At 47.6% G+C, this 54055-nt stretch carries 44 protein-coding genes and 2 tRNA genes (1 of these 46 only partly in view); 20 read left to right on the forward strand and 26 right to left on the reverse strand.

The features are described 5' to 3' along the window. From BOCO_RS07045 to BOCO_RS07055, 3 genes are all read left to right on the forward strand, one after another. On the forward strand, positions 1-146 hold the end of the coding sequence (locus BOCO_RS07045) for a LacI family DNA-binding transcriptional regulator (RefSeq protein ID WP_094723606.1). 901 nt of this gene lie to the left of the window's left edge; only the last 146 of its 1047 coding nucleotides appear in the window; its start codon lies off the left edge, out of view; its stop codon occupies positions 144-146. A 174-nt stretch (positions 147-320) separates the two neighbouring features. Then, positions 321-1616 carry an MFS transporter gene (locus BOCO_RS07050; protein WP_094723608.1) on the forward strand — a complete coding sequence of 432 codons (1296 nt, stop codon included), beginning with the start codon at positions 321-323 and terminating at the stop codon, positions 1614-1616. Between the two features lie 96 nt (positions 1617-1712). Beyond that, complete coding sequence (locus BOCO_RS07055; protein ID WP_094723610.1) at positions 1713-3233, forward strand: glycoside hydrolase family 32 protein; 1521 nt, start codon at positions 1713-1715, stop codon at positions 3231-3233. Positions 3234-3316: 83 nt separating this feature from the next. Here BOCO_RS07055 and BOCO_RS07060 read toward each other — a convergent pair whose 3' ends face one another. From BOCO_RS07060 to BOCO_RS07075, 4 genes are all read right to left on the reverse strand, one after another. After that, positions 3317-4111: an isoprenyl transferase gene (locus tag BOCO_RS07060; RefSeq protein WP_094723612.1), complete on the reverse strand. Its 795-nt coding sequence runs from the start codon at positions 4109-4111 to the stop codon at positions 3317-3319. Continuing rightward, positions 4108-4845 carry a DNA repair protein RecO gene (recO, locus tag BOCO_RS07065; RefSeq protein ID WP_094723614.1) on the reverse strand — a complete coding sequence of 246 codons (738 nt, stop codon included), beginning with the start codon at positions 4843-4845 and terminating at the stop codon, positions 4108-4110. Before recO ends, BOCO_RS07060 begins: the two co-directional genes overlap by 4 nt. 108 nt (positions 4846-4953) lie before the next feature. Beyond that, positions 4954-6606, reverse strand: coding sequence for an alpha/beta hydrolase family protein (locus BOCO_RS07070; RefSeq protein WP_094723704.1), 1653 nt, complete (start codon positions 6604-6606; stop codon positions 4954-4956). A gap of 149 nt (positions 6607-6755) precedes the next feature. Beyond that, positions 6756-8162 carry a DivIVA domain-containing protein gene (locus BOCO_RS07075; protein ID WP_094723616.1) on the reverse strand — a complete coding sequence of 469 codons (1407 nt, stop codon included), beginning with the start codon at positions 8160-8162 and terminating at the stop codon, positions 6756-6758. A gap of 244 nt (positions 8163-8406) precedes the next feature. Between BOCO_RS07075 and BOCO_RS07080 the strand changes: the two genes are divergently transcribed. After that, positions 8407-8480: transfer RNA gene (locus BOCO_RS07080), tRNA-Val, on the forward strand. A 265-nt stretch (positions 8481-8745) separates the two neighbouring features. Here the strand turns inward: BOCO_RS07080 and BOCO_RS07085 are convergent. Both BOCO_RS07085 and BOCO_RS07090 read right to left on the reverse strand, forming a co-directional pair. Further along, entirely contained in the window at positions 8746-9168 is a 423-nt protein-coding gene (locus tag BOCO_RS07085) for a DUF3052 domain-containing protein (protein ID WP_094723706.1), read from the reverse strand. A gap of 228 nt (positions 9169-9396) precedes the next feature. Then, positions 9397-10320: a YlbL family protein gene (locus BOCO_RS07090; protein ID WP_094723618.1), complete on the reverse strand. Its 924-nt coding sequence runs from the start codon at positions 10318-10320 to the stop codon at positions 9397-9399. 121 nt (positions 10321-10441) lie between these two features. On the opposite strand from BOCO_RS07090, the gene BOCO_RS07095 reads away from it, so the two are divergent. After that, entirely contained in the window at positions 10442-12007 is a 1566-nt protein-coding gene (locus BOCO_RS07095) for a zinc-dependent metalloprotease (protein WP_094723620.1), read from the forward strand. A 58-nt stretch (positions 12008-12065) separates the two neighbouring features. Here the strand turns inward: BOCO_RS07095 and BOCO_RS07100 are convergent, their stop codons facing one another. After that, positions 12066-13571 (reverse strand): ATP-dependent helicase, encoded by a 1506-nt coding sequence (locus BOCO_RS07100; RefSeq protein WP_244568785.1) that lies wholly within the window; start codon positions 13569-13571, stop codon positions 12066-12068. Positions 13572-13728: 157 nt separating this feature from the next. On the opposite strand from BOCO_RS07100, the gene BOCO_RS07105 reads away from it, so the two are divergent. Continuing rightward, positions 13729-15396 (forward strand): phosphotransferase, encoded by a 1668-nt coding sequence (locus tag BOCO_RS07105; RefSeq protein WP_420835410.1) that lies wholly within the window; start codon positions 13729-13731, stop codon positions 15394-15396. A 52-nt stretch (positions 15397-15448) separates the two neighbouring features. Then, complete coding sequence (locus BOCO_RS07110) at positions 15449-15673, forward strand: DUF3107 domain-containing protein (protein WP_094723622.1); 225 nt, start codon at positions 15449-15451, stop codon at positions 15671-15673. A gap of 27 nt (positions 15674-15700) precedes the next feature. Here BOCO_RS07110 and BOCO_RS07115 read toward each other — a convergent pair whose 3' ends face one another. Next, the gene (locus BOCO_RS07115; RefSeq protein WP_094723624.1) at positions 15701-16624 is read right to left on the reverse strand and encodes a PHP domain-containing protein; all 924 of its coding nucleotides are present in this window, start codon (positions 16622-16624) and stop codon (positions 15701-15703) included. 65 nt (positions 16625-16689) lie between these two features. On the opposite strand from BOCO_RS07115, the gene BOCO_RS07120 reads away from it, so the two are divergent. The 3 genes from BOCO_RS07120 to BOCO_RS07130 all read left to right on the forward strand — a co-directional run bounded on the left by BOCO_RS07120 (position 16690) and on the right by BOCO_RS07130 (position 19135). Beyond that, on the forward strand, positions 16690-17340 hold the full coding sequence (locus BOCO_RS07120) for a vitamin K epoxide reductase family protein (RefSeq protein ID WP_094723626.1): 651 nt from the start codon (positions 16690-16692) through the stop codon (positions 17338-17340). 82 nt (positions 17341-17422) lie between these two features. Continuing rightward, complete coding sequence (gene murI, locus BOCO_RS07125) at positions 17423-18253, forward strand: glutamate racemase (RefSeq protein ID WP_094723628.1); 831 nt, start codon at positions 17423-17425, stop codon at positions 18251-18253. A 30-nt stretch (positions 18254-18283) separates the two neighbouring features. Then, positions 18284-19135, forward strand: a complete 852-nt coding sequence (locus BOCO_RS07130; RefSeq protein WP_094723630.1) for a patatin-like phospholipase family protein — start codon at positions 18284-18286, stop codon at positions 19133-19135. Between the two features lie 75 nt (positions 19136-19210). Here BOCO_RS07130 and BOCO_RS07135 read toward each other — a convergent pair whose 3' ends face one another. Next, positions 19211-22030: an ABC transporter ATP-binding protein/permease gene (locus BOCO_RS07135; protein WP_094723632.1), complete on the reverse strand. Its 2820-nt coding sequence runs from the start codon at positions 22028-22030 to the stop codon at positions 19211-19213. A gap of 237 nt (positions 22031-22267) precedes the next feature. Between BOCO_RS07135 and BOCO_RS07140 the strand changes: the two genes are divergently transcribed. Both BOCO_RS07140 and BOCO_RS07145 read left to right on the forward strand, forming a co-directional pair. Next, entirely contained in the window at positions 22268-23209 is a 942-nt protein-coding gene (locus BOCO_RS07140) for an aldo/keto reductase (RefSeq protein WP_094723634.1), read from the forward strand. Between the two features lie 9 nt (positions 23210-23218). Next, a complete protein-coding gene (locus BOCO_RS07145) occupies positions 23219-24424 on the forward strand; it encodes a MalY/PatB family protein (protein ID WP_094723636.1) in 1206 nt (401 codons plus the stop codon). Positions 24425-24534: 110 nt separating this feature from the next. On the opposite strand, the gene ileS is transcribed toward BOCO_RS07145, so the two are convergent. Then, positions 24535-27888, reverse strand: a complete 3354-nt coding sequence (gene ileS, locus BOCO_RS07150) for an isoleucine--tRNA ligase (RefSeq protein ID WP_244568786.1) — start codon at positions 27886-27888, stop codon at positions 24535-24537. Between the two features lie 686 nt (positions 27889-28574). Here ileS and BOCO_RS07155 point away from each other — a divergent pair. After that, the gene (locus tag BOCO_RS07155) at positions 28575-29993 is read left to right on the forward strand and encodes an MFS transporter (RefSeq protein WP_094723638.1); all 1419 of its coding nucleotides are present in this window, start codon (positions 28575-28577) and stop codon (positions 29991-29993) included. A gap of 188 nt (positions 29994-30181) precedes the next feature. Here the strand turns inward: BOCO_RS07155 and dcuC are convergent, their stop codons facing one another. From dcuC to BOCO_RS07175, 4 genes are all read right to left on the reverse strand, one after another. Then, positions 30182-31567 carry a C4-dicarboxylate transporter DcuC gene (gene dcuC / locus BOCO_RS07160; RefSeq protein ID WP_211278701.1) on the reverse strand — a complete coding sequence of 462 codons (1386 nt, stop codon included), beginning with the start codon at positions 31565-31567 and terminating at the stop codon, positions 30182-30184. A 76-nt stretch (positions 31568-31643) separates the two neighbouring features. Continuing rightward, entirely contained in the window at positions 31644-32564 is a 921-nt protein-coding gene (gene rihC, locus BOCO_RS07165) for a ribonucleoside hydrolase RihC (protein ID WP_094723640.1), read from the reverse strand. 565 nt (positions 32565-33129) lie between these two features. Further along, on the reverse strand, positions 33130-34140 hold the full coding sequence (locus tag BOCO_RS07170) for a LacI family DNA-binding transcriptional regulator (RefSeq protein ID WP_094723642.1): 1011 nt from the start codon (positions 34138-34140) through the stop codon (positions 33130-33132). A gap of 285 nt (positions 34141-34425) precedes the next feature. Then, positions 34426-34860 carry a hypothetical protein gene (locus tag BOCO_RS07175; protein ID WP_094723644.1) on the reverse strand — a complete coding sequence of 145 codons (435 nt, stop codon included), beginning with the start codon at positions 34858-34860 and terminating at the stop codon, positions 34426-34428. Between BOCO_RS07175 and BOCO_RS07180 the strand changes: the two genes are divergently transcribed. The 3 genes from BOCO_RS07180 to BOCO_RS07190 all read left to right on the forward strand — a co-directional run bounded on the left by BOCO_RS07180 (position 34859) and on the right by BOCO_RS07190 (position 37078). Next, positions 34859-35293: a hypothetical protein gene (locus BOCO_RS07180; protein WP_094723646.1), complete on the forward strand. Its 435-nt coding sequence runs from the start codon at positions 34859-34861 to the stop codon at positions 35291-35293. The two genes, BOCO_RS07175 and BOCO_RS07180, sit on opposite strands and share 2 nt — an antisense overlap. 100 nt (positions 35294-35393) lie before the next feature. Then, positions 35394-36731 (forward strand): exodeoxyribonuclease VII large subunit, encoded by a 1338-nt coding sequence (xseA, locus tag BOCO_RS07185; protein WP_094723715.1) that lies wholly within the window; start codon positions 35394-35396, stop codon positions 36729-36731. A 38-nt stretch (positions 36732-36769) separates the two neighbouring features. Then, the gene (locus BOCO_RS07190; RefSeq protein WP_094723648.1) at positions 36770-37078 is read left to right on the forward strand and encodes an exodeoxyribonuclease VII small subunit; all 309 of its coding nucleotides are present in this window, start codon (positions 36770-36772) and stop codon (positions 37076-37078) included. Here BOCO_RS07190 and BOCO_RS07195 read toward each other — a convergent pair whose 3' ends face one another. Next, positions 37079-38104 carry an endonuclease/exonuclease/phosphatase family protein gene (locus BOCO_RS07195; RefSeq protein WP_244568788.1) on the reverse strand — a complete coding sequence of 342 codons (1026 nt, stop codon included), beginning with the start codon at positions 38102-38104 and terminating at the stop codon, positions 37079-37081. It lies immediately after the preceding gene. Positions 38105-38409: 305 nt separating this feature from the next. Between BOCO_RS07195 and BOCO_RS07200 the strand changes: the two genes are divergently transcribed. Continuing rightward, positions 38410-38482 (forward strand) — tRNA-Arg (locus tag BOCO_RS07200). Positions 38483-38666: 184 nt separating this feature from the next. Here the strand turns inward: BOCO_RS07200 and BOCO_RS07205 are convergent. Next, positions 38667-39716 carry a LacI family DNA-binding transcriptional regulator gene (locus BOCO_RS07205; protein ID WP_094723650.1) on the reverse strand — a complete coding sequence of 350 codons (1050 nt, stop codon included), beginning with the start codon at positions 39714-39716 and terminating at the stop codon, positions 38667-38669. A gap of 255 nt (positions 39717-39971) precedes the next feature. On the opposite strand from BOCO_RS07205, the gene BOCO_RS07210 reads away from it, so the two are divergent. Together BOCO_RS07210 and BOCO_RS07215 are read left to right on the forward strand one after the other, a co-directional pair. After that, positions 39972-41750: a glycoside hydrolase family 13 protein gene (locus BOCO_RS07210; protein WP_094723652.1), complete on the forward strand. Its 1779-nt coding sequence runs from the start codon at positions 39972-39974 to the stop codon at positions 41748-41750. Positions 41751-41806: 56 nt separating this feature from the next. After that, the gene (locus BOCO_RS07215; protein WP_094723654.1) at positions 41807-43087 is read left to right on the forward strand and encodes an MFS transporter; all 1281 of its coding nucleotides are present in this window, start codon (positions 41807-41809) and stop codon (positions 43085-43087) included. An 86-nt stretch (positions 43088-43173) separates the two neighbouring features. Here the strand turns inward: BOCO_RS07215 and BOCO_RS07220 are convergent, their stop codons facing one another. Continuing rightward, entirely contained in the window at positions 43174-44187 is a 1014-nt protein-coding gene (locus tag BOCO_RS07220; RefSeq protein WP_244568789.1) for an alpha/beta hydrolase, read from the reverse strand. An 11-nt stretch (positions 44188-44198) separates the two neighbouring features. Beyond that, positions 44199-45650: a sugar porter family MFS transporter gene (locus BOCO_RS07225; RefSeq protein ID WP_094723658.1), complete on the reverse strand. Its 1452-nt coding sequence runs from the start codon at positions 45648-45650 to the stop codon at positions 44199-44201. Between the two features lie 133 nt (positions 45651-45783). Here BOCO_RS07225 and BOCO_RS07230 point away from each other — a divergent pair, with 133 nt between their 5' ends. Further along, on the forward strand, positions 45784-46617 hold the full coding sequence (locus BOCO_RS07230) for an AraC family transcriptional regulator (protein WP_094723660.1): 834 nt from the start codon (positions 45784-45786) through the stop codon (positions 46615-46617). Positions 46618-46734: 117 nt separating this feature from the next. On the opposite strand, the gene BOCO_RS07235 is transcribed toward BOCO_RS07230, so the two are convergent. The 8 genes from BOCO_RS07235 to BOCO_RS07505 all read right to left on the reverse strand — a co-directional run. Continuing rightward, entirely contained in the window at positions 46735-47853 is a 1119-nt protein-coding gene (locus BOCO_RS07235; protein ID WP_094723662.1) for a zinc-binding dehydrogenase, read from the reverse strand. A 337-nt stretch (positions 47854-48190) separates the two neighbouring features. Next, entirely contained in the window at positions 48191-49462 is a 1272-nt protein-coding gene (locus tag BOCO_RS07240) for an MFS transporter (RefSeq protein WP_094723664.1), read from the reverse strand. A gap of 21 nt (positions 49463-49483) precedes the next feature. Continuing rightward, complete coding sequence (locus BOCO_RS07245; RefSeq protein WP_094723666.1) at positions 49484-50095, reverse strand: winged helix-turn-helix domain-containing protein; 612 nt, start codon at positions 50093-50095, stop codon at positions 49484-49486. A gap of 334 nt (positions 50096-50429) precedes the next feature. Further along, positions 50430-51638 carry an FHA domain-containing protein gene (locus BOCO_RS07250; protein WP_094723668.1) on the reverse strand — a complete coding sequence of 403 codons (1209 nt, stop codon included), beginning with the start codon at positions 51636-51638 and terminating at the stop codon, positions 50430-50432. 6 nt (positions 51639-51644) lie between these two features. Beyond that, on the reverse strand, positions 51645-52082 hold the full coding sequence (locus tag BOCO_RS07255; RefSeq protein ID WP_094723670.1) for a type III secretion system chaperone family protein: 438 nt from the start codon (positions 52080-52082) through the stop codon (positions 51645-51647). 2 nt (positions 52083-52084) lie between these two features. Beyond that, positions 52085-52606, reverse strand: coding sequence for a type III secretion system chaperone family protein (locus BOCO_RS07260; protein ID WP_094723672.1), 522 nt, complete (start codon positions 52604-52606; stop codon positions 52085-52087). Continuing rightward, positions 52599-53216, reverse strand: a complete 618-nt coding sequence (locus BOCO_RS07265) for a DUF805 domain-containing protein (protein ID WP_094723674.1) — start codon at positions 53214-53216, stop codon at positions 52599-52601. The genes BOCO_RS07260 and BOCO_RS07265 overlap by 8 nt, the downstream gene beginning before the upstream one ends. A gap of 131 nt (positions 53217-53347) precedes the next feature. Then, positions 53348-54055: hypothetical protein (locus BOCO_RS07505; RefSeq protein ID WP_158520437.1), on the reverse strand; the 708-nt coding region annotated here is incomplete at its 5' end.

Below are 54055 nucleotides of genomic sequence, written 5' to 3' on the forward strand. Positions count from 1 at the left end.
GCAAACTCATTTCACACATAGAACACATCGATCCATCAACAATGACGCTGCCAGCAACTACGGCGCCACTACCTCCTCTTCAGGCTGATGGCACAACACTTATTCATTGCCAACTATTAGAAAAAGAATCAGTCGTCAACCACTAATCGCAAGAACCTTCGTTAATTTGACACAACTGCGAAGTAAAACGTCAATCGTTTGACGTAAATCGTTTGACACTCTATACTGCTTGTCATAGGCATTGCTCAGCAACGACAGCTGCGCATGTACAAAGGGAAGCCTGGCAGTGATGCCAGTCTCACGATAAGAAAGAGGCAACAATGACAAAAAAGATGTCTGCTTGGAGGAATCCCTCTTACTTGGAAAGTTCCACTGGCATATTCCTATTCTTCTGCTCTTGGGGCATCTGGTGGTCTTTCTACCAACGCTGGTTAGCAACCGACCTACACCTGACCAATACTCAAGTCGGTACTGTGTATTCAATTAACTCCCTGGGTACCTTAATCATTATGTTTGCCTATGGAGTCATTCAGGACGAGCTAGGGATTAAGCGACGGCTAACCATCTTCATCTCTGCGATTGCAGCATTGGTCGGCCCCTTTGTGCAGTTCATCTATGCCCCACTTATGCGCAGCAATTTGATGCTCGGAACCATTATCGGCTCTATCGTCCTATCAGCGGGCTTTATGTCAGGGTGTTCATTGCTTGAAGCTGTCACTGAGCGCTACTCACGTAAGTTTGGTTTCGAATATGGCCAGTCTCGAGCTTGGGGCTCATTCGGCTACGCTATTGTAGCCTTGGTTGCAGGGTTTGTTTTCAATATCAACCCCCTCATTAACTTCTGGCTCGGCTCAGCCTTTGGTCTGGGCATGCTGATGGTATATGCCTTCTGGGTACCTGCTGAACAAAAAGAGGAGATCAAGAAGGAGGCTGACCCCAATGAAAGAACCAACCCTTCTCTCAAGGAAATGATAAGCGTTTTAGGCATGCCAACCCTATGGCTGCTGATTGTTTTCATGATGTTTACCAATACCTTCTACACCGTCTTCGACCAGCAGATGTTTCCCACGTATTATGCCAATCTATTCTCTACTCCAGAAATCGGCAACAGCGTCTATGGCACCCTAAATGGCATTCAAGTCTTCCTCGAGTCAGCCATGATGGGCGTCGTCCCTATTATTATGCGTAAGATAGGTGTTCGCAATGCCCTGCTCCTGGGGGCTACCGTCATGTTCCTGCGTATAGGCTTGTGTGGCTTCTTCCATGATCCAATTATGGTTTCAGTCGTCAAACTCTTCCACTCAATAGAAGTGCCACTTTTCTCCCTACCTGCCTTCCGCTACTTCACCCTCCACTTCAACCCGAAGCTGTCAGCTACGTTATACATGGTGGGCTTCCAGATTGCCTCTCAGGTAGGTCAGGTCCTTTTGTCCACACCCTTGGGCGCCTTGCACGATACGGCCGGCGATCGAACGACCTTCTACACGATTTCCGCAGTAGTTTTCGTTGCACTCATATATGGCATGTTCGTGTTAAAGAAGGACAACCAGCAGGTAGATGGTGACCCCTTCTTTACTGACAAACAACTGGCCGCAAAACAGCAGGCAGCTGCCTAAACCCCTAGCCGTAAAAGAATGACTTGGCCTTATGCTGAGTAAGGAAAAGCATAAGGCCAAGTCGCAGACAGCACCAATAAGAAAGGATGCTTGACGATGAACATAGAGAGCCTGCCTACATACCACCAAGACGAGCAACTCGCACAAGCAGAAGCGGGCGTTGAGAAACTTTTCAAACAACGCAATGACCGGTGGTATCCCTTGGAACACATCGCTTCACCAGGTGGTTGGATTAACGACCCCAATGGATTGTGCTACTACAAGGGTCGCTACCACGTTTATTACCAGCTCCATCCATATGGAACCAAGTGGGGACCTATGCACTGGGGTCATGTCTCTAGTGAAAACTTAGTAACTTGGAGGCACGAACCCATTGCTATGGCCCCGTCTTTTGAAGCAGAACGAGACGGAGTATTTTCAGGTTCAGCAGTCATCTCCGACGACAACAAGCTAGTCATCTACTACACAGGCCACCGCTGGCGCAATGGAATAGATGAGCGAGAAGGCAACCTCCAAGAACAGTGCATGGCTATTTCAGAAGATGGGATCCATTTTGAGAAAAAGGGTGTCGTAATCCCCTGCCCGGACGACCGCATCTTACACTTCCGCGACCCTAAAGTCTGGAAGCAAGGCAGCGAATGGCGTATGGTTTTTGGTGTCAGCACACCAGAGCACCGCGGTGAAATTTGGATGTACCATTCAAACGACATGATTCATTGGGAGTTCGACCGTCCAATTTATCAGCATCCAGATCCTGACGTATTCATGTTGGAATGCCCCGACATGTTCCCACTGGGAGACAAATGGGTTATTTGCTATTCCGCCATGGGATTGAAGCACACAGGATTCGAGGCACGAAACCACAATAACGCCGGCTATGTCATTGGTAGCTGGCAAGCCGGTGGAGACTTCCACCAGGAAAGTGACTTCCACCTATGGGACAGGGGGCACAATTTTTACGCACCTCAAACCTTCCAAGCACCCGATGGTAGGCGCTTAGTTTTCGGCTGGATGAGTCCTTTCACTGAACCAATCCCTATGCAAGACGATAGTTGGTGCGGACAGCTCACAATACCACGTGTAGTGAGCTTAGCTGGCGACCATCTACGTACCCAGCCAGTACATGAATTCGAGCAACTCAAGAGCAATATTCAAGATTTTGGATCGGTCAATCTTGCCGTCAATGCAAGCCAGAAGCTTCTAAGCGACGTTCAAACAGCCGACATCGAAATGGAGATTGATCTCAAACGTAGTCAGGCTGAGCGCATTGGACTCGAAATACACCGCACCAGCAATGGCGATCACACTCTGGTATGCTATGACGACCAGTTACAAGGTGTTGTCATCGACCGCCATTGCAATACTTATGGTGACCGGGGCTACCGAACCGCTCCTCTTGATACGACTGACGATACCCTCAAGCTGCATATCATTGTAGACCGTAACTCAGTTGAAGTGTATATCAACGATGGATTAGAAGTCATGAGTTCTTATTCCTTCCCAGCTGAAGGGCCACGTGAGATACGTCTCATTGCGGAGTCTGGCGAGGGATCGGCTTACATTAACAGGATCTCTATTGCTCAACTCACTACCATTTGGGAAGGCAATGACAGGTGACAGCATGCAGCTAAGGCGTTCGTAAAATCAAGACCCAATTCAGCCAATACATATGCTGGATTGGGTCTTGACTGTGCTTGCGTCTACGACTTCTTTACTCCACCGAACCGCCGGTCACGATGGACATATTCATCAATGGCCCGCCAGAGTACCTCTCGTCCGCAGTCAGGAAACAGCTCAGGAACAAAGGCTAACTCTGCGTATGCCGCCTCCCAGGGTAAAAAGTTGGAGGTTCGTTGCTCACCGGATGTGCGGATCACCAGATCACAATCAGGGATATCCGGATTGTACAAGTGCTCAGCGATCATTTTTTCGCTTACCTTCGACCCTTTGATGTTTCCTGCCGCTACTTCCTGAGCAATTGCCGTAGCAGCATCAGCAATCTCGGCTCGTCCGCCATAATTGATGCAAAACACCACATCAATGGTAGTGTTCTGTTTCGTACGCTCCATAGCTGTTTCGAGCTCATTGATTACTGACTTCCACAACCGAGGACGCCTGCCAGACCAACGAACCCGTACACCCCATTCGTCCATCTGGGACACTCGCCGATGAATAATATCGCGAGAAAAACCCATGAGAAAATGTACTTCACTGGGGCTGCGCTTCCAATTTTCCGTCGAAAATGTGTACAGGCTTAAATATCGAACACCAGCTTCAATTGCTCCTGCAATCGTATCGAACACTACTGGTTCAGCTGCCCTGTGTCCTTCAGTACGCACTAGACCTCGCTGCTGAGCCCAGCGTCCATTGCCATCCATAATGACACCAACGTGCCTAGGTACCGCACCAGCTGGAAAAGCCGGCACTCTACCGCCTTCCGCGAAGGGCGCCGCTGGTACATCCAAGGACTGATAATCCACTGCTTTGAAACTCATAATGACGAATCTAGTAGCCTTAACGATCGAATGGGACGTTCCAAGTAGTATTCGCCCCATTTCTCAACAAGCCGATCAGTAAGTGGATCTAATTGGGAAGAACCGAGCTGCTTCCAGTTTCCAGTTGTGAGAGCGCAAAACTGAGTCACTACCACCGGTGATATACGAATAGACTCAGGAGTATGATCTGCCTGACAGAGCAAACCGCCGCCGGGAATAGAAAAGTATGTGAGCTCAGTTTGATGCGGAGTTCGCCCGCATACGGTACAAGCATCAAAGCGAGGCTGCCAGCCTGCTATAGCTAATGCTCGCATGAGGTAGGAAGCTGATAGCATTCGCGGATCATGAGCAGCTGTAGAAAGCGCCTTTAAGGCGGAAATCAATAATAGGTACTGGGATTGAGCAGACTCGTGTTCAGTAGTGACTAATTTATCTGCTGTCTCTAGAATAACTCCTCCATTAGTGTACAAATCATAATCAGCACAAATTGAGTCAGCATATGTTGATAATAAAGCGGCTTGAGATACCACATCCAAACTGCGTCCTTCAGCCAATAACAGCTTAGCCCTCATAAAAGGTTCCAGTCGTGCACCAAAGCGAGATTTAGTACGTCTTACTCCTTTAGCAACTGCACGCACTTTACCGTGATAGCGGGTCAGCAGCGTGATAATGCGATCAGCTTCTCCAAGTTTGGTGGTGCGCAGAACCACTCCTTCGTCCTGGTATGTAGCCACTGCTCACCCCCTACTGTTACTCGTCATTCCCTATTTCCACCAGTATCCTGCCTATCGAGGCGGACAAGTGGTCAGATAGTACCCAGCATGCACTCATCATTAGTGAGATTAATAGATAAATAGCCCCCAAAAGGCAAATACGAGTAGGAGGCAAAACATAGCTATAGCAGCTATCCAGAAGAAGACTATCCCAAACTTCGTAGATGCGAGCACTGGATTTGGATCATTCGTCTTGAGCTGGCGAACTATCGCAGTCCCACTGAAACCCTGCCCTTTTATCTGCGCAGGAATTTCATAGACACCCTTCATTCTACCAACCTCATACATCCTGACAAGAACTCGAGACCAAGCCCAAACGACTACTGCCGTAACAAGTTGAATGACAGGCCATGACCAATCGCTCACACCAGCTGGGTCTGGCACTCCCCCCCAGCCTAACTTAACCAGAGCAATAATCACCTGCCCCAAGCCAGCAGCAAAAAGCAGCAGAGCGGCGATAGTCGAACCAGCTATAGCCACTAGCGTTCCTCCAAAACCGTGTGCAAAACCAAAAACTGGTTTCCTGTTTCGCCGAACAAGTCGAATCAATTTCATAGCACACGCCACGAGAGCTAACATGACAGCAACAATCAGGAAAATGACAGCACTAGCGTGAACGACAAGCATATACAGAGTAAGTTTGCGACGACCTTGTAAGTCTACTGGAACAGCAATAGATTGGTGGATTGTCGATCCAGCTACAGGCTGTGAGGTTTGTTTCAGTCCATGAATCTGACCTTGAGCCCAATCAGCAACATCCTCTTGATAGTGGTCTGCCAGTGGAGTGCCAGTCAGAGCCTCATCACCTAGGCGCAGCACGTGATTAGAGATAGCATAGGATCGTACCGTTACATTCCAGTTCCCAGCCGAATGCGCTAAAGCCAGTATTTTCTGCACTCCCTCTACTTGTGCAGTCATCACATCTTTAGTTCCATACGCCACAAATGTCGGAACCGCAAACGCTGGCTTGATTTGAGTCTTAATATCTGGATTGTCTAAACCGAAGAGGGCCGTATCGGTTGAAAACAAGCGACGTACCACTGATTGATAACCCTGATTAGCACCGGCTATAGCAAAGTCCTGGGCCACAAAAAAGCCCATGGCGTGCCTAGGCGAATAGACCATAGGGCTCAGCAAGATCTGAAAAGCTACTTTAGGATCATCACGCAGCAGGTAGGCAGAAATCCATGTCGATTCACTGGTTGCGTAAAGACCTACCGAATCTGGATTCACGTTGGGCAGTGAACGCAAATAGTTAATGACTTGATCGTACACTTTAGCTGATGCGGGATAATCTCGATCAATGTCGGAGGTTGACCACACGGGTTTATCTATAACAGCAGTGACAAAACCTACCGAAGCCATAGTAGTAGCCACATCACCGAATGAGTTATCACAAGTTCCATATCCAGCACCATGCATAAACATGACAGCAGCTCGCCTACCTGCTGCACCTATAGGCTCACGAATAAGCGCATGAATATTTTGTACTTCCCCAGTCGATGGACGTACAGCTTTAATCCACATGTAGCGCTTAGCAACCTTATAGGTCCCAACTTTTTCAAGAGGGACATTGTTGGGATTCTCATAGGTTACTGCTGTGTCTGGAGACAAGGTAGGAAAGTTCTGGTCAACTGGATCATATTTCCAAGGAACCGCAGTTAGGTGCGATATAGAAACGAGAATACCCATCAGAACGACAAAAACAGGAACACTCGCCATCATTCGTCTAGCCCAAGTCCAACGACCGCGTAAGTCCGTATCAGAAAGTGTACTGGGCTTGATTGATTGACTAACTTGCTGTGACACGCTGGTTATTCTATCTGCTGGGAACGAACACGGTCGTTATCTGTTTCCTCTGTTATCGACGGCTATTTGTTACGGGTTTCGTCGTCGTCATAGGCAGGGAAAGCAAGATTAGGGATATCTACATCGACTTGTGGTAGCTCAAAGTCAAAGAGTGACTCCTTAGGAGCTGGCATAGGTGCAGTTGTATTCCTTGGAGGATCTTGAGGCAATTGCCCGCCCTTGCTGGAAATAGGACGAGTTGCCGGTGCTGCCGGTGCTGGTACTGAAGGCTGCTGTCCATCGGTATCATCATCCCAATCGGTAAGGGGATTAAACTGCGTAGTCTCTTCACCAACTCGAGTGACAGGTTCTTGGCTCAACCTGCTCTGAGACATAGGCACAGTGCGTGAAGCAGACTCAACCGGAGTGTTGACTGTTTCATCAGTAGGTGTCTTCGCTAAGGCAGCAAGCGAGGGGCTGACTGCTTTTGCTGAACCTGATGGTTTTGACGATGCTGGCGATGGGACGGGAACAGGCGCTGGTGCCGGTGGTGCCAGAACTGGAGTTTGAGCAGAGGCAGAACCGTCAAATATTGCTTGTTCTACTTGGTGTAGCTGATCAAACTGAGCCTCTTCAGCAGCATCAACTGGTCTTACAGAATGTGTATCGGTATTGTCCGTTTTGTCGGCCGACAACGGAGACATTCCTACTATTGTGTCAGCATTGTTGATATCTCGCTGTGGTGTGTCTTTTCTGACAGCATGGGAAGCGGGAGACACAGCTTTCTTCTGTCTCTTTGCATGAGTGACATGGGTTTGAATTTCCTCATCTGAATCTGTACCCGATTGTTCACCATCACCGAGGCGGATATACGACTCCAACTGCTGAAGCAGCTCAACCACTCTTACGAAGAAGTAATCCACCTGGCGTTCATCATAGCCATGCTTCCCCTTACGCTGAGTAAAGATGACATTCGAAACACGATCCGCGGTAATATCAACCAGATTCGAATCACTTATATTATCAGTCCGCTCGATACCAAGCTGACTTGCGGTCTTGGCGATAACCTGGTCCACCAGTCTATCTACCTGCTTACGGTCATATGAAGGATCACCTGAACGTCCAGGAGCAAAACGCTCACGGTAAGCTCTCAAGGCATGAACTGAAAGCTGCTGCTGCAACGTAATTGCCTTGTCTAACCATTGCTGACGCCCATACTGGTTAATCTGCCAAGAAGTATACCTGTCCGAAACAGCTCGTTCGAGCCGTGCCAACGCAGCATCAACCTGGGAAATAATGTAACCGTTCTTACGCAAATCAAATGAGATATTACCAATATCACGTTGCGTCAACTTTGGTACATCACTCTCATACAGCTTGTGCGCACGAGACAGGAAGGTGTCAACCTGCTGAATGTCATAACCCCATTTACGTTTGCCCGCACGTGCGATAGTCGCATCGCTACGATTGGATTCAGGCTCATGTGCCATAGGGACACCGACCTCCTGCCTTGTTCTTCCGGTAAGAATGTTCTATACCTAGCTTACGTGTTCACGCAGACGGCAAACCGAACCAAGCAAATAACTTGCCTCTGTGCGCCCTATCCCTGCGTACGTTACCTCACGGCACGCCACATATCCTGTTGATGGACTATTATAGTATGCTGTACATGTGGTCATCATGACAAGGCAGTGTTAACACATACACTGTCTGAGGGATTGGTGGCACATCAGCGGGCGATTAGCTCAGTTGGCTAGAGCGCCACCTTTACACGGTGGATGTCGGGGGTTCGAGTCCCTCATCGCCCACAAGATACTGGACAAGCAAGCGTAATTAATAACGCTTGTGTTTGTAATCCTGATGTTGACTTTACAAGACTGCGCAGCGAATGGTGAATACTGTTTATTGGCACGCCAGTACGTAGCGACTATCACATCTTTAACGCGCTAGCCGCCATACATATCCCTAGCGAAAGCACTAGAAGCAGGACGACACCCTAACCTGCTACAAGCACACAGCACTCCACTGACAACCACGTCAGTGTATTGGCTTTACGAATATCGCAAAGAGACGTTAGGACTGACGCCCTTTTCCGAAAGCCCGTAAGCGCGTGGCATTCCAGTCAGAGCTGACCGTCAGAGGCATCGCTACATTCATGCCGGCAGTCTTGGCTGCATTGGATACGGTACTTGGACCAGGCGCACCGAGACGACCTGGCTTGGGCGTCAGCACCCACACCGGCGTATCGTTCTCTAAAGATGTGGAAGCGTCGACAATGGTATCAGCCAAATCGTCTTCTTCGTCCCCATCGCGCCACCAGATGATTACCCCATCCACCTGTGCGTCGTAATCTTCATCTACCAGCTCCTCACCAGTCAGGTTTTCAATCCTCTGGCGGATGCTGTCATCGACATCATCATCCCAGAGCCATTCTTGCACAATAGACCCTGTGTGAAAGTCGAATTCTTCTGCTCTCTTGGTTGTAGTCTCAGCCACATATCCAGCATAGCAACTTACCAAGGACAGCGCTACATAGTAAGCCTCTTTTCTGAGAAAAATATCACAGTTATAGCTTGGACAACTGGATGATGGTGAGCAGTTTGAATATCGGCCAGTTATGAAACACGATCAGCGTAACCCTATAACAGGTACCCGAGCACAAGAATCTATCCATGCCAATGAACGCTTACAAAGGCTTACCTTGCACCTAACAGCAGGCAAGCCTTACTGTGGCGCAACAGTGGTGCAGTGAGGCAAAGCATCACCCCTCCCCTGCCCGATCTCCGTCAGCGCTGTATACGCTTCCTCCAATGTAGATACGCGTACATCTCGTAAACCTTGCGGAACATTGCCTACTACTTCTTTGCAATTGTCTGCTGGAGCTAAAAACCAACTCGCACCATCACGACGGGCCCCTATCATTTTCAAGCGGATACCACCAATTTCCCCTACTGTTCCGTCCTTATTCATGGTTCCGGTACCAGCTATGACCTGACCAGCAGTCTCATCTTGAGGAGTCAGTTTGTCGATAGCACCTAAGGTATACATAAGACCAGCAGAAGGTCCACCAATATCATCTACATGCATGAATATTTTAATACCAGCAGTATTTTTTCCACGAGAACGCAAAAATTGCAAGGCTTGCGCACTAGCAACGTCCTGTGAGCTTGTCATAGCTTTATGGTTGGCCTGTTCATACTCTGCAACAGACTGGTCAGGAGGCATCACCACTTCTTTCGGCAGTACGGTAGCATGAGGATCTGCCCATCCGATAAGTGTTTGTATACCAGAACCACCTGAAAGACCAGCTGCATTTACTGTAGTTAGCAACAATTTGCCATCAGCTTTGCTGTGATAAGTAGGGGCTCCCTTAACGGTAATCACCGATTGGGAACCTGATGAACCAAGCACATCTTGAGTAGGACCTGGTGCCTCAACCACGTACGGACTGGGCGCAATGAACACGAAAACTGCCAAGAAGAGTGTGATAGCAAGAGCTGTCCGCCTGCGGCGGTGAGCACGAGACTCTTTTTTAGGCCTAATCAAAGTCCCTAGTGGAACATGCGGATCGGAATCCACCCCGGTTGACTGGTGAGTAGCTTGTGCGCTTGCCGCGTACGAAGAGCCTTCAGCGTGCAAATATGTCATAAGACCCATATTATGGAAGAAAGCGACGAATTCGCTAACATGTAGATATGCAGGATCAGATTCTGTAATTACAGCCCAGCGTAAAAGCAGCTCGCAAGCGCAACCTAGAGGACGGAACAGTATGGATGAGAACGCAATCCACCAATGGATGCTTGAGTGCTTCGGCCCTATACAGGGTGAGATGGCTTGGAAACAGTTCTCTCAACTGCCAGAAGAGATGAGACAACACATTATTGCCCAAAACGGGAACCAACTTCCTGATCCAGCTCAAGTTAAAGCAATGCTCAGCGCCTTTACCATGGGCGGGCTTAACACACCTGGAGATATGCAAAAAGCTGCTGAAGACGGACCTATCAATGTCAAACTCGCCAAAGCGCTTGCGCTCAATCAAGTACAAAGCAAAGATTCCGAGTCGGTCGTCAGCGCTGCTCAAGCTGAACAAGTAAGCAAAGCGATGAGTGAAGCAAACCTCTGGCTAGACGCCGTGAGCTCATTTGACCCTGCTTCCGGAAAACCTGACGCCCTCACACGCGCATCTTGGGTTGAAGAAAGTTTGGCTTCCTGGGCGAAATTTGCTGCACCAGTCGCCCGGTCTATGAACCAAGCCCTCCTTCAGGTTTTAGGTTCTCGCTTTGGCAACCTACCAGAAGGCGAAATATCAGGCATGTTTGCTGGCCCAATACCCATCCCCATACCCGAAGGCCTCAAAGATCCCAAGACATTAATTAGCCTTTTAGGCAATACAGCATTTGCCATACAACTAGGGCAGGCCGCCGGTGAAATGTCGAGTGAAGTACACGGCTCTTTCGACCAAGGCATAGCACTGTCAAAAAACTCAGCAGGTGGGCTGATTGCTCAGAACGCTGCCGAATATGCCGCATCTCTTGAACTCGATCCAGAAGAAGTACTGAACTTCTTAGCTTTACATGAAGCTGCACATGCACGACTCTACGGATCTGTACCGTGGCTTATGCCTCGATTCGAAGCTCTCATTAGCAAGTATGCGCGCGGTATTGATATTGACCTCGATGCCATGCAAGATCAAATTGATCAAGCAGTTGGGTTAGACCCCGAATCCATGGCCGGGGCCATTAATCTAGGAAAAGTTGGCATGCAAGATACAGAAGAACAAAAAGAGGCTATGAACAGCCTCGAGACACTGCTGGCCTTGGTTGACGGCTGGGTGGACTGCGTGGTCTGGCGGGCTGGAATGGCTCACCTACCACACCTGGAACAATTAAGAGAGATGATGCGCCGCCAACGGGCAGTAGGTGGTCCAGCAGAACACACCTTTGAGACCCTCATTGGTTTACAACTCAGACCGAGGCGCTTACGTGAAGCTGCCGATGTCTGGGAGCAACTTACTGTTCGTTCCAGCATTCAGGAGCGTGATGCACTGTGGTCACACCCTGATCTCCTGCCCCAATTACCGAATGATAATCCTACCGATATCTCCGTCATCGAAGAAACTGGCACACCAGACAGCGGTAAGATTCCGACTCACCATGCTGACAGTCAATCTTCCTCACAGGCAAACCAGCCTCAGTCAGCTCCAAGTAGGATTGACTGGGACGCGGAACTGAACAAACTCTTGGATGACGATGCACATTCTGGAGATAAGGGGGCAACCAACAACGAGGACCAGCCTGGTGATACTGGAGAAGACAACCACCCCAAGCAAGACTGATAACTGTATCCGTATGTGACCACTTATTTGGTCCATCCCACAATAACGTAAATGCAGTTTAGACAAACCGCGAGGGTGAACGCTGCCCTCCACCAGTCCCATCTTTTCTATCAGCAAATGAAATATGAAGGCTCTCTGATGCTCTGGTAACAGCTACATACATAAGCCGTCGTTCCTCCTCGAGAGCAGCTCCAGACTGTGGGGAACCAAAAGGTAGTAATCCTTCGGAACAGCCTACGAGAAAAACGTGATTGAACTCCAGACCTTTTGCAGCGTGGATGGTTGAAACGGTCACCAGACCCTCCCCTTCTCCCCGTAACGTCGCTATCAGCTCTGTAGAGTCCAACTGAGACAGTTCTGCCGCTGATATTGATCGTTGCCAACCATTGTCAGTGCGAACCCTATAGTGGATACCTGCCTGCTTGAGGGCAGTACACATAATTTTTTGCTGGGCATTAATTCTGGTAAGAATCGCGCATTGCCCTGGCTGAGCGCCCCTACTTAGTAACCGCTCTATCCGACGTACAACTCCCTGTGCTTCATCCATATCAGAGGGATAACGCATGCAATTTACTCGAGGCCCGTCCTCTTTGGGAGAGCTCAGTTTGAGGTAGTCTGCACGTTCTGGCGAAGCAGATAAAATTCGATTGGCGTAAGACACCACTTGAGGAGTAGACCGATAATCCGTGTTGAGTTGTATATCTGCGCTGACAGGCGCAAATTCATGATCGAAATCCAAAAGGTAATATGAACTGGCGCCAGCAAATGAATAAATAGTCTGCGCTGGGTCTCCCACCACACAAACTGAGCTCTGCTTATTCAGCCACAACTCCATCAGCCTGTGCTGAAGCGGGGATACATCCTGGTATTCATCCACTGTCAACCAACCCACTTGTTGTCTGATTTTTTGAGCAGCCTCTTCGAACTCTTCTAATACGTGGCAAGTCATCAATAAGATGTCGTTAAAGTCAATAGCTCCATGGGCAGTTTTCTCTGTCTCAAATGCTTCAATTACATCAGCCATCTTGCTTGTTTCCAAGGCAGCTGGCGGATTTCTATGGGTTGCAGCACAAACACGACTATATTCTTCTGGAGCAATGAGCGACACTTTAGTCCAATTCACTTCATCCAATAAGTCTCGCAATTGGATCGGATCCGGGTCATCCAACCCGGTAACCCGTTGAAAGGCTCGTGCCATAAAAGGACGTAGGTCCTCAGCCACTTGTGGAAAATACGCATCGGTAATGTCTGCCCATACTCGTCGTAGCTGATGAAGAGCAGCGGAATGGAAAGTCGCTGCCGTAACTTCTTCACTCACACCAAGCTTCGTCAAGCGCGAGCGCAGTTCACCAGCAGCTTTTACAGAAAAGGTAACCGCAAGAGTACGACTGGGATCCCAAGCCTGGCAGGCACAGGCATACGCGATTCGGTGAGTGATTGTACGAGTCTTACCCGCACCTGCACCAGCAATGATGCGAACAGGACCGTCGACAGTCACAGCTGCTGTGTGCTGGGATGCATCTAGTCCTTCTAACAAATCATCGGTTGTTTTACGCTCACTCACCTTCCTATTGTCTCAAAGCTCATACCCGAAGAGGTTGGTCGACCGCTGTTTTGCGCCCTGAGCAGTGGATAAGTGAATTTCTTCCTAAGCATGTTGAAGCTGTATGTAACGCGGTCTGTGTGCACCAGAAAGGCACCTCTTGTACTAGTCTGGAAGTGTGACTGAACGAACAAAGCTAACTCTCGTTGCTCTGGCATCTGCCGCTATGCCAGACGCCTACTTCACTGGCGCCCGCGCATCTGATCAAGCGAACATAACAGATGAAGCAGATGGTATTGACTGCGCAGTAGTACAGAATGCTTCAGGCAGGCTCTATGACGTTTGGGCCACTAGTACTGAGCAAGGCAAGGCTCGACTGAGCAAACGGGTAAAAGCTGCGGAAGCGCTGGAAGATATACGAGGCATAAGGGCCTTGGGTTTTGGCGTTGAGCAGGTACTGAGTTACCAACCCGGTGTTGGCGCTAACAGTCCGACTGGAGATGTGGCAGTAGCTATCATGACTCACACTCCCGGCCACACACAGAGTTTGAAGCTACTAACCAACGAAGAGTGTGCTGCTGTTGGCACAGCCATTGCAGCCATTCACAGGATTGATCCTCAGCCTTTGCGTGAACGTTTTTACCCAGCCTTCAATACCCGTGAGATTACCGTCCAACTTTCCGCCTGGATCAACAGCCTTAAGCATGCAGGCCATGTTCCCAGTGAAATTACTGATTCCTGGTCCCGCATCATCGACACTGAAGGCTTGTGGTCTTTCAACACATGCATGGTCCATGGAGGTTTCAGTGATGGTGATTTACTCTTCTCTAATACTGGGCTTACTGCCATTCATAATTGGCAGAATATGCAAGTCAATGATCCTGCACGAGACTTAGCCTGGATGTTCGCTAAACTTGACCAGAATGGTCGTGATGCCGTCATTGCCGCATACGGTCGAATGATGGGGTCTAGGATGGACGATCTCATCATGTTACGAGCGAATTTATGGTTACAAATGGAACAAGTCGGCGACTTTATCCTAGCCCTTGAACAAGCCGATAATGATAAAATAATCCGTTTTAAAGCTCAAGTGGAGCGCCTTGCGGAACAGTTAGCTGACCGAGCACCAAGGTCATTCGCGCCTGCTTCTGGTACCGGCAATGTGAGACAACCTAACCCAACAGGCAGGCACAGCAAACCGGTATCCAAAACAGCAACGCCTCAATCTAACGATTCAACAGATACTTCGGTCACCATGACAGTCGGTTCCCTCCCGCAAGAGAGCAGTCAATTGCAGGCAGCTACTCCCAGCCCACAACCGACTGCAGCTGATATAGATGACGATGCTACTGTGGCCCGACCAGTCTATCGGAAACCAGAACAGTCATTACGACCAGGAAATGCCACAAGCACAGGACGGCACGCAGCTGTAAAAGCCCCCACCCTGCCAGATATGACCGGCTCACATCAGTCCTCATCAACCGATTTTGTAGCACCAGAAGAAGCCTTATCTGTGGATGTTCCAGCCAGCACCGGTAAACACATGAGGATTCCTCAGTCCGGCAAGGAGTCCAAGGAATCAGAACCTCACAACCTCAAAACTGAAGCTATACAGCAGGTTGATATGAGTCATATCGCCCAGCAGCAAACTGAAGAGGCTCATCAACGCAAAAAAGAACCCGCTGACCCGGGCCAATCGGCTCATAACCAAGATGCAGATGAAGCAGTGAGTTCAACAAGCTCTGGTACTCAAACTATTATCATTAATCCCCATCAGGTATCTGAAGAACCCAAATCAGCCCAAACCCAACTGGTTGCTCGACCAGCAGGCGAGGATGACAAATAATACCGACACAACAATTGCTAGTAAGCAGCAAGAAAAATAGGAGATAGACAGTATGGATATTGAATTTGGTATCAGGAATGTGGCACGACCAGTTTCTTTCAGCACTGCTGCCAAGGCAGATGAGGTAGCTGCCACCGTAGAAAGCGCCTTGAAAAGCGACAACGCTATCGACATTCTTGATGACAAGGGACGACACATCATCGTTCCTGCCGGAGCTTTAGGGTATGCAATTATCGGTTCTGACACCACACGACCAGTTGGTTTCGGTGCCTTGTAAACGTATCACTCTTTTAGGTACACGCCATTATTGCTCGTTCAAGCTATTTTGCCCCTGGCTTGAACAAGCAATAATAGTTTCTACTACTGCGGGAGAAGTCGTGTACTCACCCAAACGGTTTGGCTTGCCTTTTCCATGCCAATCTGAACCGCCAGTGACCAACAAATCTAGCTGACCAGCAAGCTTTAATAACCGTTCACGCTGTTCAGGTGGATTATCGCGATGCCATACTTCAAGGCCGTCCAAGCCTAAGTGAGCCAGTCTACTAATGTGTTCGTCAGAAAGCAGGACAGCGTTTCGTCCTACGGCTCCAGGATGAGCAATGACCGCAACTCCTCCAGCAGCTTTTACTGTTTGGACAACCAATTCTGTACTCGGGGACGGCGTTGGTAGATAATACTGACTGTGTGAAGAGCACACACCAGCAAAAGCTTCAGAGCGATTCTTATATATGCCAGCTGCTATCAAAGCGTCCGCTATATGTGGCCTGCCAACGGTGGTACGTTCTCCCTCCTTAACTTGGGCTAGTACATCTTGCCAGGTAATCGGATAATCACAAGATATCAAGTCGACCATGTGACGTGCTCTATCTAACCTGGCTTGACGCGTAGAGGTAAACAGTTCAGCGAGAGCAGTATTGCTTCTGTCATAGCCATAGGCCAGCACATGCACAGAAATACCTTGCTCATCAGCGGTTATTTCAGTGCCTAAGATGAGTGAGAATCGACGCTCGTTGGCAGCTTGCCTGGCTTGCGTCCAGCCCTGACTTGTGTCATGGTCAGTGATCGCCACACCAGCCAACCCAGCCTGTATAGCCTGGTCCATCATTTGCTCTGGGGTGCAGGTGCCATCAGAAAACACGGTATGGCAGTGCAAGTCCCATCCACCTGTATAGGGCTGCAAATCCCCAGAGTCAGCTTGCTCATGGTACCCATGCAACAAATGCGTCATACTTGTATCGTAGGCTGCTTAGTGCACAGTTTCACATCGGCTTGTCCTGTTGAGGAGTGTTCCTTATGAATTCATCTACTTCGTCACAAAGACTAACGGGATGGCGTAACAGCAGTACATGGACATATGGCATAGCTCTCGTTGCTTCAGCTCTCGCCCTACTCGTTTCCTTCATTGTCGCTATAGATACATTACAGATGGCTCGTCACCCAGGAGACAAACTCAGTTGCGATGTTAATTCGACGCTTTCCTGCACTACCGTCGCACAATCATGGCAAGCGGAGCTCATCCACGGTAGCAACTGGAGTATCCCTAATGCATTCTTAGGTATTGCAGCAGAATCTGTGTTTATTACTATCTGTGTTATCGGATTGACAGGGGCATTATTGCCAAAATGGTTTAACCTGGCGAGTTGGTGGGGAAGCCTATCTGCTCTTCTGTATGCGTATTGGCTATTTAGTCAATCTCTCTTTGTCATCAAAGCCCTGTGCCCTTGGTGCTTGGTGCTCATGTTCTCCACGACTATCCAATTTATGGCGCTGACCCATGCCACTGTATGCTTGCACAATGTACCATCATTGCAAGGGCGCTTTGCTGGCTTAGGGAAGCAGTTAAGGAACTACTACCGCCTTTACTACGACCTTATGGTAGATACTGTATGGGTAGTGGCCCTTGTAGTTGTCATCGTAGTAGTTGATGGACAAGCTCTTTTCTAGACATGCTCGCCTCAAAGCGAAACGACAGTCAAGTCTGTGAGTAGGCTCAAGAGCAGGCAAACATTCACCACTAAGGAGACTCATGGCTAGTGATGCACCAATTGGCATCTTTGACTCAGGCCTAGGAGGTTTATCAGTAACAGCCAGTATCCGCCGCCTGATGCCAGCAGAAAATATACTCTTCTTCGGAGATTCTGCTCATGCCCCCTATGGCACTAAAACAGCTGAGCAGGTTCGTCAGCGCTGTTTTACCATCGTTGACGACCTCCTTGCGCAAGGGGCCAAAGCTATTGTCATCGCCTGCAACACCGCCACTTCAGTGTGCGCCACTGCCTTACGAGAGCGCTATTCAGTGCCAATCATCGGTATGGAACCTGCTCTAAAATTGGCATGTGATATGGGACGAGGAAGGCCACAACGAGTTATCGTAGCTGCAACTCCCCTGACCCTGCAAGAACAAAAATTTGCCGATCTGATGGCACGTTTCCAAGCTGACCACACCATATGGAAACAGCCGTGCCCTGATTTGGTAACTATTGTAGAGTCTGGCCATCTTTCCCAACATCAAGTAGTCAACGCTGCCCTTGAACGTTACTTCAAACACTACGATTTAGGGCAAATAGATTCAATTGTTCTTGGGTGCACTCATTTTATCTTCTACCGAAACTACTTCCAAGACTTTTGCCCACCCCAGGTCGCCATTGTTGATGGCAATGCTGGAACCGCTAGACAAGTACACAACATGCTCTCAGAAACCGACATGCTCAACAGCAGTGGCAAAGAAGGGCACCTACAAGTAAGCAATTCCGATCCATCTACACAAATACAAGAACGCTCATATGAACTTTTAGATTACATGTCCTCAGTCAGTAGATATGCTGGTTTGTCAGAGGCAGAACAGAGCGAATCGTAGAAGGCAATTAGGTTGGGAGGAAGAAAGATAATGGGTAATCATCGGACAGCCCTTATTGATGTGGGCGGTGGCTTCAGATCAGTCTATGGTGCCGGAGTGCTTGATCGTCTCATGGACTTACACATTCATGTTGACCACTGCTATGGAGTATCGGCAGGATCAGCAAATTTATCGTCTTTCCTTGCTGGTCAACCAGGTCGTTGCTATCGCTTTTATACAGAGTATTCAACCAGGAAAGAATATGCTTCCCCGGTAAATTATATTAGAGGTCACAATTTTACCAATCTGGACTACATTTATGGCACTCTATCCAATCACGATGGAGAATATCCTTTGGATTATCAAGCCATACAAAGCAACCCTACAGCATTGACCGTTGTGGCAACCGACGGTAATGACGGTTCTGCCAAGTACTTCACCAAGGACGACCTTCACCAGGATGACTACGGTGCTCTCAAGGCATCATCTTCTGTGCCAGTAGCCAACCAGCCATACATAGTGGATGGCCGCCCTTATTTTGACGGCGGCATTATCGATCCTATTCCTGTGCAGAAGGCTGTCGATGATGGAGCTGATAGGATTGTCCTCATCTTAACTAGGCAGCGTAATTTCATGCGCTCAGCAAAGACCGATGCCATACCTGCGCGCATTCTTTCCCGTACCTATCCTCAAGTAGCTGAACGTTTGGAAAAACGATACGACACCTATAACACTGAACTTAAACTCGCACAACAGTATGAGCAAGAAGGCAAAGTCCTCATCATTGCGCCAGATGATTTATGCGGACTCAATACACTGAGCCATAATCTTAAAGGGTCAGAACGCATGTACCGTAAGGGATACGCAGATGCCGCTCCCATACCTGAGTTCCTAGAGAGCTGAAAGGGTAAAGCTACAAGCTTGCCGTATGTGGGCCTAGCACTCATGTGTGAGGCCCACATTTGTTACGTTCGATAGTTATTCGGTTCTCAAGGCCGTAGCAGGATCTTGTTTAGCAGCCTTCTTAGAAGGTAGTAATCCTCCCAACAGCGTCAGCACAATGCTCAATATCACTAAGACGATGGCAGCTTGAATTGGCAGGATGGCATTGACATCTTCAGTTGCCATGAGTGCATGAATTATAGCATTACCTGGTATAAGGAGGAGCCAACTAATCCCGACTCCGAGTATGCCAGAAAGCAAACCGATAATACCTGTTTCAGCGTTAAACACTTGTGAAATATTTCGTTTGGAAGCGCCCATGGCTCGCAAAATTCCTATTTCTTTGGTTCGCTCAAGCACAGATATGTAGGTGATAATACCAATCATGATGGAGGAGACCAACAAGGAAACAGAAACAAAGGCAATTAGTACTCCAGAGACTACATTGATAATGGTCGTTACTGAGCTCATCATCAGTCCAACGTAGTCAGTGTAGGTAATTTTGTCTGCTTTTACAACACGGTCGTTGTACTGATTGATCGAGTCGGTTATTGACTGTTTAGCTTCAAATGAGTCCGCATAAATTCTGATAGATGTGGGCGCTTGCCGGCTAACTAATCCAAAAGAAGCTAGATTATCTTTGTAGGATCCTACCTGAGGACGCACATACTGTTCATAAATAGCAACCAACTGGTCTTGGTTAGCAGTAGCTATATATTGATCAAAAGCTTGGGCCGCGGCTTGTTCGTCACTCGATTGCATAGCACTACCCGAACCAGCTTCACCAGCTGAGGGGACTGCATGTGCACCTTGCTGCCCTCCTCCCATAACGGCACTACCCATAGCAGCTTTTTGAGCATTGTTGAGAGTAGCTACGAAACTCTTGGCTTGAGAAGCTTTGGCACTGTCATCTGCCGCAGCGAACTTGAGGCCAGTTAATATACTTTCATCTTGATGTTGTTCTTGATCGCTCACCACTGGGCTCTTGCTGGCATAATCAATCAGATAATTCGTCAACTGCCGGGAATACCCTATCCCAGCTGGCAGAGGGGTGGCGGAAGCCTTAGCAACAGGTTTAACAATTCCGACGATATTCAAGTGAACAGCCTTGTCGAGCAACTTGGCAACTTGTCCAGCGTCATCACCCACATAATGGTAGTGTCCATCATCACCTTTGATGTACTGGTCAGCAGCAGGTATGAGATCTAAGGTCTGCTTCATAGCTTGATCATAATCCAGCGCTGAAGTATCTGCCTTCACCTCTTGACCGTTATTAAGCTTGGCCATCATGTCATTGTATTCACTGGCCGGCTTGAGCCCTAAGTTATACAAGGTAACCAGAGGAATTTTGTTGTCAGCATCCAAGACTAAAACCACTTGCTCCTTGTTTTGCGGCCACGACCCTTGTAGCAGTTGGTAGTTATCCTTGATTACTTGTCCGATAGGTGTCTTCTGTTCATCCTTGCCTGGCATGATTTCAGTGAAAGACTGTGGTGAAGACTTGGTCTGAGACTTTCCTGTAATAGCAGCCATCTGCCTAGATTCCATCTGTGAAGGATCTGAAGAGTTTGCACCAGCAGAAGCCATTTGAGCTGCGGCACCAGTTTCTTGACCACCTATGGTAACTGAAGAAGCTGATACTAGTGTTCCCTTAGGATCCCGATCGAAGACTGAAAACTTGGTATTGTATGAATATTGGATACCCACATGACCAACATACTGATGAATGTCACTTTTAGGATCATCAAGATAGCGCTTAAAGGAACTTAAATTATTAGAGCTTATAGAGCTCGCTAAACTTGATGCCGATGAAATGGCTGAGTCATCAGGATAAATTGCCTTGGAGCGATGAGAACCCTTGTGATCTTGAGTATTCTGCGTATTATCCTGAGCAGAACCGATGATTTTATTGAGATCAAATGACTGTTCCTGAATCGAAATAGGGTACGCAGTCATAGTATCCTCTTGCACTTTGTCTATATACCTATTGACACCATTCGATACCGCAAGAATTAGCGCAATGCCAATAATCCCTATAGACCCAGCGAAAGAAGTCAGAAAGGTACGAGCCTTTTTAGTCTTGAGGTTATTGAATGAGAGTGCCAATGAGGTGACCAACGACATTGATGCATGACCAAAATTGCGGTGCTGGGCTGTTTGTGCTGACTCTTTGCTAACAGCCAGGGAGTCACTGTCCGACACAATAGAACCATCACGAAGTTCAACGATACGAGTCGCATATTCACGGGCAAGTTCAGGGTTATGAGTGACCATAACTACCAGCCTGTCCTTGGCTACTTCTTTGAGTAAGTCCATGATTTGTACCGATGTCTGAGAGTCCAAGGCACCTGTAGGCTCATCAGCCAAAACAATAGATGGATTGTTGACCAACGCTCTAGCTATGGCAACACGCTGCATCTGCCCTCCAGATAACTGGTTGGGTAGCTTATCAATATGTTGACCTAGACCAACTTCTTCTAAGGCCTTACGAGCCCTCTGACGACGCTGTGACCGAGGAACGCCCGAAATTGTGAGAGCAAGCTCTACATTGGAAATTACACTCTGGTGAGGGATGAGATTATACGACTGGAAGACAAATCCGATGGTATGATTGCGATACGAGTCCCAATCTCGATCCTTATATTGACGAGTGGACGTACCATTGATAACAAGATCTCCTGAATCATACCGATCCAAGCCTCCGATAATGTTCAGCAGGGTGGTCTTTCCGGAACCAGAAGGCCCCAAAATAGCGACGAACTCGTTGTCTCTTAGGTTAAGACTGACGTCATTGAGAGCATTCTGGCTGAAATCACCAGTTCGGTACTGCTTGGAAATATGATGAATCTGCAACATGCGTTTGCACGCTCCTCACTGTAGGCAACAGGTAGCTGAGTTGGTTGTATTACGTATTTTCAATGGCAAATCAAACTGGTTATAGTCTCCCCCACATACCATGTTCCCATAAACCGCAGAGAAGGCGTAAAAGCACCATCTTGCAAACAGTCATGCCTAGAGAGCACAATAATTCTATACAGGCTTAGTTTTTCCAAGTCTGCTGTATGCACGGTCTGTAAATAGAAAGGCAGAAAGATGACAAAGCTACTTGGGAACGAAGTGTACGGTCTGGTTTTAGGAGGCAACACTTTCGGTTGGACAAGTGATGAGAACCAAAGCCAGCAAGTACTCAACAAGTATGTGGAAGCCGGTGGTAATGTAATCGACACCGCAGATGTATATTCAGCCTGGGCACCAGGACATAGCGGTGGCGAATCAGAAATTGTTCTCGGTCGTTGGCTGGCGACCAGCGGCAAAAGAGACCAAGTCATGATAGCAACAAAGGTCAGTCAGCATCCTCAATACTCGGGATTGTCAGCAGGCAACGTAGCTTCTGCTGCTGACGAGTCTTTACTTCGCTTGGGCATTGACACCATCGACCTTTACTACGCTCACTTTGATGATACACAAACCCCCTTGGAAGAAACTGCAACAGCATTTGACGCATTGGTTAAAGAAGGAAAGATCAGAGCAATCGGCCTGTCTAACTATTCTCCAGAACGAATTCGTCAGTGGTTCAATATTGCTCGTGAGAATAATCTGACACTACCTATAGCCCTTGAACCCCAATACAATCTTGTGTATCGCAAGGATTATGAAGATGGTCTCATGCAGGTTGCCCAAGAAGAAAATCTTATGGTATTTCCATACTTCTCCCTTGCAGCTGGCTTCTTAACTGGCAAGTACCGCACTCAAGATGATCTCAAGGGAAAGCAACGCGAAGGCATGGTGCAAGATTTCTTCACACCTGCCGGCTTGGATGTAGTATCAGTGGCGGAACAGATCGCACAAGACCATCATGTTGCTATAGCTACAGTTGCCCTTGCGTGGTTAAAGTCTCGTCCTCAGGTGAGCGCTCCCATTGCTTCAGCCCGAATTCCTGACCAACTACCGGCACTTTTGGATGCTGCTCAGTTGGACTTAAATGCCGAAGAATTAAAGGCTCTTAACGATATCAGTGACAAAATTATCTCATAAGGATGACGTATGTTGTATGATTTTACGTCGGTTATTGACCGGCACGGTAAAGATGCCATAGCTGTTGACGGCCTAGGTGAGGGATTTGCTCCTACTCCCCCAAAAAACGGGTTTGATGTCATTCCTATGTGGGTGGCAGATATGAACTTCCCTACCGTACCAACCATCACTGAATCTATTATCGAACGAGCTAAGCATCCCGCTTTTGGTTACTTTGACCCGACGGAAGATTATTTCAATTCGATAATCCGCTGGCAGCGAGATCGTAATGCGGTTTTAGACCTACCTTCAGATGCCATCGGATATGAGAACGGTGTCTTGGGCGGAGTCATCGCTACACTGACCGCCTTTGCAGCACCAGGCGATAGTGTCCTAGTGCATTCACCCACCTACATCGGTTTTACCATGTCCATTGAGAACAATGGCTATCATATTGTTCACAGTCCACTTATCAAAGATGCCCAAGGTATCTGGAGGATGGACTACGAAGATATGGATCGGAAGCTGAAGGACAACAACATTCATGTTGCAGTCTTCTGTAACCCTCACAACCCTTGTGGGCGAGTGTGGGATGCAGCTGAGATTGAACAAGCAATGGAAGTCTACAGGGCCAACGATTGCATAGTTATATCAGATGAGATCTGGTCTGACATCATACTCAATGGTCACCAGCACACGCCAACACAATCGGTGAGTGAAGATGCACGCCAGCGAACTGCTGCCTTTTATGCGCCTACCAAAACGTTCAACTTAGCTGGATTAGTTGGCTCCTACCACATTATCTACAATAAGTACCTGAGAGATCGGGTAGAGGCAAAAGCTTCCAAATCGCACTATAACGAAATGAATGTTCTATCTATGCATGCTCTCATCGGAGCCTATAAGCCAGAAGGTGCGGCGTGGGTAGACCAATTGCGACAGGTTCTGTCAGAGAATATCAGTTACGCATGCAACTACATCAGTCAGCATTTTGACGGCGTAGAGGTGTCTCAACCTGAGGGCACATATATGCTCTTCGTGGATTGCAGTACCTGGTGTCAAGAACACCAGGTCAGCCTCGATGAACTCGAACACCGCCTGTGGGATGTTGGCGTAGCCGTTCAAGATGGGCGTATGTTCAAAGCACCCTGTGCCATCCGTATGAATCTAGCCCTTCCGCTCAGCAGAGTCAAAGAAGCCTTTGATCGTATGGACAAGTACGCATTCAACCTCTGATTCTCCGCTCCAAGAGAGCGACAGCTTCTCAGATTTCACTGATAATACTTGAGGTCCTGCTGAAGAATTCCAAGCAGGACCTCAAGTAGATATTCCACAGGCTCTATACATCAAATTGCACTGATCTGCACCTCAGCCTCTTGAACAGAGGCACTAGGGACGATAACTACTTGGGTAGCAAGCGTCTCAGCAGCAATCAGCTCCTCAAATCGTTCAGCTTTGGAAGCTTCGTCTTCAGGCAACGTGAGCGTTAATTGAATTCTGTCCGCAATATCCAAGTCAGCTGCCTTACGAGCTTCTTGGACTATACGAATGAGATCGCGCGCATATCCTTCGGCCAGTAGCTCATCACTCAGTTGAGTATCGAGAATCACGAATCCGCCAGTAGGGAGAGAAGCGGAAGCGCTGGCAGCGGCTCCTGTGGATTGCGCTTCCTCCACCTGGTTCTTTAGCTCGTATTCCTGAGGCTCTAAAGCGAGTTCACCAGTAGGCGTCTGAACCAAGACTTGACCGTCAACGATTCTCCACTGACCACTTTTGGAAGCCTTGATAGCAAACTGCACTTGCTTACCCAAGCGAGGTCCAGCTGCCCGAGCATTGACTTTGAGGTCTTGAACAAGGCGCAGTCCCCTCGATTCAGCCTGAGCCAACGTTGAGAGGACAATATTCTTGACGTTGAGCTCGGACTTAAGAATGCTGCTATACGGACTAATTGCTTGTGGATCCTCAACAATGATAACTAGTTCAGCAAGGGGTTGCCTCACACGAATACGCTCAGTTTTCCTGAGTGACAAGACTGCTGACACCACTTCGCGCACCTTCTCCATGGCTGAGAGAAGAGCTGAATCCTTACGAAGCACCAGACCCAGCTCGGTATCCTCTCCACTGTCTTGATTTGCCAGGAAAGGCCAATCAGCAAGATGTACCGACTCACCCCCAGTGAGCCCTCTCCACATAGCTTCTGTCTCCATTGGGGCCAAGGGTGCAATAACTCGAGCGAAAACCTCCAATGCTGTATAAAGCGTATCGAAGGCTTGGTGGTCTTCTTGCCAGAAGCGGTCTCGGTTGTTGCGAATGTACCAGTTCGTTAAGATGTCAATATATTCGCTAGCTGTAGCACATGCATCAGAAATAGCAAAATGATCTAAGGAATCTTCTACTGTCTCAACGAGACGTCGAGTAGCCGCCAGAAGGTACCGATCCATTGCTGGCAGATGGTCTACTTCTTCAGCGCGAAGACGGTGAGCATCATAACCAGCTCCACCGTGAGCTGCATTGGCATACAGAGTATAGAAATAGTATGAAGACCAAATCGGTAGCAGCACTTGACGTACAGTATCTCGAATACCTTTTTCAGTTACGATGAGATTGCCCCCACGCAGGATGGGAGAACTCATGAGAAACCAACGCATGGCATCTGACCCGTACTCGTTAAACACTTGGTTGACATCTGGATAGTTGCGCAAGTGCTTGCTCATCTTCTGACCATCATCGCCTAAAACGATACCGTGGCAGATGACATTCTTGAAGGCAGCCTTATCAAATAGTGCGGTAGCCATTGCATGTAGAAGGTAGAACCAACCACGTGTCTGACCAATGTACTCAACCACATAATCAGCTGGGAAGTGCTGTTCGAAATACTCTTTGTTCTCAAAGGGATAGTGGAATTGAGCAAAAGACATCGATCCGGATTCAAACCAACAATCCATCACATCACTGATTCGACGCATGGTTGACTGACCACTGGGATCATCCGGATTGGGCCTTGTCAGATTATCAATATAAGGACGATGCATATTGATCTCGCCCTTGCTGTCACGCGGATAATCACCAAAGTCTCGCGCAAGTTCTTCCAAGGAGCCATACACATCCACGCGTGGATACCGCGGATCGTCAGAAACCCATACCGGAATAGGAGAACCCCAGAAGCGGTTACGTGAAATTGACCAGTCACGTACATTCGCTAACCATTTACCAAACTGGCCTTCTTTCACATTTTCTGGAATCCAGTTAATGCGCTCGTCGAGACGAAGCATCTCGTCCTTAAACTTAGTTACTGATACAAACCATGAGGAAACAGGTTTGTAGACAAGCGGGGTACCACACCGCCAGCAGTGAGGGTAAGAGTGGACGTAGGACTTCTCTTGGAAAAGGATAGCCCGGTGTTCTTCAGGAACAGCAGCTAACGGCCCATCCCCTGCCCGCAAGTTGCGAAGAATAGGCGTATTAGCATCAAAAACATAGGTGCCCTCATAATCAGGGCAGGCAGCGGTGAACTTGCAGCCAGCATCCAAAACATCTATAGACTTTATGCCATGGACGTTCAAGGTGTTCATGTCGTCTTCACCATAAGGAGCCTGATGGACCAGACCAGTACCTTCTGCTGTATCCACATAATCAGCTGTATATATCTGGTAAGCATTGGGGCCGGGCGTTCCACCTTCGGCCAGGGCCTGTTCACCAGCGAAATATGGGAAAACAGGCCAGTAACGCCAACCTACCATCTGAGAACCTTTAAGCTCTCTAACGATCTGGTAGTCCTCCCCTAGCTCCTTCTCATAGGAAGAGAGGAGGTCCTTACCTATATAGAACTTTTTACCAGCGAACATACCTTGAGTTGGTAACACTTCTACATAATCAATATCGGCACCAACAACGATAGCAAAGTTAGTAGGAACGGTCCAAGGTGTCGTAGTCCAGAAGATTGCGTAGGCATCATCTTCATCTTTAAGTTTGACTGCAACGGAAACGGTTGTGTCCTGTTTATCCTGGTAGACATCCGCGTCCATGCGCAATTCATGAGCCGATAGAGGCGTTCTATCCTTAGGGCAATACGGAAGCACCCGGTAACCCTGATATGCTAACCCCTTGTCGTAGAGCTGTTTGAAAGCCCACATGACAGACTCCATATAAGGAATATCAAGTGTCTTATAACCGTGCTCAAAATCTACCCAGCGTCCCTGACGATGAACATAATCCTTCCACTCCTGCGTATACTTCAGCACTGAACTGCGGCAGGCATCGTTAAACTTTTCGATACCCATCTGTTCAATCTGATCGACGGATTCGATGCCCAGCTCCTTTTGAGCCTCGAGCTCAGCAGGCAAACCGTGTGTATCCCATCCAAAGACACGCTTTACCTTGCGTCCCTTCATAGTTTGGTAACGAGGAATAACATCCTTCGCATAGCCAGTGAGTAGGTGTCCGTAATGAGGCAAACCATTGGCAAACGGTGGCCCATCGAAAAATACAAACTCATTCTGAGAGCGATCTCCCGAGGGTCTTTGCTCTACAGACTTCGTAAAGGTGTCATCTTCATCCCAATACTGGAGTACAGCTTCTTCCATCTGTGGGAAGTTTGGAGTAGGACCTACTTGACTAGTGCCAGAGCCTTCACTGTCTTTTGGATAAACCTGTGCTTTCCGCTGACTCGGATTGCAAGCTTCATTGTTCGTCTGACTCACCGTACACTCTCCTGGGCTGGAAGGATTGTTCCTATCTCATCCGAGGACGACAGCAGAATAGTCTGCTTGCGCGGTACCACCTCGCTTGCTGCACTTACTGAGGTACTCAAGCAAGTACAACCGCTTATCATTGGAGTTATTCGGACTCCACCCGTCGGTTCTACTAGGCAACGCAAACCGCAACCGTTCTTCCGAAAGCTCCCCGCCGATTACGGATCTTCGCTCAACTTGTGTAGGGCTTATCCTAACACGGTATGCAGTCAAAGTGTCAGCATCTCGCTAGAAATCGTAAACAATATCCGTCCATGAGCTGCCACATAATAGTTACTGGGGGACGTTAGCGAATAAGCCCGCAACCATGTAGCGGTAGAGACTCTGTTTATCAAGATGGCGATATCCTAGAGAGGTACAAACGGAACAAGTTTTAATCTTGATAGACGACCGGTACTCTATTGCTCCCTCAACTACAATGAAACCCACATAAGACACTCAATTAGCTCATTACGAGTGCCCCTACCGTCCATCTCAGAGACACGACGCTAGCGGTAGTACTACTAGCAAGCAGTTGTACGCCTCAGAAATGAGACAAGTACAGTGATTGTACCAATACAGAGAAAGGTAGCTAGGAACACATTCCTTATCGGAGTTCTTTCAAACGTCAACCTGTTTACTGTGCAAGGAAGAATATGTCTAGTTCACCAACAATACCAGTAAATAATCCTCCAATCGACCGCGCAAAGCAGACCGTAACCAGCGACATGGCTATCAGAGCGTTGATTCCCTTACTCATTACCTTTGTATTAGGAACCCTCTGCTTGCAAGGTTTTAACCTTGTCTTTCAGCAGATAGGTGATTCAGTTGGAGCCCCTGAGCAAGCTTCTCTTATCACTGCAATCCCGAGTATCGTACTAGGCATTGTTTGTTTTATTTACGGCTCACTCGCAGACTTTGTTTCCCTAAAAAGACTGGTAGTTACTGGCATAAGCCTGTTAGTCATTGGCTCAGTTTTTGGTTTTGTGGCCAGCTTTTTCTTTACCGCCAATATCTGGACTGTTATTATCGCTAGAGCCGTTCAAACCGCAGGCGAACAAGTGGCAGGATCTGTATATTTAGTGGTAGCTACAAAATATCTCAAAGATTCGCTTAAGGTTATCTTCTTTGGTATTTTTACAGCCGGCTACCAGCTTTCCTCTGCTATCGGAGTCTTTGCTGCGGGACTCTTGACCTCAATACACTGGCAGTATCTCTTTTTGATTCCAGCTATAACCGTGATCTTCCTACCAATCCTCCTCAAAAACCTACCAGACAAAACAGGAAACGGACAGAAGATAGACATTATAGGTTTCATCATCTTCGGTACAGCAACTGCCTTCATCACTCTCTTTTTCTCCTACAAGAGCTGGTGGATGTTGGTCGTTTCGGCCGTGCTTTACATTGTCTTCGCCATATATATTCACACGGCAGCTGAGCCCTTTATCACTCCAGCGTTCTTTAGGAATAAGCGTTGGCTGATGGCAATTAGCCTTATCCTTATCTTCTGGCTACCAAACTATTCGTTTTCTCCCTTGTTTAATGGCATCAGTACCAGAGTTTTTCACTTAACAACCTCTCAGGTGTCCTTCCACATCGTTTGGGCCTTCATTGTTGGAGCAACTGTGGGCATTTGCTCTGGATGGATAGTCCGTAAGATAGGCCGTAAATCAGCCATAATCACTGCGGCGTCGATGAAAATAATAGCTTTCGTTCTCGCAGTTTTCTGCGTCAACTGGGGACCCCTAGCCCTCACCTTGGCCGGCTGCTTGTACTATGGCGGTGGAGGATTCTTGTACTCTCCGCTTGTTTCAACTGTGCTCGGCACCTTACCAAAGGAAGAATCAGGCCGCGGCGTCGGTATGAATGACTTAGCAATCAACGTTTCCAGCTCCATTGGTATTGCCATCATCGGAGGTTTTATGAACTCACCTGCCCTGGCTGCCAGGAGCATTAACGGAACGACCGGGTTTGCAGCTAACTACTCCAATCTCTTCTTATTCGATGCAGGACTAATCCTTATTGCGTTACTACTGTATTTCGCTCTAAACAAAGCCATCTATGCTGAACAATAGGGTGCTTATCACATACTACAGCCCGGGATTTTCCATCTAGGACGATCGTCGGGCTGTAGGAATACTTGAGACAGGAGTTTTAATGAGCGAAATTGTTTCTTTCAGCAGTCTAAGAAGTTGAGACACCCTCCTTAGTTACCACACAACGAAAGACACTAGCAAAGCAATCTCGTATTCGTAGTGGAGACTCAGTACGGCAACAGAATAAAAGAGAGAACTAATACGCACAGTATGCCAGCGATTGCAGGCACACATGTACGTTTGAGAATTTTCGTAGGCTCCACCTTAATTGTGGCAGCCACAATCATAATAACAGCAGCGACCGGAGAAATACCCCGAGTCAAGTTGGCAATCATTTGCATAGGTAGGGCAATAACAATACCGCCTACGCCTGCTGCGGCAGCTATGCCAGGAATCAAAGCAATAACCGCATAGAACATAGCCAAACCGCCACCTGACAGTATGCCGAAGAGGCATGTAGCCAGAGCAAAAATAAGTGCCACCATGAGTCCAGCACCAGTAGAACCTTCGACTGACTTGTTCAAAGCATCAATGAGGCCAAGTTTTTGAATGCCTGTAGTAAAGAGAGCACCACCGACAACAAGCATCACAACTTGACTAAAACCAGTTCCCATGCCTTTGATCATCTCCACTGCAACCGCTTGAGCACTCTTAAAAGACCGTCTGCGGCAAGACTCGACAATCATTACTATGAAGAAAGCAATAAAGGTCAACACGGTAATATCCATGGTCAACCCCTTAAGAAACATGGCAGCAACACCAATACCCAAAATAAGAATGAGCGGGAGTAGAGGGAAAATAGCATAATAACCAGGAACCTCCGCTACTTGTTCCTGAGATGGAATTGCTTCTTCCTTGGAAGCCAACTCAACGAACGCATCGGCACCTTCACGCTTGTCGCACCACTGCTGCCAAAAGAAATGAACCAAAGCCATAATCAAAAGGGCTGGAATAGAAATCTTAGCATTGTATGCCACATAATCCAGGAGATCATATTTTAAGGTTTTAGCCGCAATGACATTATCAGCACCTAGAGGAGTTGGCATAATCGTAGCCGTGCAGGCAATAACACCAGCAGCTGTCAGTGAGGAAACACCCATACCTACAAGAACGGGATATAGAATTGACATCAAAATGATAGCCAAACTAGAGGCAGAAGGCACTACCAGGGACATGATGTTGCCCACCAAGAAGACTGCTGGAACAATCAAGGTCTTGTGCTTAATATGGCGCAAAGGCCTCACCATGTAATTCACAGCAACATCGTTAGCACCGATCTTGCTCATATAGGCAGAATAACCAAAAAGAACCATGATGACGATGCCTGCGCTAGACACTTGCGCCAGAATAGTGTCTTTAAAGACCATAACAACATCGAACAGGCCGAAACCTGCACCCTTCCCCTTAGCATATAGAGGGTGCCCAAGTGCCCATGCTCCTAAGAGAAGCACAAGACCGCCCATAATAAGACTCAGAGCCGGATGATATTTGTTAATGATGAGGTAAGCAACCACCACTAGGACAGCCAGAACCAACAGTATTTCGGGTATCATTATCTCTATCTTTCTTATCTGTTGTGGATACTCCACATGTTGCCATAACCAACAAGCAAGGAATCAATGATGAGGGCTATATGCAGCCGTTCATACTTTCTAGGAACCATGTCCTGAAAGCTTGTGAATCTACATCTACTGCCACCGAGACATTGGCAGGCTTATTCAGATAGCCTTTAAGATCTACAACGGTACAACCCCGAGTAAGCCCCTGATTCAGTTCAACGTCCACATAGGTATCAGCGAAGGTAAAGAGAGACGGATTCAGTATGCACGCAATGGCACACGGGTCATACATTTTTAAACCGGTATTGAAACTACCCCCACGGTACTTCTTAAAAAGATCGTATGCCATGCGTCCTGTCTTACCCATTGCAGGTAGTTTGGCGCTATCTTCAGGGAGCACCAGGGCCTTCAAACCTACATCGAGAGGTGCCATCACCAGAGGGACACCAGAGGCAAAAACAATTTTGGCTGCCTCAGGATCTGTAGCTATATTAAATTCCGACATAACGCCGCGATTACCCCGAGCTGTAGAACCACCCATCAGCACAATGCGTTCAATATTATGCTTGACTGAAGGATACATCTTTAAGAGCAGTGCTACATTAGTAAGGGGCCCAATAGGCATAATGATCACCGGCTTCTCACTCTCCATAATGACTGTGCGCATGGCCTCAATCGCACCATCCTTAAGCAGGAGAGATTGGTCTGGCTCTGGAAAATCGAAGCCTTCCATGCCTGTCTTTCCATGAATATCGCTGGCATCAATAAAGGGCTCGATAAGGGGCTCTGAGGCTCCTCTGGCTACTGGTACATGCTGCTCAAAATACGTAAGCAACCGTAGAGCGTTACAGGTTGTCTTGTCGAGACCAACATTACCTGCGACTGTAGTAATCAATCTGACATCTACCTGAGGGGCAAACAAGGCGAAAGCTATTGCCACGGCATCGTCTATGCCAGGATCAGTATCAATGATGATTGGTTGAGTGTCCATCATTATTCCTTAACTTGTTTTCTTAGACGCTTATGCAACTTCGCATGAGCGCTACTAAACATCATAAAACAACTCTTAATGATCTTATAGTTCTACTCTTTGTCTGTACTTACCATCGAAAACGTATCATGCTGCTTCCAAATCCCTTACTGGGGAGGGGCAAACGAAACTGCGTTTTCACAGAAAAGCTCTTTTCCCGAAGTAGACATCAGAGCAACGCTTGCATAATCACAGCAAGCTCATCGAATCTTATTTATCAACTCTTGCAAGACAATGCGACCATCTCCTCATGAACGCTACTGCGACAAGACAACTATAATAAAGAGAAACACACTCCCATTGGCACTTACTCTGCCAATGCCAGCAGGTTCCCCATCGACCTTCACTAGCACTGTACAGAAACTGCCATCTAATGCTGCCTTGCACACACTCAATGCACTTGGACAAAAGCCAGCAGTGGACTGTCGCTCTTACGACGAAATCAGAACAATACAGCTATTTATTTGCTCAGAGACACCAAAAATACCGAGTTAGCAACTGCTCAACACAACACTACTAACAAGCGTTATTCCCTGCACTTGCTTACAGAACCTCGTTGTTCAAATACAGTCGCTATGCTTACAGGATCAGTCTGTCCTTTCTGTCCCGTTTCGATCGTATCTAGAAGCATTTTCACCCCCTTCCTTCCTATTTGTTCAACCTGTTGGGAGATAATAGAAATTTGAGGCGTAATCAGCCGAAATACTTCAATATCATCAAAGGAAATCAAAGAACAATCATGACCAATTTGCACATTGTAACCACGCAACAAACTAATGCAGCTAATAGCATCAGGCGAATATCCAAAGATTACGGCTGTTGCACCAAATGACTGCAATGAACCCAACACATCCTTATGCGACTGCAAGCTCTCATCACATGAGAAGACACGAATACCGTCACTCTCAAAGTAGTCAGGCGCCAGACTCGAGAAAGCCTCAGCTCTTTCATCGAGACTGAAAGATCCCAGCGAAGGATGGGCAACATAGGCAACCTTACGATGCCCATAGCCCTTCAGTGTTTCAAGGGCTTGCCTCAATCCAGGTCTAGGATCAGAAACAACGTACGGGACAGTATCCATACCTGGCACCCGGCGGTCTACAAAAATGAGAGGAAGCTCTCTTTCAATGATGGTCTGCAAACCTTGCGAAACTGTGCCTTGGGGGACTGCAATAACTCCATCAATCCGTTGTCCAAGAATGCGCATGATGAAATCATCTTGTCGATCTAGCTGCTCATCGGAACTACCAATCAGAGCACCGACTCCCATCTCGTACAGCATAGCTTCCATAGAACTGACCAGGTCTGCAAAATAGGGGTTACGAAGGTCGGGAACTAAGAGACCAATCATTTTAGTCTTACTAGATCTCATAGCCTGAGCCCGCAAGTCAGGAATGTAGCCTAAATCCTTTGCGGCCTGGCAGACTTGTTTCTTGGTCTCAGGGGAAAAACGACCTTTGTCATGAAGAACCTGTGAGACCGTAGTCGTTGAAACACCCGCTTGACGCGCTACTTCTCTAATGGTGACATACCCCATGCTGGTCGTCCTCCTATGTCCATCTGCACTGACTACCCCTTGTTCCAGTGTAAAGATACAGGCAGGCATCAGTGTGTCGCGTATCCAATAGGCACAGCCACCTCAACCATTTACGTTCTTGGCTCACACAACCGAAACACCCTTGAGTGCCTACTCAATGTTGATACCTATGCACATCAGATTGCATAAAGCGAGCAGATCTATCGAACTCAAGCCAGGGTGGTTACACAGCCCACTCAACCCCTGTTCTACTGGGTTACCTGGCTATCTGCGTATGCATATTACTTAGACCTCATTAGCAGTGGGTTTTCCAACTACTATAGCCAAGTTCCAAGCATCCACAGTCAGTTGTTCCCCTGCACCAATAGATTTGCCGGCAGTCTGACATTGACCTAGCAGGATGCGGCCTGCATATGGACTACTCACAGTAACCACTTGATCAGAATAGTTCAAGAAATAAGTTACTTGTTCACCCGCAGCATTGATGCCCTGACGAACTGTAATTTGACCAGCCAACTCCTGTAAGGGCCCATACAATCCTGCAACCTTTAGCGCCTCAACAAGAACCTGACGCATGGCCTGAGGATCCAGCAAGGTCCCTATCCATTGTGCCTGCCCGCACCCAAACTGATGGCGGGTGATGGCAGCATACGAAGACCACACTGGATGTAAGTAGTGGGCAAGCACCGTGGTGTCTATATCAGGATTGAGAAGCTCCATGAAAGTTGAAGTATATGCAGTCTATGGCACCCCCGAGGAATTTCTTACAACCAACCTTCCAGGTTCTGACCCCAATGCCCCTCACTTCCCAGCCTACCTACGCTACTTAGTTGACCACAACGCATCCCGGCGCGAACTTGTTCAGCTCTTCATGGTTCTGCAAACCGAATCATTTGATCCTCAGCACCCCCTGCATCATTACTTCCAGGATCGCGCTGATAGAGTCTGGAAACATTACTCACACATCCCTTGGTCGCTACCGCCAGGAATGGACTGGAACGCAGACATGCGACCCTATGTGCGCTTGAGCCTGGAAGCCATGGATGGTATTCAGCTGCGCTGGCTCAGAAAACCGCCGCTCAACTTTCAACAAGAATGGGCACACTTTGAAGCCCTCCTCTATCCCAGTCCACGCTGGAATGATTACCGATAAGTAGCATCAACAACAACCCAAGCAACCCTAGGTTGTCCCTAAGTTGGTAGAGTGTTGAAGTATTCATACTCTTGTGGTGGGAGGTACCGTGCTGAACAATATGGCCATCAAACAGGCGTATACGACAGGTTCCGGACCAGTTGATTATGCCGGAGGTGGCACTCAGCCAGCCGGCAGCATCAACCAACCCAAACCCTTAAGCGAACTACCAAGGTTGGCCAGGGATACTACAGCCGAAGAACCATGGCCAGTAAGCGTTCTGAGCCAAAAATACCATGATGCTGTTGCTCGTTGGCCCGGAGCCTGGGTTGAGGGACAGATAGTTGAAATCAACACCCGACGAGCCGGTTCTGCCTATCTGACCGTACGAGATAACTTTGAAGACATCTCAATCTCCGTTATGGGTTTTAGAGGCTTTGCCAGCAAGGCCCGTGATTTTCACCAGGGGGACCGAGTTGTTATACATGGTCAACCAGATCTATGGATGAAACAAACCCGCCTAAGCTTCATGGCCGATGATATCCGGCGAGTGGGTACTGGAGATTTGAAGGAGCAGATAGAACAGCTGCGTAAGCAACTCAAAGGTGAGGGGTTGTTCGACGCAGAGAACAAAGTTCCCCTTCCCGAGTTCCCCCAGCGAATAGGATTAATTTGCGCACCCCAGGCGCGCGCTGAGGGAGACATAGTAACCAACGCTCGCTTGCGGTGGCCTATTATCGAGTTTTCAATTGTTCATGCTCACGTACAGGGACCCCAGTGCCCTCCGGAAGTCGTTGCAGCTATCCAAAAGTTGGACCAAGATCCATCTGTTGATGTCATTATCGTAGCTCGTGGAGGTGGTTCATTTGAGGACTTACTCGGATTCTCTGACGAAAGCGTCGTAAGAGCCACAGCCGCTTGCCTGACTCCAATTGTTTCCGCTGTTGGCCATGAAGACGATTGGACTCTCATTGATTTAGCTGCTGACCTACGAGCTTCTACACCAACTGATGCCGCCAAGCGAGTAGTGCCCGACCTGGCTGAGCAAGAAGGAATCGTCGAAGAAGCTCGTATTCGGATTGATTCCAGGATCCGTGCCTTGATAGACCAGGAAGACCGCCTTATCGAAGGCTATGCGAGTCGCCCCAGCCTAACCCAGCCACTTACCATGCTTGACAAGCCTCAACACATGATAGATGAAGCATGCATTCGACTTGATATATCCCTGCGACGGATTGCAGATGACGCTTCACTGACTGTCGAAAAGCTACAATCTTCGCTCACGGCCCTCTCTCCACAGTCAACACTGAACCGTGGGTATGCCGTAGTCCAGACAACAGACGGTTCTGTGGTGTCAGACCCAGAAGATATTGCGGACGGCAGCACTATCAAAGTTACCCTTAAGCAGGGTGCTTTAGAAGCTACTAAGACCACTACCCTTACTCAACAAAACTCATAAACAAGACCTAGACCGTACGTAACATAAAGGAGCACATCGTGGCAGATAGCACGAAAAAACAAACCAAAACAACTAAAGCCTTGGCATCAACCCTGAGCAACAAAGAGCGGGAAGCTATTGCTAAACTTCCTTACGAGCAGGCACGAGATCAACTGATTGAAGCTGTGCAAGCCTTGGAGGCAGGTGGCCTTGATTTAGATGCCTCCATGCACCAATGGGAAATAGGCGAAGCTTTAGCCAAACGTGCACAAGAGCTTTTAGACCAAGTTCGAGCCAAGCTCGATGCAGCCCAAGCCCAACAGGCTTCAGCAGGCGCATCAGCAGGCACACAGTCTAATTTGGAGTAGCTATTTCCTGACCCAAATAGTGCCTACCAATGCACGGTGATCTGAGCCGGGAATGCTAACTGTCTTGAGCTGACCGGCTTCAATTCCTTGGTCTACAACAATGTGGTCAATGTCAGTAAAGGGAGGAATCCAAGGCTTATCGGCTGGCCAGGTCATAGTAAAACCGTGCCCCAAAGATACGGTAGCATCCTGGAAGCGCTGGCCCAAAAAGTCTCTGAAGGGCGCATGATCATAGGTCGCATTGAAATCACCCATAAAAACATAGCTGGTATGAACGTGGGATTTCATAGCAGATAATTCATCCAAACTCCGCTTCCACTGCCCCCACTGCCCCGGAGATGGTGAAGTCGTATGCACAGAAACAAAACGCACCTGTCGGCCTTCCCCGAAATTGACTGTACCAGCGGGCATCTGTGAAGCCGATGAATTAACGTCATCTCTGGCTGGAGACCCAAGCGGGGTCAGAGACCACAAGCCATTACCTGATTTGCCATCCGCCGAAGCAACTTTAGAATATGGCAAGTACTTTGTGATACCAGCCTCGTTAAGGCGTTCTACAAAGCTGTCCGTTGTCTCCTGCAAGGCGAGGACCTCTACCCTGTTGTCTCTCACAGCGTCAACGATAGCTTGGGCTTGCGCACGCCCCTTATACACATTAGCTGTCATTACACGCGCCGTAGCATCATCTTTATGCGGCAATTCTAGGCTGGTAACTTGTTGAACTCGCTTGGGTAGCTGGTGGTCAAAGGTAAAGAAAGGAACTTGCCAGGAGACACCGGCACAAAGACAGACCAAGGAAAGCAGGGCCGTCATCCATCGCTTTGAAATGAGTGCAAGCATTAAAGCAATCAAGGCTATGAGCACATACCACGGTGCTAGAGATACAATTTCCGGAAGAAACGGCAAATCTGAGAACTGGCTTGGGACATAGTGGGCAAGGGTACCAAGCAAGGCAAGCAGCCCCAACACTCGTGCCACAATCGTTAGCAGGAACCTCATACCAGGTATCCGACCAATCGCCGCCATACGTTTTGTTCCTATCTACTTATCTACTACTTCTGCAACCACTGCGAACAAGTTTCAAGACCACATACTCCTGCTCGTGTGATGTCAGTTCTCAGTTTGTCTCCACTAATCTTGAGAGTTTCCACCATAACCCATCACCTCCACAACGGTTCTTTATGAGGCATTGTAAAAGACCCTTATAAGGAGGAATTATTAGGATTGACAGCCGTAACTCACACATTAACGATAGTCAATTCAATTTCTAGCAACCATCTCAGGATATTCAGCACGCCTTGCAAACTTGCGTGCTAAAGTAGATATTCGTTGCCCCGGTAGCTCAGGGGATAGAGCACTTCTCTCCTAAAGAAGGTGTCGTGCGTTCGAATCGCATCCGGGGCACTCTTGTAATTCAGGCATAACAAAATACCTGGGGTTTCCAATATCACTCTCCTTTACTCCTGCATGAGTATGCCGCAGATACCCAAACAATCTTTGCCCTCGACCCGACTACCTGAATTCGCGTATCCACAATCCGCTCTCAATCACAAGTGCTACATACCTTGAGCATGCCACGGAACGACGTTCACCTTGCAGCTTTTGGCACATACCGGGCTGTAGATCCTCGCAGCATGAGAATTGGTTCAATCATAGTATGGCGCTCTTCAAGTATTTCACCCCTCATCAAAGCGAGTGTCTTATGAGCTGCGGTCCGTGACATGTCTTCAGGGTTTTGGTGAATAGTGGTCAGATCTGCGGCCGCAGCAATATTGGCATCATCAAAACCGATAATGGAGAGATCCTCCGGTATGCGTATCCCGTAATGCCTTAATGAGGCCATCAAAGGTACTGCAAAATCATCAGTTTCCACACAAATGGCAGTGGGCATAGGAGCAAGAGATAGTACTTGTGCAGCTGCTGCGTTGACTGCTTCATCATATGTTCGATAGTCAGCAATCTTACCTGTATCAAATCGGAAAATCTGCTGATCCCCATAACCAGCCAACCGCGCCTCTTGCACGAAAGCTGTGCCACGTAATTGTGAACTGAACTTGAACTCACCAGGCGCGGGCTGCCCAACAAAAGCAATGCGCCGATGCCCGAATCGCTGTAGTAAGGATACAGCCTCATGCATACCCTTACGGTCGTTCAGCAACACAGAAGCATCGAACCCATCAATAGTTCTCGAGTCGAGCCCTACCGTGGGAATCGTCAACCTTTCTAAGACTTTTGTCTGTCCGGGTTCCAAATTGATAGAAGTCACAATGACGGCATCCACATTATTATCGGCAGGAAGACGATCAAAGAAGGACTGAAGTTGCCCATATGTGCTGACAGTGTTGGGAATAATATCATATTGCTCTCTGAATAGAACTTCATATACACCTTGCAAGACAGAAGAATCAAACCAGGTATTTAGCTTGTCAGCAAATAGGACAGAAACGCGCATAGTTTTACCCGATGCGAGGGAAGAAGCATTCCGAGAGATAGAAAAGTGCAAACGCTCCGCAGCTAGACGAACCCGCTCTCTCGTTCCCTCGTCAACTTTATCCAATCCCCGAAGAGCGCGAGAAACTGTGGAATCCGAAACCCCAGCCTCTTGAGCCACTTCGTGCAGGGTCACTCTCACCATCATCTCGTCCTTTTCACTGTTCTCTCTGTCACGACAAGAGCAAGTAATCACTGTTTATGCTACCAGTCAAGCACCCTTGAGCTGCAAGCTGGCTGCTGTGGTTTGTTGTACTTTCACAAGAGCGACGGATATGTTACCCATCACACTGAGTGACTTGACAGACAGAATGCAAGCGCTATTATTTTGTATTACCAAGGAAAGATTGTCAATGACGACTTACCTTTTACCACAATAAACTGTCAACGATAAGGAACACCGATGCCCTCTATCAATCATTCTACACATAATGCAAGCGCTGTCACTCAAGCTGATCTCTGGTGGAAGCAAGCTGCGGTCTATCAAATTTATCCACGCTCATTTGCTGACTCCACTGGCACTGGTTTAGGCGATATAGCCGGCGTTACCAGCCGCATGGATTATTTAGCACAACTAGGTATCGATGCTATATGGCTCTCCCCCTTCTATCCCTCAGAACTAGCCGACGGAGGATACGATGTTCAGGATTATCGCAACGTGGACCCCAAGCTAGGCACTATGGCCGATTTTGACGCCATGGTGGAGGCTGCCCATGCTAAGGGCATCAAAGTGATTGTCGACATTGTCCCCAACCATTCCTCTCACTTGCACCCATGGTTTCAAGAAGCACTTAACTCCGAGCCAGGTTCCGCTGCACGTAATCGATACATTTTCAGAGACGGAAAGGGTGAGCATGGCGAACTACCACCCACCAAGTGGTCTGCCAACTTCGGCGGTCCTGCATGGACCCGCGTCCCTGACGGACAGTGGTATCTACATCTCTTTACCAAAGAACAACCTGACTTCAACTGGGACAACCCCGAAGTAAGGGACGATTTCCTTAAGACCCTCACCTTCTGGTGCGACCACGGAACCGATGGTTTTCGAATCGACGTAGCCGAAGGTTTAGCCAAGGACCTAGACCGAGACGACCTGGATGACTATGACATGGACGTCATGCATGTGACTGTTGATGACGGCACCCACCCTGTTTATGACCGCGACGAAGTCCATGAAATTTTCAAGGAATGGCGCAGCAAAGTCTTTGACCGCTACGAACCTGCGCGCTTTGCCGTTGGTGAAGCCTGGGTTCCAGTTTCTCGTCAGCATTTATATGCCAGTCCAGATGAATTAGGACAAGTTTTTAACTTCGAGTTTGCTGAATGCAACTGGGTACGCGATGAACTTCACCAGGCCATCCAAGACGGCATTGATCTAGCAGCACGAACCAATGGTTCAACGTCAACATGGGTTATGAGCAACCATGATGTGCCTCGACATGCCAGTAGGTATGCCCTGCCTCAGGTATCTACCGACAATGGCCTCTACCATGCAATAGCCAATGATTGGCTCTTAAGAAACGGGCGCACATACCACGAAGACCGCCAGCTGGGAACCATACGTAGCAAGGCTGCCATTATGTTAGAAATGGCACTCCCCGGTTCGGCTTACGTTTACCAAGGGGAAGAACTGGGATTGTTTGAAGTAGCAGATATTCCTTGGGATCAGCTAGAAGATCCATGGGCATTCGGGACTTCCCAGAATCTATCCAAGAAGGGGCGGGACGGTAGTAGGGTACCACTGCCATGGACTTCGACCCCAGACCATTCCTTCGGCTTCTCACCGTCAACGCAAGCCAATGGGCAACCTAGTGCGCCAGCCCACCTCCCCCAACCGAGCTGGTTTGCTGACTACTCTGTTGCAGCTGAAAACGGAAAACCAGGATCAATGCTTGAACATTACCGAACTGTCTTGGCTCTACGCCATCGTTACCAGACCAACGACACAAGTTTGCGGTGGCTGGAGGACTACGACCATAGTTCGAGCCAACCAGATGGCGCTAATGGCCAACATGGTGGTGTCATCGCCTATGCAAGAGCCAATGGTTGGGCTAACATCACAAACTTCGGTAGTGAGCCAGTGGGGCTGCCTGAAGGCGAAATTCTCCTGACATCACAACCTTTGGATGAGCAAGGCCACCTACCACAAGACACCTCTGCCTGGATCTTGCTAGCCCAATGACGAATACGACAGTACATCTTTCTTTCATCACAACTGTTTGCAACAAGGAATAATTCATGACAAACGACAACTCTTCTCAAGGGCAAGGTGCTTCTGAACAAGGAGCTGCTGGTCACTCACGAATAACTACAGCCCGCTACATTATCGGCCTTTTTGTATATAACACTCTGTTGTACGTAGGCTTTACCATGGTCGCGAGTGTACTCATGCCGCAAAGGCTCAAAGATATTGGCATTGCTGACCCAAGTACCTTGTTAGGCCAAATTAATGGTGTAGGTGCTGTCCTATCGATGTTTATCAACGTCTTCATCGGTGCAATGTCAGACAGAACTCGTTCACGATTCGGTAAACGTACCCCTTGGATAGTCAGCGGTGCCCTTCTCTGCGGCATCTGCTTTTATATGACAGGTTTACCCACCATAGGAATCGGTGTCGGTGTAGCATATTGCGTGTCGTTGATTGGCCTCAACATGATGATCGCTCCAATTACCGCTATTCTCTCCGATCGTGTGCCAGAAAAAGACAGAGCTACTGCTTCAGCCGCATTCGGTGGTGGTGCTGTTATTGGACAAGGCCTTGGAAACTTGTTGGCCTCAATGTTTATTGCTTCAACAAACGTTGGCTTCCTAGTCTCTGGAATCGCACTTCTACTGGCCGGCTGGCTATCCATGGCTATCATTCCTCGCGAGTTACCCAACAAGGAGGAGCCCCGCAAAAACGAACCTATCGGACAAGTCATTATTCACGCTTTCACACCTCCCATCAAGGGCGCTTCAGATTTCTGGAAGGCATTCTTGTGCAGAACCGGCCTTCTAGTGGCCTATCAGATGATTACCTCATACCAGCTTTACATCCTGGAAGACCACATAGGTCAAGATAAAACCACAGCTGGGGCAACTATAGCTACCATGTCAATTATTACTATGGTGGTCTCCCTTATTGCGACAGCACTATCGGGACCTATATCTGACCTCATCAAAAGGCGCAAACCACCTATTGTTTTTGCTTGCACTCTCTATGCCATCGGTATAGCCATGCCCTGGATTCTCAAATCACCACTTGGGATGGTATTGTTCGCCGGTATTGCAGGTTTTGGGTATGGGATGTATTCAGCAGTAGACCAAGCTTTGAATGTTGATGTACTCCCCAACAGAGAAACCGCAGGAAAAGACCTTGGATTTATCAATATAGCCACCTGTGCAGGCCAAGCTATCGGTTCAGTCTGTACTTCCACGATTGTAGCCATGACGGGCGGATACAATCTCGTTTTCCCAGTAGCCATAGTCATGACAATTCTCTCCGCGATTTGCGTCTTACTGATCAAACGGGTCAACTAAAGGACCGGGGGCTTGGTACTTATTGCAAGACCAAGCCCCACCCTTCTTTATACTTCTCGCCTCTGCCCACTAAAGTCAGCATTCTGTTACAACAAACTATACGAAAATGCTTGTATTTCTTGAAGAGTCTGCTGACTTTCCTCCAACCAGGTCATAGCCACTGGGTAAACATGACCAAGCACCTGAGTCTTACCAACATGCACATCATGCAGTTCAAATTCACACCCCTGCTTGTCCAACGCAAGAGCCAGATTCAGTGTCTCAGCTTGGAGGAAATCATCACTACTGGTGTTCAAGAAGATAGGAGGCAACTGAGCTTCTGCTGTGATATAGCTCAGATTAGCTAGCTGCTCTCCCCCGTTTTCCTTAAATGTGCGGAAAAAGTTCGGTGCAAGAAGCTTGAGCCCATCAGTTTCAAGACCTTCTGGAGTGAAAGATCCTGGTCGCATGGATACATAGGGATTCAGGTTAAATAAGCCAGACACAAAAGCGGCACCCATAGGATGTAATTGAGACTGAGCTATATCCAAGGTGTGAGCAAACTGTTCTGAGCCCTCAATGGCTAAGGCATACAATCCCAAGGTAGCTCCAGCGGAATCACCAGTAATGAACACCCGATCTTGACTCACCGGGTACTGGTTCAAGTGAGTTTTGATCCACGCCAATGCAAGTTCAACTTCCCGTAACTGCTCCATGAACCCTGCTTGAGGCATAAGCGTATAATTTATCGAAAATACCGCAAAACCAGTCTTCGCTAAGTGTGTGCAGAAGTTTCGGTTGAGTTCTTTATGTCCATACATGAACCCACCACCGTGGATGTCGATGTAAACTGGCAGTGACTTTCCGTTTCTTAACACTGCATCATGAGGCAGATAAAGGTCTAGTTTGTGCGACCGTAGACCGTCCTCCTGATAAGCAAGATCATTCAGGCAATCTACTCCGTCAGGAATAGACCAGTATTTGCTACGAGAACGATCATTTTTACAGAACATGAGGCGGGATTCAAGAATAATATGAGCCGTATCAGGGTCACATGCAGTCAAATCACCATCGACTTCAGTCCACTGCGAATAGACTTTACGCTCTTCATCACTCACCATGACGTCCCTCATTATTCAGCCTTCATATCTTCTAGTTCTACACCGTTCGTCTCAGGTAATGCTTTGAGCACAAAAATATAACTTAAAGCCGCAAATATTGCATAGAGCATGTACACATTACCCGTGCCGATCCCATCACGAAGCCAGGGGAAGGAGGTGGACACTATGAAATTGCCAATCCAATTACAGGCAGTAGCTACTGCAACACCCATGGCTCGAATGTTGTTAGGGAAAATCTCACCAATAACAACCCACATGGCTGGACCCCAAGTTCCACAGAATATGAAGTAAAAGAGGTAGACAGCAATCAGGGTAATTGGTACCCAAATGCCTGTTAAACTTACTCCTGTGCTGGTGGCTATAGAATGATGGAAACCGATTGATGCAACAAACAAAAAAATTGCCATACCACCAGAACCAAAAGCCAACAGTTTCTTACGTCCAATACGATCAATCAAGAGCATTGAAATAATCATAGGAACAAATGCCACGACCGAACGTATGACAGAAATATCCAATGCCTGCTGTTCCGAAAAACCCAACGAACGCCAGAGGCTGGAATCGTAATATAGAATAATATTGACCCCATTGAACTGTTGGAATACAGCAACAGCAATTGCAACCCATACAACTTTTTTGAGTCCGAAAGTCTTACCTTTTAAGTCACCAAGACGTGGTGTTGTCTCTGCGCCAACAGACTGGCGTATTTGTTGAATCTTGGCTTGAGGATTTTCAACACCATTCAAACTTGTTAGTAGGTTGGCAGCTTCTTCATCACGCCCCTTCATCACCAGATAGCGCGGGGACTCTGGTAGGTTACGACAAACCACTAACATGATGACAGCGGGAATCAACATCATCAAGAGCATCCACCGCCAAGTTGGTAGCCCTAACCAGAAAATGGTATCAGCACTTCCTGAGCTTTTTGCGAGTAAGTTGTTAACAAGAACCGAAGCTAACATTCCTATGCCTACTGCAAACTGTTGGAAACTGGTCAAGAAACCACGCATTGTAGTCGGCGAAACCTCAGCTATATAAGCAGGCCCAACTACAGACGCAAATCCCACTCCTACCCCACCGATAATACGAGCAATAAGGAAAGTCCATATTTCTGGAGCATACCCAGAGCCTATAGAGCTGAAAATAAACAATAAAGCAGCAACAAGCATGATCTTAACCCGACCAAACTTATCTGCTAGTCTTCCTGCGAACCAAGCACCTAATACACAGCCCAACAAGGCTGCTGAAACGGAAATACCACTCATAAAGTTGTTTAAGCCATAACCGGATTTAGTTCCTGCTATGGAATCGACTGCTCCGTTAATAACTGAAGTATCATAGCCAAACAAGAGTCCTCCAGTAGCTCCTGCCAGACAAACCATGATAATACGACGTCGAACGGTAGGATTGATAACTTCGACCACGTCATTGCGCGATGAAGGTTTTTCTATATTATGTGACATGGTTACTCCTTTGTTGTCATGACACATCGTATTTTTAATTTATCTGTTTTCTTACTACCAAAATATGTAATTGGTGATATGACTTGATGAAAATTGTGATTTATCATGAATATGGAAAGCCAATGGAGGCATCATGGGAACAGAAAGACAGCTATTGCGCGCTTACAATACCCTTATCAACCCTGATTATCTAGAAGAAGATGTGTATCCTGAGGGTTATCCTGCCTTAGTTATCATCCATACCAGCAATAGCGAGGTAGCCCATGCCCACTGGCATCACGGCATGGAAATTGTACATGTTATTCACGGTGGAGGCTTATTTACCGTTGATGGGCACCATCATCTCCTGCTAGATGGCGACAGTTTGCTCGTTAGCCCCTACCAACTCCATCAGGCCACTACATTGGATTCCGGACACGGACCAGTCCGTATTGTATCCGTCACCTTCAATAATGAAATGGTTAGTAAGATCTACCCCTTCGCTGATCGCGCACTTTTTTCCTTAGAATCTCTAAAGGCTGACACCCAGGTTAAGGTTCGCTTAAATGAACTCATGAAAGACGTTAACAACCTCTATGAACAGCAAGACACTGCTTCAGGTTTTTTGTTAAATGCTGCTCTCTATCAGTTGCTACACCTGGCTTATACAAGGCTAACTGTCGGCGTACGTAAACCTGAATCAGTGCGGAGCGGAAACAATGTAGTCATGGAAATCTTGGGATATCTGGAAACCTATCACGGAGAAAATCTTAAAGAAAGCGAAGTGGCAGCAGATTTTGGCTACAGCAGAGAACACTTTAGTAGACTCTTCAAGAAAGCAACTGGCTGGACCTTTAAAGCTTATTTGACTCACCTACGACTAGAAGATGCACAAGACAGACTACTGAGAACTCAAGAAAGCCTCAGCCAAATAGCAAGATATACAGGTTTTCCAAACACAAGTAGTTTTATAGCAGCTTTCAAGTAGGAATATGAGAGAACACCGAAGGAGTTCCGGTTAGATCATTATCAAGTGCCTTATCGTTATGCAACAAACTGAGCCCTGAACATCTGCTACATTCAGGGCTCAGCAAGAACCTACAAATTAGCTAAAATCTGTAATGACAGAACGGATCACTTCACCTTTGACCAGTTGCTCGTATGCCTCATCGATTTGACTGAGCTTGATACGCTGAGTGATGATGTCATGCATGTTCAACCTGCCGTCGACCGCAAAATCAGCATACATGGGGATGTCGTGCTTAATATTGGTAGATCCCATCCACACACCCTTGAATCCACGCTGGTGGACCAAGAGGTCGGCAGGATTAATCTCTAGAGAGATCGTAGCGTCTGGCTTTGCTAAACCAATTGGGTAAGCAGTACCGCCAACAGCTAACATATCCCAGGCTTGCTTCATGGTCATTTCCATACCGATAGCTTCAAAAGCCTTATCCACACCACCATTGGTGAGCTCACGGACCTTAGCTACAGGATCCTCATTCTTAGAATTGATAACGTCTGTGGCACCGAACTTCTTAGCAAATTCCAACTTATTGTCAAACACGTCTATGGCGATAATCTTTTTCGCCCCGCAAATTCTAGCACCGGAAATGATATTGAGACCAATACCACCGGTACCAATAACAGCCACAGTGTCTCCAGGGCGTACATGCGCGGTGTTAATAGCAGCGCCTGCTCCAGTAATAGTGGCACAACCAATGCAAGCCGCTTCAGCCCAATCAACTTGATCGTTGACTACAGCCAGCTGATTTTCATGGATGAGCGCTTTCTCAGCAAAACCGCCAGTACCAAATGCTTGAGTCAGAGGTCGACCATCGGGGAATGAAAGACGTGGCGGCTCTCCTTCTGCTCGCACACACTCTTTCTGCTGGGTGCAGGATTGTGGTTGACCTTTGAGGCAGTTAGCACAATGACCACAAACCTTTTCTAAGGAAGCCACAACTCGGTCACCGACTTTGATCCCATTAACCTCTGGTCCTACCGCCTCAACAATACCGGAAATCTCGTGACCTATCACTGCTGGGAAGGGGAAGAACTTGTCATCATCTTCAACAAGATGCAGGTCAGAATGACATAGGCCAGAAGCCTTTACGTCCACTAGGACTTCAGACTTAATAGGATCATCAATAACAATGTCTTCAGGCTGAGCAAATCCCTTACCAATACCATAAGCTATGGAAGCTTTAATTGTCTGAGGCATACCGTCTCCTTTGAACTGTGATTATTCACATCGACCTTATTGTCGTATGCAAATTGCATGTGGCACTTCCTTGTCCATGAACTAGCAATATGACTTGCAGTTCCATGCGAACACTATTCCCCGATGTTCACTATTTATTATACCGCGAATATCGCAGACCGCTAGCATTTTTTTACCAGAACAATTTTCAACGAATAACAAAAAAGCAGGAAAACATGCTTACGTTTGCTCTCACAGTTTGCACTGTTGTAAACAGAAGATACTGCGTCTCCCCAACAGCTAACAACGATAATCGAGCGCCCCCATATTACCTTCGACAACTCTAGTATTGCTGCGTTCACAAAGTTGTTTGCGCCCAAGCTTTCGACGAGGGAATACTGCGAATTGACGGAGAACAGACTACGAGTACACAGCTAGCTATAAGAACAAGCAAGAACAATAGGACAGTTTGTTGAAATCCCAGAAGCGGTAACAGTGCCCCTGCTACAGCACTGCAACAGGACGACAGTGCTTGTGCAGGAACAGTCAAGGTTGTAGCGATACGACCTTGCATGTTCACAGGTGCTTTTGCAAACACAAAACCTAGGAGCATCGCGTTGATAATAGGAAAAGGAATTCCCATCAAAGAATTCGAAAGCAGTACTATCCAATATGTATCTGTGAACACCATAGGCACCACACATACACAAATAAATAGGAAGGCAATGCAGACCGTTGTACCCACCGGAATCTTATCACTAAGTTTCCCTGCTATAACAGAACCCACCAGCATAGCTAAGGATATGCCGGCACTGATCAAGCCTATGAGTGTTGCATGAGTATTGCCTGAAACCAACTGTAATTGGATAGCATATTGAACACCATTTACCCCAAAATTAATGAGAGCGGCGACAGCAAGTATTATTACGAGTCGTCTTTTATGGAGCGACCATGCCCAACCTGCAACAAAATCTTGCATGAACGAGCTGCGATTCTGCCTATCTACCTGTTCGATATTCTCTTGACTTCTACTTGCCGCAGTATGAATCGTCGTCGCTGCTACGCCTGATATTGCATACAGGCATGCAGAAACAACAAATGGCAACCACGGATAAAGACTATAGAGGAAACCTCCAATAGGACTACCTGCCATAGCGATCGTTGCATCACGCCCTTCATTGAGACTACGTGCCTTTGGATAGTTGCGTATGTCAATAATCGACTTCAGCATTGCTTCGGTGGCACTACTGAGAAAACCATTAATTGCTGAGGTCACGACCGCTATCACTAGCAGAACAGGAAACGACAGGTCATTCAGCACAATAAGCAAAGCTACACTCGACCATGCTAACAGTCCCACGATGGCATTGATAATAATCAACAGCTTACGGTCGTGCCTATCCACAAAAGTACCACCAAATGCACTTAGTACTTGTTGGGCAATCATCGAAGCAGTCCCAAGCCAACCGGCAGCAAGGGTAGAGCCTGATACCGCATAACCAATCAAACTTATTGCTAACACACGTAAGGACAAACCCGCTGCCGCGGCGGTATCGGCAGTAAACCAGGCAATATATCCAGCAGTCTTCCACCAGAATTGAGATTTTTCCACACCAGCGTCAACCGCCATCTTTCCCTCTCCTTTAGTAACTTAAGGAATCCACCTGTATGCTTGCAGGACAAGGGCCACTGTCCGAGCATCGGAATCGTTCTTCTTGCCTTCTTGTGCTTTTACCTTCCACCGACTAATGACATCAGCCAGCTCTGAAAGCATGAGTCGCATTTCTTCTACAGTGAGCTGTAATACATGATCCTCACTGGTGCAGGCTGCCACCCATTCGGCAGGCAGTTTAGGAACTGTATCCAGAAAACGTTCATAAGCCATTTCATAAGAAAGCGCGGCAGATCTACGAAATAAATCCACTGCTTCATCCTTGTCACCTGCATTTACTGCATTAGAACCATCTATATAGATTGAACTTTGACAAGCCCGCCACCAACTTTTTCTCCGGTCCGAGTCAGACGATTCCACCTCTTGTGCAAGACCAGCGTCTGCTAATCGTCCAAGATGGTAGCTAACCGACCCTGGAGCTTCATGTATCTGCTCACTAATCTGTCCTACGGTCTGTTCGCCATGTATGCGCAACACACCGAGTATTCTCATACGAATCGGACTTGCCATAGCCCGGAGCATACCAGCATTGGTTACCGTTTCAGTATTGTTTGTGAGAGGTTCTGCTGCGACACTCAACGTAGTCTTCATAGTAATTACTCCTCACTGATACACATTGTACGTATTATTTGTACAATTTATTTGTACATTATAGCCCACATATAAAGCCTTATCACTATTTATTTCAGACAGACGAGAACTTACCTACTGTACTCAAGACTGAGAGCATACTGTACATAAGCTGACAGAACATGCAAACTAACAGCCATTAACGGCACTACCTGCATTTTTATAACGGATCATGCACCCACCTGCCCCCTATAGCATTGGAGTAGCCTCGATATAGCGAGGATTCATCGAGCGCCTTTATTCAATGATATTGAAATAATCTGGTTAACAGGCCCCCGTCACAGCTCAGACACTGTTAGTCAATCGTCTCAATAATAAAATCAGAGTCCGCCAAGGAAAATGCTCCAGATTGATCAATGCGTGCTGTGACACCTGGTTCAATGAACGTTCCAGAAACCCTTGTTCCATTAGAGGAATGTTTATCCGTGATTTCAAAGCCGCCAGTCTTCAAGCACCGTATTTCCGCGTGGATTCTACTGACATTTGAGTTGCCTCCCATATGAATATCTGCCCTAGCTGACCTTCCAATAGTTGCTACAGGCTGATGGCACACTACCTGACGACCATCCCTAATTCTTGTAACCCGGAAGCGTGGAGAGTCTTCAACCCATAGACTAGTAGGTTTTTCGTCGTCCTCATTATGCTCATCTACAACTGACGAAGCATTGGCTTCTTCGCCCTGTGTATATGAGCAATCAGATACAGATCTACCTTGCACATCTTTATGTTGGCTTGCAGTCAATGCTGGCGTACCCTGTTCATGTGCCCCTGGCAATTTCAGGATAGTTTCCGAATATTGTGGACCATCGTCCTCCTTATCAAGATCAACATCTACACAATCGGGTATGGAATCAGCATCTCCTGTCTGTTTCTGATTACATCCTTCAGGTTCGCCAGCATGCTCTGAGTCTGTGTGCTGTTGTTCTGGCAATACCGAAAGCTCACCCAGGGGAAGTATTGATGACAACACTTCATGGTAAGCACTTGCATCAAACTCCACCTGGCACTTAAGAAACGATTTGAGTTCATCTGCCCACGATTGACAACCAAACGTTTCGGCATCCTTTTGACTAAGTATCTTCAGTAAGGATAAAGGATTAGACTCAAACGCTGGTCCATCAACAATGGGAACCTGAACCATTCGTGGGATTGCATCATCACCCAGAAAATATATATAGTCTGGATGCCAAAGAATGGTTTGCAGCCTAGCCTGCTCTGCCTGGCAAACTCGAACTACATTCTCTACCGCACGCAAGCTACCGGCAAAACGTTCAGCGGTCATACCCTTTCGCAAGAGATGAGACAAAGATACAGTGTTTGTCAAATCATAGTAAAAGCGGGCAGATTGACGATCACCTTCATACACAAACGGCAGTAAATAGTCAGCATACTTGCCAGTGAGTAAGACCTGAGCCAAAGCAAAATCGGGCAACTCTGCACGAGATGGGTGAATAGTTAATGTACAGGTACCGGCTCTGCGGTTACGCTTGATCCTGCTTTTCATTCTCACTCACCTTGTAGTAGACAGCTGGCCTTCCGCAAATCGCAAGAAACTGTCTGAACCCGCCATACCAAACTTCATGAGCCTGTCGAACTGGTTATCGTCTATACCACCGCAACAGTTCATAGCCATAATCGTTCGGAAAGTCAGACCGTCATCTGAACTTTCAATATATGCTGTAGGTCCTTCGTATTCCCTGTTCCAAGCATTGCAAGCATCTTCAAGAATATCGCGTTGGTCATTGGGATGACTGTGATTGGTCGAAGCACGAATAACTAAGTATTCTTTATTATCCCCATCAATGCCAAATGAAATCATGGTCGTATCCCACAAACCAATCCAAGCATTGTCATGATACTCAACATGGAACCCTTGCCCATCCAACCACTTTTTGATTCTGCTGTTGGTAACAACGGCTTTAGTAGATTCATTCATACTGTGGTCCATAGCTATGCTTTCCTCCCATATGGCGCATCAGGAATACGTATAGGATCTGGGTACTGCTCCCCCAACCAACTGAAAAAGATTTGTGAGACATTGAGAACATCATCAATCCTCATTCCCATCACATCATCTCGGTCATCGTTCATAATCTGACCTGAGCAAAACATTCTAACAGCTCTATTCTCATCCACGCTTGGTTCACTCGCATACCCTCGAGCCCATGTGCCATACGCATTCCATTCATTGCATGTATCAGCAGCATTACGATAGCGAGCAGAGCTGAAAACACGATTCCATAGACCCCTAAAACTGATCGTATCCATATTCTCATTTACCATAAAGAGAATCTCACCTTCAATGAGCGTCGCAAGGACAGAACCCCCTTCAGCATCAACGAAGATGGGGACTCCACGCTCAGCAAGCAGCTTAGCCACCTGAGCTAACGAAACAGGCAACTGCTGCATCAATTGGTCATTAACAGAAAGTGCATCATCCCTTATCGGCTGTTGCGCAATACTTTCACTCATTTGCACCCCTTACCTCTTCGAATTCATTACGTAAATGATCATGGTTAGTACTTTTAATCAACATCGGCTGATTGTCATAGCCCAAATCCAAACTGACAGCACCATTGTCTACTGTTGGCTTATAGTGCCGGGAAGGAAAGCACATCATCACCAATTTCACAAGCAAACCTAATGTCATGCCTAGCAGAGCAAGCATGGGCACAGTGTACGAGTAAGGCCCGTTATCTGGCGTAACCACTGCCCAGCAGAAAAAAACTGTATATGATCCCAGGCTCAAGCCCCACGGAAGCATTGCCCACCAACCCGAGAGCATAAGATCATGTAACCGCCTCACGGTTAAAGCATATTGAGGAATCAGACATATTGCCGACGCCACAATAGGAATAATAAACCATGCCCCTGTGTCACATACAGACCACAGGGCATAGGATGCACACGCAACAAAAATATCGAATACCCATATCTCTTTACGACAAGCACGCCCTTTACCTCGAGCAAACAGATAAAAAGGCCTCTGCAAGCACTCCTGCAAGGTCGCATCATACATAGCGTCAGAACTTTTCATAGTTCCTACTCGAGGAAGTCTGTTTTCCAATAAGGCAATAGACATATTATCCTCCTTACCTACCTACTGCACTGTCAGCTCATACTGCCTCGTGCATCACTGCAACGAACAGCACCCCTCCCCCGAGACCACAACCATTGTAACCAATACTCAAGCCATAACCAGTACAGCAGGCATTAATCATTATCACTATCACTAGTGGAACGCAGCAAAGCAGCAACCAATAAAATTAAATCGCACAGTAACGCCCAAGCAGCCAACCACTCAAACCGAGCATCACGACCAGCATCAACACACTGATCAATCGCCCACAAATCCTGCAAAAACCACAACACACCAACCAACCCCACCGAAGCACACCAAAACAAAGAAGCACCAGCAGAACCAGAACCCCTCGCCAACATCCACGCCGGCAACACACACGACACCACCATCACAGCCCCAGCACCCAACCTATTACGCACCACCAACGGCACCAACCGAAACCACGACAAAGCCCCCACCACCAACACACCAACCGTCACCATCACCCAACGCCACACACCAAAATCAGAACGCGCAATAGAACCAAAACATACACCAAAAAAAATTATGACCGGTAAGGACAACAACACAAACCAAAACCCAGGACGACCCTTACCATCCTCAAACCGCCACAAAAAACACCACACCACTAAACCAGACTGCACCTCAGCGATGGGCCCCCCCAGTATACGCTCACGTGCCCAAGGTCGTAAATCATCAAACAAGACCAGCCAACCAAAAGCAAAAGCAGCTAAAAACACCAAACCATAAAACACGATCTTACGCATCACGCCAACACGAGAAAAAGCCCGCTCACCCTCACCAGCAGGCGGCATAACCCGCACCACCCGAGACATAAT

Source organism: Bombiscardovia coagulans, from assembly GCF_002259585.1.
Taxonomy (GTDB): Bacteria; Actinomycetota; Actinomycetes; order Actinomycetales; family Bifidobacteriaceae; genus Bombiscardovia; species Bombiscardovia coagulans.

Coding starts and splice junctions, on each gene's coding strand:
- BOCO_RS07050 (WP_094723608.1), top strand. CDS start 321: ATGACAAAAAAGATGTCTGCTTGGAGGAATCCCTCTTACTTGGAAAGT.
- BOCO_RS07055 (WP_094723610.1), top strand. CDS start 1,713: ATGAACATAGAGAGCCTGCCTACATACCACCAAGACGAGCAACTCGCA.
- BOCO_RS07060 (WP_094723612.1), bottom strand. CDS start 4,111: ATGAGTTTCAAAGCAGTGGATTATCAGTCCTTGGATGTACCAGCGGCG.
- BOCO_RS07070 (WP_094723704.1), bottom strand. CDS start 6,606: ATGGCGAGTGTTCCTGTTTTTGTCGTTCTGATGGGTATTCTCGTTTCT.
- BOCO_RS07075 (WP_094723616.1), bottom strand. CDS start 8,162: ATGGCACATGAGCCTGAATCCAATCGTAGCGATGCGACTATCGCACGT.
- BOCO_RS07090 (WP_094723618.1), bottom strand. CDS start 10,320: ATGACATATTTGCACGCTGAAGGCTCTTCGTACGCGGCAAGCGCACAA.
- BOCO_RS07095 (WP_094723620.1), top strand. CDS start 10,442: ATGGATGAGAACGCAATCCACCAATGGATGCTTGAGTGCTTCGGCCCT.
- BOCO_RS07110 (WP_094723622.1), top strand. CDS start 15,449: ATGGATATTGAATTTGGTATCAGGAATGTGGCACGACCAGTTTCTTTC.
- BOCO_RS07115 (WP_094723624.1), bottom strand. CDS start 16,624: ATGACGCATTTGTTGCATGGGTACCATGAGCAAGCTGACTCTGGGGAT.
- BOCO_RS07120 (WP_094723626.1), top strand. CDS start 16,690: ATGAATTCATCTACTTCGTCACAAAGACTAACGGGATGGCGTAACAGC.
- murI (WP_094723628.1), top strand. CDS start 17,423: ATGGCTAGTGATGCACCAATTGGCATCTTTGACTCAGGCCTAGGAGGT.
- BOCO_RS07130 (WP_094723630.1), top strand. CDS start 18,284: ATGGGTAATCATCGGACAGCCCTTATTGATGTGGGCGGTGGCTTCAGA.
- BOCO_RS07135 (WP_094723632.1), bottom strand. CDS start 22,030: ATGTTGCAGATTCATCATATTTCCAAGCAGTACCGAACTGGTGATTTC.
- BOCO_RS07140 (WP_094723634.1), top strand. CDS start 22,268: ATGACAAAGCTACTTGGGAACGAAGTGTACGGTCTGGTTTTAGGAGGC.
- BOCO_RS07145 (WP_094723636.1), top strand. CDS start 23,219: ATGTTGTATGATTTTACGTCGGTTATTGACCGGCACGGTAAAGATGCC.
- BOCO_RS07155 (WP_094723638.1), top strand. CDS start 28,575: ATGTCTAGTTCACCAACAATACCAGTAAATAATCCTCCAATCGACCGC.
- dcuC (WP_211278701.1), bottom strand. CDS start 31,567: ATGATACCCGAAATACTGTTGGTTCTGGCTGTCCTAGTGGTGGTTGCT.
- rihC (WP_094723640.1), bottom strand. CDS start 32,564: ATGGACACTCAACCAATCATCATTGATACTGATCCTGGCATAGACGAT.
- BOCO_RS07170 (WP_094723642.1), bottom strand. CDS start 34,140: ATGGGGTATGTCACCATTAGAGAAGTAGCGCGTCAAGCGGGTGTTTCA.
- BOCO_RS07180 (WP_094723646.1), top strand. CDS start 34,859: ATGAAAGTTGAAGTATATGCAGTCTATGGCACCCCCGAGGAATTTCTT.
- BOCO_RS07175 (WP_094723644.1), bottom strand. CDS start 34,860: ATGGAGCTTCTCAATCCTGATATAGACACCACGGTGCTTGCCCACTAC.
- xseA (WP_094723715.1), top strand. CDS start 35,394: ATGGCCATCAAACAGGCGTATACGACAGGTTCCGGACCAGTTGATTAT.
- BOCO_RS07195 (WP_244568788.1), bottom strand. CDS start 38,104: ATGGCGGCGATTGGTCGGATACCTGGTATGAGGTTCCTGCTAACGATT.
- BOCO_RS07205 (WP_094723650.1), bottom strand. CDS start 39,716: ATGATGGTGAGAGTGACCCTGCACGAAGTGGCTCAAGAGGCTGGGGTT.
- BOCO_RS07210 (WP_094723652.1), top strand. CDS start 39,972: ATGCCCTCTATCAATCATTCTACACATAATGCAAGCGCTGTCACTCAA.
- BOCO_RS07215 (WP_094723654.1), top strand. CDS start 41,807: ATGACAAACGACAACTCTTCTCAAGGGCAAGGTGCTTCTGAACAAGGA.
- BOCO_RS07220 (WP_244568789.1), bottom strand. CDS start 44,187: ATGGTGAGTGATGAAGAGCGTAAAGTCTATTCGCAGTGGACTGAAGTC.
- BOCO_RS07225 (WP_094723658.1), bottom strand. CDS start 45,650: ATGTCACATAATATAGAAAAACCTTCATCGCGCAATGACGTGGTCGAA.
- BOCO_RS07230 (WP_094723660.1), top strand. CDS start 45,784: ATGGGAACAGAAAGACAGCTATTGCGCGCTTACAATACCCTTATCAAC.
- BOCO_RS07235 (WP_094723662.1), bottom strand. CDS start 47,853: ATGCCTCAGACAATTAAAGCTTCCATAGCTTATGGTATTGGTAAGGGA.
- BOCO_RS07240 (WP_094723664.1), bottom strand. CDS start 49,462: ATGGCGGTTGACGCTGGTGTGGAAAAATCTCAATTCTGGTGGAAGACT.
- BOCO_RS07245 (WP_094723666.1), bottom strand. CDS start 50,095: ATGAAGACTACGTTGAGTGTCGCAGCAGAACCTCTCACAAACAATACT.
- BOCO_RS07250 (WP_094723668.1), bottom strand. CDS start 51,638: ATGAAAAGCAGGATCAAGCGTAACCGCAGAGCCGGTACCTGTACATTA.
- BOCO_RS07255 (WP_094723670.1), bottom strand. CDS start 52,082: ATGGACCACAGTATGAATGAATCTACTAAAGCCGTTGTTACCAACAGC.
- BOCO_RS07260 (WP_094723672.1), bottom strand. CDS start 52,606: ATGAGTGAAAGTATTGCGCAACAGCCGATAAGGGATGATGCACTTTCT.
- BOCO_RS07265 (WP_094723674.1), bottom strand. CDS start 53,216: ATGTCTATTGCCTTATTGGAAAACAGACTTCCTCGAGTAGGAACTATG.